The organism is Bradyrhizobium sp. SYSU BS000235, from assembly GCF_049747295.1.
Taxonomy (GTDB): Bacteria; Pseudomonadota; Alphaproteobacteria; order Rhizobiales; family Xanthobacteraceae; genus Afipia.
Genome location: NZ_JBMHJM010000001.1, coordinates 5,234,775 through 5,292,445 on the forward strand (window position 1 = coordinate 5,234,775; position 57,671 = coordinate 5,292,445).

The 57,671-nt window shown below is 60.0% G+C and carries 44 protein-coding genes and 1 tRNA gene (1 of these 45 only partly in view); 28 read left to right on the forward strand and 17 right to left on the reverse strand.

Features of this window, described 5'->3' with window-relative positions:
- Positions 1–177: 177 nt before the first annotated feature.
- Together ACP0KA_RS24705 and ACP0KA_RS24710 are read right to left on the reverse strand one after the other, a co-directional pair.
- Positions 178–253: transfer RNA gene (locus ACP0KA_RS24705), tRNA-Lys, on the reverse strand.
- A 123-nt stretch (positions 254–376) separates the two neighbouring features.
- Positions 377–766 (reverse strand): hypothetical protein, encoded by a 390-nt coding sequence (locus ACP0KA_RS24710; protein ID WP_424631342.1) that lies wholly within the window; start codon positions 764–766, stop codon positions 377–379.
- Between the two features lie 595 nt (positions 767–1,361).
- On the opposite strand from ACP0KA_RS24710, the gene ACP0KA_RS24715 reads away from it, so the two are divergent.
- Positions 1,362–1,787, forward strand: a complete 426-nt coding sequence (locus ACP0KA_RS24715; RefSeq protein ID WP_424631343.1) for a hypothetical protein — start codon at positions 1,362–1,364, stop codon at positions 1,785–1,787.
- Positions 1,788–2,002: 215 nt separating this feature from the next.
- Here ACP0KA_RS24715 and ACP0KA_RS24720 read toward each other — a convergent pair whose 3' ends face one another.
- Both ACP0KA_RS24720 and ACP0KA_RS24725 read right to left on the reverse strand, forming a co-directional pair.
- Positions 2,003–4,687 (reverse strand): glycosyltransferase, encoded by a 2,685-nt coding sequence (locus ACP0KA_RS24720; protein WP_424631710.1) that lies wholly within the window; start codon positions 4,685–4,687, stop codon positions 2,003–2,005.
- Between the two features lie 195 nt (positions 4,688–4,882).
- A complete protein-coding gene (locus ACP0KA_RS24725; protein WP_424631344.1) occupies positions 4,883–5,452 on the reverse strand; it encodes a beta-1-3, beta-1-6-glucan biosynthesis protein in 570 nt (189 codons plus the stop codon).
- A 450-nt stretch (positions 5,453–5,902) separates the two neighbouring features.
- On the opposite strand from ACP0KA_RS24725, the gene ACP0KA_RS24730 reads away from it, so the two are divergent.
- On the forward strand, positions 5,903–7,396 hold the full coding sequence (locus ACP0KA_RS24730; RefSeq protein ID WP_424631711.1) for a beta-(1-6) glucans synthase: 1,494 nt from the start codon (positions 5,903–5,905) through the stop codon (positions 7,394–7,396).
- Here the strand turns inward: ACP0KA_RS24730 and ACP0KA_RS24735 are convergent.
- The gene (locus tag ACP0KA_RS24735) at positions 7,356–7,736 is read right to left on the reverse strand and encodes a hypothetical protein (RefSeq protein WP_424631345.1); all 381 of its coding nucleotides are present in this window, start codon (positions 7,734–7,736) and stop codon (positions 7,356–7,358) included. The two genes, ACP0KA_RS24730 and ACP0KA_RS24735, sit on opposite strands and share 41 nt — an antisense overlap.
- Before the next feature lie 52 nt (positions 7,737–7,788).
- Positions 7,789–9,276, reverse strand: coding sequence for a hypothetical protein (locus ACP0KA_RS24740; RefSeq protein ID WP_424631346.1), 1,488 nt, complete (start codon positions 9,274–9,276; stop codon positions 7,789–7,791).
- A gap of 222 nt (positions 9,277–9,498) precedes the next feature.
- Between ACP0KA_RS24740 and glmU the strand changes: the two genes are divergently transcribed.
- The 3 genes from glmU to ACP0KA_RS24755 all read left to right on the forward strand — a co-directional run bounded on the left by glmU (position 9,499) and on the right by ACP0KA_RS24755 (position 13,709).
- On the forward strand, positions 9,499–10,854 hold the full coding sequence (gene glmU / locus ACP0KA_RS24745) for a bifunctional UDP-N-acetylglucosamine diphosphorylase/glucosamine-1-phosphate N-acetyltransferase GlmU (RefSeq protein WP_424631347.1): 1,356 nt from the start codon (positions 9,499–9,501) through the stop codon (positions 10,852–10,854).
- Between the two features lie 136 nt (positions 10,855–10,990).
- Positions 10,991–12,817, forward strand: coding sequence for a glutamine--fructose-6-phosphate transaminase (isomerizing) (gene glmS, locus ACP0KA_RS24750; RefSeq protein ID WP_424631348.1), 1,827 nt, complete (start codon positions 10,991–10,993; stop codon positions 12,815–12,817).
- A 112-nt stretch (positions 12,818–12,929) separates the two neighbouring features.
- On the forward strand, positions 12,930–13,709 hold the full coding sequence (locus tag ACP0KA_RS24755) for a DUF502 domain-containing protein (protein WP_424631349.1): 780 nt from the start codon (positions 12,930–12,932) through the stop codon (positions 13,707–13,709).
- Here ACP0KA_RS24755 and recG read toward each other — a convergent pair whose 3' ends face one another.
- Positions 13,710–15,818: an ATP-dependent DNA helicase RecG gene (recG, locus tag ACP0KA_RS24760; protein WP_424631350.1), complete on the reverse strand. Its 2,109-nt coding sequence runs from the start codon at positions 15,816–15,818 to the stop codon at positions 13,710–13,712.
- Between the two features lie 133 nt (positions 15,819–15,951).
- Here recG and ACP0KA_RS24765 point away from each other — a divergent pair, with 133 nt between their 5' ends.
- Positions 15,952–16,242, forward strand: a complete 291-nt coding sequence (locus ACP0KA_RS24765) for a succinate dehydrogenase assembly factor 2 (RefSeq protein ID WP_424631351.1) — start codon at positions 15,952–15,954, stop codon at positions 16,240–16,242.
- Entirely contained in the window at positions 16,239–19,757 is a 3,519-nt protein-coding gene (gene mfd / locus ACP0KA_RS24770) for a transcription-repair coupling factor (RefSeq protein ID WP_424631352.1), read from the forward strand. Before ACP0KA_RS24765 ends, mfd begins: the two co-directional genes overlap by 4 nt.
- A 23-nt stretch (positions 19,758–19,780) precedes the next feature.
- Here mfd and ACP0KA_RS24775 read toward each other — a convergent pair whose 3' ends face one another.
- The 3 genes from ACP0KA_RS24775 to ACP0KA_RS24785 form a co-directional block, all read right to left on the reverse strand.
- Positions 19,781–21,028, reverse strand: a complete 1,248-nt coding sequence (locus ACP0KA_RS24775; protein WP_424631353.1) for a GGDEF domain-containing protein — start codon at positions 21,026–21,028, stop codon at positions 19,781–19,783.
- 107 nt (positions 21,029–21,135) lie between these two features.
- On the reverse strand, positions 21,136–22,650 hold the full coding sequence (locus tag ACP0KA_RS24780; protein WP_424631354.1) for an AMP-binding protein: 1,515 nt from the start codon (positions 22,648–22,650) through the stop codon (positions 21,136–21,138).
- Positions 22,651–22,652: 2 nt separating this feature from the next.
- Entirely contained in the window at positions 22,653–24,368 is a 1,716-nt protein-coding gene (locus tag ACP0KA_RS24785) for an extracellular solute-binding protein (protein WP_424631712.1), read from the reverse strand.
- Positions 24,369–24,814: 446 nt separating this feature from the next.
- Between ACP0KA_RS24785 and ACP0KA_RS24790 the strand changes: the two genes are divergently transcribed.
- Positions 24,815–25,579: an invasion associated locus B family protein gene (locus tag ACP0KA_RS24790; RefSeq protein WP_424631355.1), complete on the forward strand. Its 765-nt coding sequence runs from the start codon at positions 24,815–24,817 to the stop codon at positions 25,577–25,579.
- A 99-nt stretch (positions 25,580–25,678) separates the two neighbouring features.
- Here the strand turns inward: ACP0KA_RS24790 and hspQ are convergent, their stop codons facing one another.
- On the reverse strand, positions 25,679–26,011 hold the full coding sequence (hspQ, locus tag ACP0KA_RS24795) for a heat shock protein HspQ (protein ID WP_424631356.1): 333 nt from the start codon (positions 26,009–26,011) through the stop codon (positions 25,679–25,681).
- Between the two features lie 283 nt (positions 26,012–26,294).
- On the opposite strand from hspQ, the gene ACP0KA_RS24800 reads away from it, so the two are divergent.
- Positions 26,295–27,248 (forward strand): AEC family transporter, encoded by a 954-nt coding sequence (locus ACP0KA_RS24800; RefSeq protein WP_424631357.1) that lies wholly within the window; start codon positions 26,295–26,297, stop codon positions 27,246–27,248.
- 34 nt (positions 27,249–27,282) lie between these two features.
- Here ACP0KA_RS24800 and ACP0KA_RS24805 read toward each other — a convergent pair whose 3' ends face one another.
- Positions 27,283–28,476 carry a UbiH/UbiF family hydroxylase gene (locus tag ACP0KA_RS24805; protein ID WP_424631358.1) on the reverse strand — a complete coding sequence of 398 codons (1,194 nt, stop codon included), beginning with the start codon at positions 28,474–28,476 and terminating at the stop codon, positions 27,283–27,285.
- Positions 28,477–28,631: 155 nt separating this feature from the next.
- Between ACP0KA_RS24805 and pcsA the strand changes: the two genes are divergently transcribed.
- From pcsA to ACP0KA_RS24820, 3 genes are all read left to right on the forward strand, one after another.
- Entirely contained in the window at positions 28,632–29,366 is a 735-nt protein-coding gene (gene pcsA / locus ACP0KA_RS24810) for a phosphatidylcholine synthase (protein WP_424631359.1), read from the forward strand.
- Positions 29,363–30,106, forward strand: coding sequence for a TerC family protein (locus tag ACP0KA_RS24815; protein WP_424631360.1), 744 nt, complete (start codon positions 29,363–29,365; stop codon positions 30,104–30,106). The genes pcsA and ACP0KA_RS24815 overlap by 4 nt, the downstream gene beginning before the upstream one ends.
- Before the next feature lie 89 nt (positions 30,107–30,195).
- Positions 30,196–31,170 (forward strand): quinone oxidoreductase family protein, encoded by a 975-nt coding sequence (locus tag ACP0KA_RS24820; RefSeq protein WP_424631361.1) that lies wholly within the window; start codon positions 30,196–30,198, stop codon positions 31,168–31,170.
- Positions 31,171–31,280: 110 nt separating this feature from the next.
- On the opposite strand, the gene rimO is transcribed toward ACP0KA_RS24820, so the two are convergent.
- Positions 31,281–32,606: a 30S ribosomal protein S12 methylthiotransferase RimO gene (gene rimO, locus ACP0KA_RS24825; protein ID WP_424631362.1), complete on the reverse strand. Its 1,326-nt coding sequence runs from the start codon at positions 32,604–32,606 to the stop codon at positions 31,281–31,283.
- A gap of 294 nt (positions 32,607–32,900) precedes the next feature.
- Complete coding sequence (locus ACP0KA_RS24830) at positions 32,901–33,188, reverse strand: hypothetical protein (RefSeq protein WP_424631363.1); 288 nt, start codon at positions 33,186–33,188, stop codon at positions 32,901–32,903.
- Positions 33,189–33,510: 322 nt separating this feature from the next.
- Between ACP0KA_RS24830 and ACP0KA_RS24835 the strand changes: the two genes are divergently transcribed.
- The 4 genes from ACP0KA_RS24835 (at position 33,511) to ACP0KA_RS24850 (ending at position 36,249) form a co-directional block, all read left to right on the forward strand.
- A complete protein-coding gene (locus ACP0KA_RS24835) occupies positions 33,511–34,440 on the forward strand; it encodes an IS1595 family transposase (RefSeq protein ID WP_424631364.1) in 930 nt (309 codons plus the stop codon).
- 5 nt (positions 34,441–34,445) lie between these two features.
- Complete coding sequence (locus tag ACP0KA_RS24840) at positions 34,446–35,291, forward strand: hypothetical protein (protein WP_424631365.1); 846 nt, start codon at positions 34,446–34,448, stop codon at positions 35,289–35,291.
- The gene (locus ACP0KA_RS24845; RefSeq protein WP_424631366.1) at positions 35,281–35,844 is read left to right on the forward strand and encodes a type II toxin-antitoxin system VapC family toxin; all 564 of its coding nucleotides are present in this window, start codon (positions 35,281–35,283) and stop codon (positions 35,842–35,844) included. The genes ACP0KA_RS24840 and ACP0KA_RS24845 overlap by 11 nt, the downstream gene beginning before the upstream one ends.
- Positions 35,845–35,970: 126 nt before the next feature.
- Positions 35,971–36,249 (forward strand): hypothetical protein, encoded by a 279-nt coding sequence (locus ACP0KA_RS24850; RefSeq protein WP_424631367.1) that lies wholly within the window; start codon positions 35,971–35,973, stop codon positions 36,247–36,249.
- Between the two features lie 783 nt (positions 36,250–37,032).
- Here ACP0KA_RS24850 and ACP0KA_RS24855 read toward each other — a convergent pair.
- Complete coding sequence (locus ACP0KA_RS24855) at positions 37,033–37,473, reverse strand: DUF2846 domain-containing protein (protein WP_424631368.1); 441 nt, start codon at positions 37,471–37,473, stop codon at positions 37,033–37,035.
- An 859-nt stretch (positions 37,474–38,332) separates the two neighbouring features.
- Between ACP0KA_RS24855 and ACP0KA_RS24860 the strand changes: the two genes are divergently transcribed.
- The 10 genes from ACP0KA_RS24860 to ACP0KA_RS24905 all read left to right on the forward strand — a co-directional run bounded on the left by ACP0KA_RS24860 (position 38,333) and on the right by ACP0KA_RS24905 (position 51,367).
- The gene (locus tag ACP0KA_RS24860) at positions 38,333–39,274 is read left to right on the forward strand and encodes an MBL fold metallo-hydrolase (protein ID WP_424631369.1); all 942 of its coding nucleotides are present in this window, start codon (positions 38,333–38,335) and stop codon (positions 39,272–39,274) included.
- A 529-nt stretch (positions 39,275–39,803) separates the two neighbouring features.
- Complete coding sequence (locus tag ACP0KA_RS24865; protein ID WP_424631370.1) at positions 39,804–41,123, forward strand: CmpA/NrtA family ABC transporter substrate-binding protein; 1,320 nt, start codon at positions 39,804–39,806, stop codon at positions 41,121–41,123.
- 58 nt (positions 41,124–41,181) lie between these two features.
- Positions 41,182–42,084: a nitrate ABC transporter permease gene (ntrB, locus tag ACP0KA_RS24870; protein ID WP_424631371.1), complete on the forward strand. Its 903-nt coding sequence runs from the start codon at positions 41,182–41,184 to the stop codon at positions 42,082–42,084.
- 13 nt (positions 42,085–42,097) lie between these two features.
- Complete coding sequence (locus ACP0KA_RS24875; protein WP_424631372.1) at positions 42,098–42,889, forward strand: ABC transporter ATP-binding protein; 792 nt, start codon at positions 42,098–42,100, stop codon at positions 42,887–42,889.
- Between the two features lie 11 nt (positions 42,890–42,900).
- Positions 42,901–44,115 (forward strand): NAD(P)/FAD-dependent oxidoreductase, encoded by a 1,215-nt coding sequence (locus ACP0KA_RS24880; RefSeq protein ID WP_424631373.1) that lies wholly within the window; start codon positions 42,901–42,903, stop codon positions 44,113–44,115.
- A gap of 2 nt (positions 44,116–44,117) precedes the next feature.
- A complete protein-coding gene (locus tag ACP0KA_RS24885) occupies positions 44,118–45,878 on the forward strand; it encodes a NirA family protein (RefSeq protein WP_424631713.1) in 1,761 nt (586 codons plus the stop codon).
- On the forward strand, positions 45,875–47,485 hold the full coding sequence (locus ACP0KA_RS24890) for a sulfite reductase subunit alpha (RefSeq protein WP_424631374.1): 1,611 nt from the start codon (positions 45,875–45,877) through the stop codon (positions 47,483–47,485). The genes ACP0KA_RS24885 and ACP0KA_RS24890 overlap by 4 nt, the downstream gene beginning before the upstream one ends.
- Before the next feature lie 168 nt (positions 47,486–47,653).
- Complete coding sequence (locus tag ACP0KA_RS24895; RefSeq protein ID WP_424631375.1) at positions 47,654–47,791, forward strand: hypothetical protein; 138 nt, start codon at positions 47,654–47,656, stop codon at positions 47,789–47,791.
- 31 nt (positions 47,792–47,822) lie between these two features.
- Complete coding sequence (locus tag ACP0KA_RS24900; RefSeq protein WP_424631376.1) at positions 47,823–50,543, forward strand: molybdopterin-dependent oxidoreductase; 2,721 nt, start codon at positions 47,823–47,825, stop codon at positions 50,541–50,543.
- A 116-nt stretch (positions 50,544–50,659) separates the two neighbouring features.
- Positions 50,660–51,367, forward strand: coding sequence for a ribonuclease activity regulator RraA (locus ACP0KA_RS24905; protein ID WP_424631377.1), 708 nt, complete (start codon positions 50,660–50,662; stop codon positions 51,365–51,367).
- 33 nt (positions 51,368–51,400) lie between these two features.
- Here ACP0KA_RS24905 and ACP0KA_RS24910 read toward each other — a convergent pair whose 3' ends face one another.
- Positions 51,401–51,607 (reverse strand): hypothetical protein, encoded by a 207-nt coding sequence (locus tag ACP0KA_RS24910; RefSeq protein ID WP_424631378.1) that lies wholly within the window; start codon positions 51,605–51,607, stop codon positions 51,401–51,403.
- 233 nt (positions 51,608–51,840) lie between these two features.
- Between ACP0KA_RS24910 and ACP0KA_RS24915 the strand changes: the two genes are divergently transcribed.
- Positions 51,841–52,038 (forward strand): hypothetical protein, encoded by a 198-nt coding sequence (locus tag ACP0KA_RS24915; RefSeq protein ID WP_424631379.1) that lies wholly within the window; start codon positions 51,841–51,843, stop codon positions 52,036–52,038.
- A 34-nt stretch (positions 52,039–52,072) separates the two neighbouring features.
- Here the strand turns inward: ACP0KA_RS24915 and ACP0KA_RS24920 are convergent, their stop codons facing one another.
- A complete protein-coding gene (locus tag ACP0KA_RS24920; RefSeq protein WP_424631380.1) occupies positions 52,073–52,930 on the reverse strand; it encodes a transglutaminase-like cysteine peptidase in 858 nt (285 codons plus the stop codon).
- Between the two features lie 554 nt (positions 52,931–53,484).
- On the opposite strand from ACP0KA_RS24920, the gene ACP0KA_RS24925 reads away from it, so the two are divergent.
- A protein-coding gene (locus ACP0KA_RS24925) for a VCBS domain-containing protein (protein ID WP_424631381.1) crosses the window boundary here: on the forward strand, positions 53,485–57,671 show its 5' portion. Its footprint extends 457 nt past the window's final position; the window shows 4,187 of its 4,644 coding nt (coding positions 1–4,187); the start codon lies at positions 53,485–53,487; its stop codon lies beyond the right edge, outside the window.

Consider the following 57,671-nt stretch of genomic DNA (forward strand, 5'->3'; position numbering starts at 1 on the left):
TCCGATCGCTTCGGCTGGGTGTCGGAGGCGGGGACTTTCGGGGTGTCGCTCATCGCAGGACTCCATTCATGCTGCAGAGCAACATTGAAGGAGCCAATTCGTTCCGGCTATCCGACTTAGGGCGTAAGCTTTCGCTGAGGGACACCGCCTAGGTCTTTGTTTTATCGGAACTTTACATGGTGAGCGCGGAGGGACTCGAACCCTCGACCCCATGATTAAAAGTCACGTGCTCTACCGCCTGAGCTACGCGCTCACATGTTGGCGTGTGTGTAGGGGCCACGTCCGCCTGGGTCAAGTCTATGCTTCGGCTGGGGGATTTTGTACCCAAACAAAAAGGCCCGGCACTTGGCCGAGCCTCATGTTCAGTTGTCACCGATTACCGATGATGATGACCGCCGCCGTGGCCACCACCTGGACGGCCACCTCCGTGTCCGCCGCCTGGGCGACCACCGGGGCGGCCAGGGCGCACCACTGGGCGACCGGGGCGTCCAATGTGAGGACGTACGGCCCGGTGATTCCAGCCGCGCCAACCTGCTCCACCGCCCCAGCCGAAGCCACGCCGCATGGCATAACCGCACCAGTAGAAGCCCGGACCATGCCAGCCGGCGTCGTACCAGCAGTAGTTTCGGCCGCCGAAGATGAACTGCGTCTGTTCGACAGCGGACGGGGCCGCCAGACGATCAGCCGGCAGTGCATTCGCTGGTCCGGTTGAAAGACTGCAAAACGCCGCGAGCGCCGCGGCGGTCGAATAGATCCAAATGCGCATTCACATATCCTTTCGAGCCGACTCAAACTCGGACGGCGCGGAGACGCTACCGCACGCGTCATGAGTGCAGAATGAACAAAGAGGATTAACTGACGGGCGCCGTTTGCAGCCTCTCGCTGCAAAGAAAACACAATTGGCGATATTTCGATGAGTCGTCATGCGGTGGCGTCGATATCGCACATACGATCGACCGAACGGCAATGATACGTCGTGCGGGCCCGCTTATCCTGACCGCCGCGATTCTTGTGGCGCCTGCTCCGCAGTCGCGGCAGTTCGCAGTGCGATGTTCTGACATCTCTCGGCAGAAGGACAGGCGAGCGTTCGTGTCGACGTCTGCAAGGACGAGCAGCGTGCACGCCTCGAGGAAAATCCGCGCCGGGATATCTTTCGACTGAAGTGATATCTTTTGGCTGATGTTGATCACGCCGGCGCGCACTAGATGACTTTGAGCATCACAAGCCTGGCAATACCGACAAAAAAATCTCGAGCTGTAGGAACTGCAAAACCATCGACGCGTTCAACGCGAACACACAGATAGAAAGTCCGCCTCCACGTGCGGATGCGGATCGGCTATCTCGACGAGAGGAGCAATCTCATGTGTGACTACAGCCTGCATGCAACTGCGTCCCGTCCCGCCAAGGTTGGTGACGTCCTTGTCTCGACGAGCTTCCCGGGTACTTCGACCCATGGTTTCGCCGCGCTCGGCGAACCGGGCGTCGCAGTATGTCTGCTACCGGGAACCGAGCTCGCCTTCGAGCAAGAGGTCAAATACAACCGTAACTGGATCATGACGAAGAGCGCCGGCACTCAAGTCGCGCGCTTCTGCCAGATTGCACCGGAGAGCGAGCACCAGCATCATGATGCGCTGATGTTCCCCGACGGAACGACGGTCTTGGTGACGTTGCTGTCCGAAGGGCAGCGCGCACGGGTCCTGCAGCTGCCTGTGACGGCTCAGGAACGTGAAGCCGCAGCGAAGATCGAAGCGACTTCGTCAGAACCGCGCAGGGAGATCGTCCTCTAGGAATGAACTAGGGGCCGACTGGCAGTATCATTACAAGCGTCACGCGAGCCCGCCGGAGGAACCGGCGGGCAGGTAGAATTCGCGTTGCGTCGAAAGCGTCGTAAAAGAAGACTTGGGCAGCGCAAAGCTGAGTGGGGAGACCGCTCGGCTGCTGATGAGATGTACGCTCAGCACCGCAAACTGATGTCGCGGCGCTCAACTCCCAGCCTGAACCCTCAATTGATTTCCTGCCGCACTTCCGACGGGGGCTTTGAGCCGACCGACGCGGGGATCGCCTCCCGGCGAAGCCCGATCAGTTCCGCGGCGCGGATTCCCGAACTATGCCAGAACTCAAAGGCGTTGATGCGCGAATTCTCGAGGATAGCGATCGCCACAGCCGAGAGGAAGGGCAGGCTCTGGAGCACCAGCACGCCTGCGAAAATGTTGATCTCGCGGACTTCCTTCGTATTGAACGCGACCAGCACGATTGCGCCGATAATCAGCAGCACACCGATGACCGCTTCCCAGAACGCCTGAAACTCCACCGACATTCGCGACAGGCCGCCCTTCGAGGTGCGGGCAAACGGCAGGTGGTCGGTGATCAGTCCATTGGCGACCGCGCGCGACACGGTCCACTGCACCGACATGGCGGCGATCATGGCGCCGAGCATCTGACCAACCTTCACCTGTACGCGCAGGCGGTAGAGCGCCAGGAAATGGATGAGCGATACCAGGAACGCCGCGATGATTGGCAGCGTGAGGATTTTGTCTGGAATGGCGATGTCGGCGAAGGACACAACAGGCACCCAGATCAGGTTCAGGATAGCCACCACCACGCCTAGGCTTTCCGCGCCGAGCCAATTGAGCCAGCCGAGGGAGAACTCACGCTTCTGATCCGGCGACAGTCGGCTCGCACCCGGCAAGAACCGGCGCCAATGCTTCTTTACGATCTGGAAGCCACCATAGGCCCAGCGATGCCGCTGCTTCTTGAACGCCTCATAAGTGTCGGGCAACAAACCGTAGCCGTAACGCTTGTTGGTGTAGTGGGTCAGCCAACCCTGCTCGATAATGGCGAGACCAAGATCGGTATCTTCGCAGATCGTGTCGCCGGCCCAGCCGCCCGCCGTGTCCATTGCCGCGCGGCGAATGAGGCACATCGTGCCGTGGACGATGATTGAATTGGTCTCGTTCCGCTGCACCATGCCGATATCGAAGAAGCCGGCATATTCGCCATTCATGGCGTAGTGCATCAGTGAGCGATTACCGTCCCGGTGATCCTGCGGCGCCTGCACCAGGCCCACCCGCGGATCGGCGAAGGATGGAACAAGATCCTTGAGCCAATCCGGCGTCACTGCGTAGTCGGCGTCAATCACGCCGATAATTTCGGCATCCGGAGCCGTACGGGCCATCGCGATCTTCAGCGCACCCGCCTTGAAGCCCTGCACCTTCTCGGCGTTGATGAAGATGAACCGTTCACCGAGCGAACGGCAATGATCCTGGATCGGCTGCCAGAATGTCGGGTCCGGCGTGTTGTTGATGATCACCACGCATTCGAAGTTCGGATAGTCGAGCCGGGCCACCGCATCGAGGGTCTGCTTGAGCATTTCCGGCGGCTCGAAATAGGCCGGAATATGGATGGAGACCTTGGGGCAATAGCCCTCAGCCGGCACGGGCATGCCTGATGGCGGGATCAGGCGGGCAGGCGGGCGGCCGAAGGCGATGGTGGCGATCTCCTCGATCCGGGCCATGGCGATGAGCACCAACGGGACCAACAGGACAAGGCCGAGGGTCAGGGCAAAAGCAGAGCCGAAGACGAAGTAATGCGTGTTCCAGTAGGCGAAGACAGTCGCGACCCACGCGCCGACGCCGTTGGCCGCGGTGGCCAGTACAACGGACTGCATCACCGTCGGCTTGGAAAGCCGGAAGATCGGAAACGACATCAGGAAACCAACCAGAACCGCGATCGTGGCGATCTTCCAGTAGTCAGGGTCGACGATCGGGCCGGTCCACGAGAACTTAGGCTCGCGCGAGGCATTAAGAATACCCCAGTAAGGTCCCACGCCGCCTTCAAAAAACTTCCACGGTTGATCGATGGCTTCGACGATGTTGTATTCCATGCCAACGGCTTCGGCCCGGACCACGAAGTTTCGCAGAACGGAAGCCTGCTCAAACGGACCGGGGACCGCGTTCTTCAGATTGTAACCGGCGCTCGGCCAGCCGAACTCCGCGATCATGATCCGCTTGCCGGGGAAGATCTCCCGCAGCAGGCCATAGATATACATGGCCTGATCGACGGCCTGTTTATCGGTGAAGTTTTCCCAGTAGGGCAGAACGTGCGCGGCGATGAAGTCCACGGACGACGCCAGCGACCGGCGGCCTTCATCGTTCGCATCCTTGAGGTCGTCACGCCAGATGTTCCATATTTCACCAGTTGTTACAGGAACATTGACTTGTCTTTTGACGCGCTGGATCAGCTCAATGAGGTCCGCGGCCTTTTGCTCGCCGCGGTAGATCGTCTCGTTGCCGACGACGATGCCGATGACGTTGCTGTTGTGCTTGGCAAGATCGATAGCGGCCGCGATCTCGCGCTCATTGCGGTCGGCGTGCTTATCGATCCACGCGCCCAGCATGACCTTGAGGCCGAATTCTGCGGCAATCGGCGGCACCAGCTCCACGCCGCCCGTCGACGAATACAGGCGGATCGCCTTGGTCATCGTGGAGAGCTTTTTCAGGTCCGCGCGAATCTTCTCGACCCGTGGAATGTTGTCCACGTCCGGATGCGCCGATCCCTCGAACGGCGCGTAGGACACGCTCGGCAGCATTCCATTGAAGTCGGGGGCGGTCTGCTCGTCTCGGAATACGGCCCAGAGGGCAGCATGGAGGACAGTGACACAAAAAAGGGCAGCTACGACGGCACGCATCGTGAAAACCATACGGGGCCAACGTGGCAGGATCACGAACCTGTCCCCTAGGTTCGTCCAAGGAAGTGATGAGGCCAGCTTATATAGCCATCACGGTTTAACAACTCGTATGGCGTCATGGCGTTTTCAGGGCGCCCAACATCCTTCAAACCGGAATAAATCCGGTTCGTTCCCGCGTCTTCCAAGGCTCGCTGGTTATTTTGCTGGAGCGGCTGCAGGCGGTGCAGCGGGGGTTGCTGGTGCCGCAGCCGGCGGTGTCGCGGGGGCAGCTGCCGCAGGCGGTGCAGCCGGAGTGGATGCGGCGGCTTGCGGCTGTGCGCTCGGGTTGACCCAGCAGGCGTGGACACGGCCATTCAGCGTGTCGGGCACCTTCGGATCGATCGACGCACCGAATCGGGTCAAGCAACGGAACGCCGCCTGGACATGCCCGCCGGGGCAACCGAACCGGTCATAAAGATCGAGATGGCGAAACGCGGTATCGAGGTCATCAAGCCACATCAGGCGGACGACACGGCGGCCGAGCCAGACGCACTCCGGATTACCGGCGGGACCATTGATGGCCTGCGCGGCTTCTGCGAACTCGTCGGTCTTGCGCTGGCTGTCTTTAGCGGCATCCGCAGCAGAAGGCGGCTTCGGCGCCTGGTCCTGGGCCCGCGAATCTCCGCTTTGGGCGAGGGCGCCTCCAATCCCGATGAGAAGGGCAAGGCCGGACGCAGCGACGCGTTGAACAAGTGCCGAACGATATCCGTTAAGAACGCGACGCATGAAGTCCCCAATCGATTGCGTGCCGCCTGGCGGCCTGTCCGCTGTAAATTGTCACTTGAAGCTTCTTTAGGGAAGCCTCTGGGAAAGCCAGGTAACCCGCAGTCTGATCCTGCCTGATGCCTTCCCATTGCGGCGGAAGATTGCCCTCCCGCACGCCCGTTCCCATTGACGGACATTTGCGTTTTTGTCCAGCAAAGCGGAAAGTTAAACTTACTTGGTTAAACAATGCGACGAGAAGACCGGTGGGTGGACGCGATCGGGTCTTGGCAGAGCGGCGATGACCGGTTAATCGACGGGACCTTCTGGAGGACGGAACCAATTTCTTCGCTTCGCGCGCCGCTGGCCCTTCTCATCGTATCCCTCGGTATCATTGCCGCAGTGTGGTGGTGGTTAGCCACACCGGTCGTATTGGCGCGTGCGCCGATCGATCCCTCGGCCAAGCTCGAATGCGTGTCCTATGCACCGTTCCGCGGGGACCAGAACCCGCTGCAGCCGGGGCTTGTGATTGCGCCGCAGCAGATGGAACAGGACCTCGCGCAGCTCGCCAAGGTGACCGGCTGTGTCCGCACCTATTCTGTCGGCAATGGCCTCGACAAGGTCCCTGAACTGGCCCGCAAGGCCGGTCTGAAGGTGATGCTGGGTATCTGGATTGGGACCAACCGCATCGACAATCGTGCGCAGATGGAAACCGCCATCGCGCTGGCCAAGCAATATCCCGACGACATCAAGGCGGTCATTGTCGGCAATGAGGTGCTGTTACGCGGTGAAATGACCGCGGCCGACCTCGTCGCCAATATTCGTTACGTGAAGTCGAAGGTGGGCGACGTCGCGGTCACCTATGCTGACGTATGGGAATTCTGGCTCAAAAATCGCGACGTCTACGATGCGGTGGATTTCGTCACGATTCACATCCTGCCGTACTGGGAGGATTTCCCGATTCGCGCCCGTTACGCAGCCAGCCATGTTGATGCGATTCGAAAGCGGATGGCGGTGGCGTTTCCGAACAAGGAAATCCTGATCGGAGAAACCGGCTGGCCGAGCGCCGGGCGCATGCGGGAAGGGGCTTTGCCGTCGCGGGCCAATCAGGCGCGGATCGTATCTGAAATTCTTGAGCTCGCGCGGCAGGAGAAGTTCCGGGTCAACCTCATCGAGGCCTATGACCAGCCGTGGAAGCGCATGTGGGAAGGCACCGTCGGCGGCCACTGGGGGCTTTTCTATGCCGGCGGAGACAGGGCTTTGAAATATCCGGCCGGCGTACCGATCTCGAATTTCCCGGAGGCCAAACTCTACGCCATCGCCGGAATGATCTTTGCCGCTCTTGTCTTTGGTGTCGCATTCCTGACGCTGCGCCATCGTCCCTGGTCGCCGCGATTGAGTTCGTGGATCGTGGTGGGGATCTCGGCAGCGACAGGCGGCTCGCTGCTAGGCCTCGCGTTCGACAAGATGGTCGTGGAAAGCCTCGGGTTCGGCGGCTGGCTCCGCGGCGGATTCCTGTTCGCGATGGGCATTTTGTCGCCACTGATCGTTGCAAATACGGTGATGTACGGGCGAAGTCTGCCGACCTTCCTGGATATACTGGGGCCGCGTGATTATCGCACCACATCGCGGATGCAGACCATTCTCGGCATCGCGGTGCTGATCACGGCGGTCCTGGCGACAGAGACCGCGTTGGGATTGGTCTTCGATCCCCGTTATCGGGATTTCCAATTCGCCGCGCTGACGATGGCGATCGTACCGTTCCTGTTGCTGACCGCAATCAACCGTCCATTCGGCGGAAAGCGTCCCATCGCGGAGTCGGCGTTTGCGGTCACGCTGGCCTTGTCGGCGGTCTATATCGGGTTCAACGAAGGACCGGCGAACTGGCAGTCGCTCTGGACTTGCGGCTTGTACCTGCTGTTTGCGCTTACGCTGTCTCGGGCGCGGGTCGGGCAAAGCCCAAAATAAGCAACCCGATCGCGACGCCGGCCAACCCGATATTGTACAGCACGATACCGAAGCACGCGGCGACCAATCCGAGCGTGAGGGTGACGATCGAGGGCCGGATCAAATGCAGGATCGCAATGATCAGCGCAGCGCCGCCGAACACATAGTGCTTGAAGAGATACGTCATCAGGAGACGTGTCTTGCAGAGCATGGTCTGCAGGCCGGCATCACACTCCAGCCTCACTTGCGAGAATTCGATGGCCATATAGCGCAGGTAAATGGCGTAGCCGATCGTGAGAAATCCCACGATTAAAACCCATTGCACCTGGTAAGGCGTCAGTCTGAACGGCTCTTTTTTCATGGGCCGAATATGGTTCGGATTGCGCAGCGACACAACCCGATCTTTGAAGTTGTTACTGCTGTTGTCTGCCGCTGAAAATCGAGCTCAACGACCAGCGCGACGGCGGTGGTGCCGGCGGCGCTGCAGGCTGGGGAGGCGGCGGGACGACATGCACATGGCTACGCCGCCGATAGTTTGAAGCTTCGCGCTTCTTCGCAGGCTCAGGCTTCGCGGCAGGAGACTCAGACTTCGCAGCATTGGCTGTATCTGTTTTGGCCGCATCCGTTTGGGCCGCGGTATCGCTCTTTGCGGTATCAGCATCCGTCTTGGCGGTCTCGCGGCCGTGATACGCGCGCATCGCCAGCAACTGGCCATCGTAAACAGAGGGCTCGCAGGGGCGTTTGCTTCTTTCTGTCAAAGTCGCGCAAAGCTTCGCTGCGGCTGCAGCATCGGACAGCGGACCTGCGACAAGACGAAGCTGCATACCACGCCCGGTGGTTCGTTCCTTGACGACAATCAGCGGCTGCATTTGCGCGAACAACTCTCTGTGCGGGCCACGCAGACCGCGCCACAGCGCACGCAAACCTTCCAGGGAGTTTGCCCCGCCGAGGTCGACACCGAACTTCGTTCGCTCGACCGGCTTTTCGACGTTGTCGTCACTGTTGGGCATCTCCGCACTTGCGACGCTGCCAGTGACCGCAGGTGCCTGATCACCCGCGGCGGCCGCCTGATCAGACGGTTTGTCTGCAGCTTTGGCTTGCGGTTTTGTTTCTGTCTCAGGCTTCTGTTCGACCTTTACGGGAGCAGGAGCTGGCGGAGAAACCGTTGCGACGGAGGCAATTTTCGGCGGAACGACAGGTGCAGACGGAGGCTGCGCTTCCTTTTCCTTTTTGACCTCAGCGGCGCGCTGTTTCGTGTCCGCGGACTTCTGATCCGAAGGTTTGGTATCGGGCCGCGGTTGCACACTTGCCGTCGGCACATCGGCAGACGGCGTTGTGACAGGTTCCGCTGCTGCCTGTTGCGGCGCTGATTGCGGAGGTGTCGATGACGGCGACGATGCGGGAGCAACCGATGGCGCTGCAACCGCCACAACTTGCGGCAGGCTCAGCTTCGCAATCGATCCGTTGACGGCGTCCAGCGCCTGCTCGAGCACGGTGACGCGATTGTAGAGACGATCGCGATCCTTATTGAGTGTGTCCATCGCGGCAGACATCTGACGCGTCTGGTTCTGGCTATCCTTTGCGATCCGCTGCAGCTGTTGAGCCTGCTGCGTGACGTCGGTGCTCGCCTGGTCGCGGCGGGCGGAGGCGGGCGATTGCAGGGCGATGATCCCAATCACAAGCGCGACGATCGAGCCGATGCCCCACGCACCGAGCCGCAGCATCATGCGCCCGTCGAGTTCGTCTTCCTTGGCGATGAAACGCTTAAATCCGGCGAGATGTTTGATTCCGGCAATCACTTTAAGCGAGGCGGCGTCCACAAAAGAGAGAAGACGCTCGAGAAAGCCGCTGCCAACCTTACGCGCCACGTTACCAGCGGGGTGCTTGGGATTCTTGGTCATAACCTGTGTGCAGTCCTGCTTCCGGAAAAGGCGAATCAATAATCAAACCTTAACAGGAACTTCACCCAGATGCGCCGGTGGAAGCGGATGGAAGATACTTTTGTCTCCCACGCCACGCGCGCATCTCGATTCCAAGGTTCGCGCAGACTTGCGGCTTGCCCGAATGCCCCGCTAGTCGTTAAGACGATTCCGGAACAACTCGATTGCAAAACGGGGAATCAGATGACCGGCACAACAACCCTTACCGTCGTGCTTGCGGCCGGCGAGGGAACTCGGATGCGCTCAAGCCTGCCGAAGGTCCTGCATCCCGTGGCCGGTCTCTCGCTGGTTGGTCACGTGCTGTCCGCTGCGCCCAACGGAAAAGACGATGCGGTCGCGGTTGTGGTCGGGCCAGATCATCAGGCGGTGGTGGACGAAATCAAGCGCGTCCGTCCCGGCGCTGCGATCTTCACGCAGAAGGAACGTCTCGGCACGGCGCATGCTGTCCTCGCGGCGCGCGAGGCGATCGCAAAGGGCGCTGACGACCTGCTCATCGCATTCGGAGATACGCCGCTGATCGGTGCAGCGACGTTCCAGCGTCTGCGAGCAGCCCTGAAAGATGGTGCGACGCTCGCGGTTCTTGGATTCCGCGCCGCGGATCCAACCGGCTATGGACGGCTGCTGGTGGAAGGCGATCAACTGGTTGCAATCCGGGAACAGGCCGACGCCAGTGAAGCCGAGCGTGCGATCACGCTGTGCAATGCCGGGGTCATGGCCTTTGCAGGCAAGACGGCGCTGAAGATTCTCGACCAGATCGGCAACGGCAACAGCAAAGGTGAGTACTATCTCACCGATGCGGTGAGCATCGTGCGCGAACTTGGCCTGCGTGCGACCGTGATCGAAACCGACGAAGACGAAGTGCGCGGGATCAACACCAAGTCCCAACTCGCTGAAGCCGAGCAGGTCATGCAGCGCAGATTGCGGCAGGCCGCACTCGATGCCGGCGTGACGTTGATTGCGCCGGACACTGTCTATCTGGCGGCTGATACGACATTCGGACGCGATGTGACGATCGAGCCCTTCGTGGTGATCGGTCCGGATGTGAGCATCGCCGACGGCGCGGTCATTCACGCCTTCTCCAATATCGTCGGTGCACGCATCGGCAAGAAGGCCTCCGTCGGTCCTTATGCGCGCCTGCGTCCGGGAACAGTTTTGGGTGAGGGCGTGCGGATCGGCAATTTCGTCGAGACGAAAGCCGCAGCCATCGACGCCGGCGCCAAGGCCAATCACCTGACCTATATCGGCGACTCCCACATCGGCGAAAATGCCAACATCGGTGCCGGCACCATCACCTGCAATTACGACGGCTTCGACAAGCACCGGACCGAGGTCGGTGCAGGCGCGTTCGTGGGCACCAACTCGTCGCTGGTGGCGCCCGTCAAGATCGGAGTTGGGGCTTATATCGGCTCGGGATCAGTGGTGACCCGTGACGTGCCGAATGAAGCGCTGATGATTGAGCGCAGCCAGCCGACTGTGCGCGAAGGTTGGGCCAAACGCTTCCGGGACATGAAGCTGCTGAACCGAAAACCCAAGCATTGACAGGGCGATAGGCTTCGCTTTGTGAGGCGTTAATGGTTTACCCTGTCTCAATTCGCAACAATTATTGAGTCCGGAATGTGGTAATCCTTTGTAAGAGGAAGTCCATGTTTCGGGCGATTTGGAGATATCAAACCGCATGTGCGGCATTGTAGGTATTTTGGGGCGGGGTCCGGTTGCGGACCAATTGGTCGATTCCCTCAAGCGGCTCGAATATCGCGGTTATGACTCGGCGGGCGTGGCAACGCTGGAAGGCGTGCAGCTCGACCGCCGCCGCGCCAAGGGCAAATTGAAAAACCTGGAAGCCGTGCTGAAGTCATCGCCGCTGGCGGGGCACATCGGTATCGGCCATACCCGTTGGGCCACCCATGGCAAGCCCACGGAGAACAACGCGCATCCGCACGCGACGGACAATGTCGCGGTCGTGCATAACGGCATCATCGAGAATTTCCGCACTCTGCGCAGCCAGCTCGAGAAAGAGGGCGCAAAGTTCTCCAGCGAGACCGATACCGAGGTCGTCGCCCATCTCGTCAATTCCTATCTGATGAAAGGACTGTCACCCGTCGAAGCCGTCAAGGCGACACTTCCGCAGTTGCACGGCGCATTCGCGCTCGCCTTCATCTTCAAGAACGAAGACAACCTGATGATCGGCGCCCGCAAGGGATCGCCGCTGGCGGTGGGCTTCGGTGAAGGCGAAATGTATCTCGGCTCCGACGCCATCGCGCTCGGTCCGTTTACGGATGCCATCTGTTATCTCGAAGACGGCGACTGGGCCGTGCTGTCGCGCACCGGCGCCGCCATTTACGACGATACGAATGCGGCCGTTGAGCGCGACGTCGTGCGGCACAACACGGCGACGTCGTTGGTCGACAAGGCCAACTACCGTCACTTCATGGCGAAGGAAATTCACGAGCAGCCGGAAGTCGTCGGCCACACGATGGCGCATTATGTCGACCTCGCCAGCGAACGGGTGGCAATCCCGGGCAAGCTGCCATTTGACTTCAAGGACATCCAGCGCGTGTCGATTGCAGCGTGCGGGACAGCAAGCCTCGCAGGCTTTGTCGCCAAATACTGGTTCGAGCGCTTTGCACGCTTGCCGGTCGAACTCGATATCGCATCTGAGTTTCGTTACCGCGAGGCGCCGCTGCGCAAGGGCGACCTTGCGGTGTTTATTTCGCAATCGGGCGAAACCGCCGACACGCTCGCCGCGCTGCGCTACGCAAAATCGCAGGGACTGCACACCGTCTCCGTCGTGAACGTTCCGACGTCAACGATCGCCCGGGAAAGCGAAACCGTGCTGCCGACCCTGGCGGGTCCCGAGATCGGGGTCGCCTCAACCAAAGCCTTCACGTGTCAGCTGATGGCCTTGGCCGCGTTCGCCATTGCCGCCGGTAAGGCGCGTGGCGAGTTGTCCGACGAGGACGAAGCCAAGCTCGTACACGGATTGGTCGAAGTGCCACGTCTGATGACGGAGGCCCTAGCGCTCGAGCCGCAGATCGAGAAGCTGGCGCGTGACATCGCCAAGAGTCAGGACGTGCTCTATCTCGGCCGCGGCACGAGCTATCCGCTGGCCATGGAAGGCGCGCTGAAGCTGAAGGAAATCTCCTATATCCACGCGGAGGGCTATGCGGCAGGCGAACTGAAGCACGGCCCGATCGCCCTGATCGACGAGAAGATGCCGGTGGTCGTCATCGCACCGTTTGACCGGGTGTTCGACAAAACGGTTTCGAATATGCAGGAAGTCGCCGCGCGTGGCGGAAAGATCATCCTGATGACGGACACCAAGGGGGCAGAGGAAGCGACGGTCGAATCCCTTGTCACCATTGTCCTGCCGGACATGCCTGCGACCGTGACACCGCTGGTTTACGCCATCCCGGTTCAGCTATTGGCCTATCACACGGCGGTGGTGATGGGCACCGACGTCGACCAGCCGCGGAACCTCGCGAAGTCGGTGACCGTGGAGTAGACAAACGGTCGCAGATGAAGGGATTGGAGCACCCAAAAACCTGATAAAGTGGTGTCGCAACGATTTGCGATCTTGTCCGAATACTTTGGAATAAGGATGGTTCGGTTCCACGATGAATAATCCCACCCCCACGTTGGGTCCCGGCGATTTGCAGCCTGGGCATTCGCCGGATGCACCGCGTGGTTTCGTGGCACGGCTGCGGAACTACTTTCTCACCGGTCTGATCGTCGCTGGTCCGATTGCGATTACGTTCTACCTGACATGGTGGTTCGTGACGTGGGTGGACGGCATCGTCCGCCCCTTCGTTCCTGTCGCATACCGGCCGGAAACCTATTTGCCGTTCGGCCTTCCTGGCTCAGGCCTGGTCGTCGCCGTCTTCGCGCTGACGTTTCTCGGGTTCCTTACCGCGAACCTGATCGGCCGGTCTCTCGTCGAGCTTGGCGAGGCGATCCTCGGGCGCATGCCCGTGGTTCGCGCGATCTATCGCGGACTTAAACAGGTTTTCGAAACCTTGTTCTCAAGCACGGGATCGAGCTTCCGCCGCGTCGGATTGGTGGAATTTCCGTCGCCCGGGATGTGGTCGATCGTGCTGATTTCGCAGCCGCCAAACTTGGAAGTCGCAACCCGATTGCCGGGCAAGGAAGAGTTCATCTCGGTATTCCTGCCGTGTGCGCCGAACCCGACCACGGGCTTCTTCTTCTATGTGCCCAAGAGCAAGATCATCGAAGTCGAGATGAATGCCGAGGAGGCTGCCACGCTGATCATGTCGGCCGGCGTGGTGCAGCCCAATGGCGATGCGCAGAAGAAGGTCAACGCGCTGGCCGAGATGGCCAACGCCGCAAGGGTCGCCACCGCATCACAGATCCCGCCCACACCGGCCAAGGTCGATTAATTATCCGGCGCCGATCAGCGGCAGGGCTTCATCGCGCTCATAAAGGTAGAGCAGACAGCGGAGTGCTTCACCGCGCTCACCGGCCAGCTTCGGATTGCTCTGCATGATGTTGAGCGCCTCGTCGCGCGCCTGCGCGATGAGCTGGGCATGGATCTCGGGCCGCGCAATTCTGTACCCCGGTAGACCGCTCTGGCGCGTGCCCAGCACTTCGCCTTCGCCACGTAGCCGCAGGTCTTCTTCAGCAATCCGAAAGCCGTCCGTGGTTTCGCGGATCACCTTCAATCGGGCGGCCGACATCTGACTGAGCGGCTCGTGATAGAGCAGGATGCATGTCGAGGCCTCGGAGCCGCGCCCGATCCGCCCGCGCAACTGATGCAGTTGTGCGAGGCCGAACCGCTCGGCATTTTCGATCACCATGATGGTTGCCGCAGGAACGTCGACGCCGACCTCGACCACCGTGGTGGCCACCAGAACCTGGATCTCAGCGGCGGCGAATTGCGCCATCACGCGATCTTTCTCGGCACCCTTCATCTGGCCATGTACGAGACCAACCCGGTCGCCAAAGCGCTTTTGAAGGACTTCGAAGCGCTTGGTTGCGTTGGTGAGATGTTCGATGCCTTCCGCCTCGGTCTCCTCCACCAGCGGACAGATCCAGTAGATCTGCTTGCCGTTGTCGATGGCGCGGCCGACGCCGTCCATGATCTCCTTGAGCCGGCTGTCCGGCACGGTCCGGGTATCGATCGGCTGCCGGCCGGCGGGCTTCTCCCGCAACTCGGAGATGTCCATATCGCCGAAATAGGTCAGCACGAGTGTGCGTGGGATGGGCGTGGCGCTCAGCACCAGGACATCGACAGCTTCGCCTTTCTCGGTCAGCGTGAGCCGTTCACGTACACCGAAGCGGTGCTGTTCATCGACGATGGCCAGCGCCAGCGATTTGAAAATCACGTCGTCCTGGATCAGCGCATGGGTGCCGACCAGCAGATCGATCTCGCCGTCGGCGAGACGCGCGATGATGTCGCGCCGTTCCTTGCCTTTCTCGCGTCCTGTCAGGATTGCGACGCGCAGGCCTGCGTGTTCGGCCAGCGGTGCGATGGTCTTGATATGCTGGCGCGCGAGAATTTCCGTCGGCGCCATCAGCGCCGATTGCTTTCCGGCTTCCGCAACCGCGGCAGCAGCGAGCAGCGCCACGACGGTTTTACCCGAACCGACATCGCCCTGCAGAAGGCGCAGCATGCGCAGCGGCTGGCCGAGGTCGTGGGTGATGGCGCGAACGGCTTCCTGCTGGGAATTCGTCAGCGCATAGGGCAGGGCGTCGATAACCTTTCTGCGAAAATGGCCGTCGCCGGCATGGCGCGTCCCGGCGGGGCGGCGAAGCTGCGCGCGCACAAGCGCCAATGCCAACTGGCCCGCGAGCAGTTCGTCGAACGCAAGCCGCGACCAGTATGGATTTTGCGGCAGGATGTCGCTGAGTTCGACCGGCTCATGAACGCGATGGAGGGCGTCGGCGAACGAGGGAAAGCTGCAACGGCGCATGACCTCCGGACTGATCCACTCCGGAAGCTTCGGCAGCTTTTGCAGGGCCTGGACCATGGCGCGGCGGATTGCGCCGACCATCAATCCTTCGGTCAATGGATAAACCGTGTCGATGCCGGGAAGCTTGGCAAATCCCTCTTCGTCCACGACGCGGTCGGGATGAACGATCTGCAGCGTGCCGTCGAACAACTGCGCGGTACCCGAGACGTAGCGCTTTTCACCGACCGGGAGCAGCTTTTCGATGTAGTCACGCTTGGCGCGAAAATAGGTCAGAACAACATCGCCGGTCTCATCGCTCGCATAGACCAGATGCGGTGCGCGGGAACGACCCGGTGGCGCCGGACGATGACGATCGACGGTGACCTCAAGCGTCACCACGGTTCCTGGAACTGCATCGCGGATATGAGGGCGGGTCCGCCGATCGATCACGCTGGTGGGGAGATGCAACAACAGATCGACAAGCCGCGGCGTTTCACTGCGGTCGAGCAGATAGCGCAGCAGCTTGTCCTGCTTTGGGCCAACGCCTGACAGGCTTGTCACGGGCGCAAACAGCGAATTGAGCAGTGCAGGGCGCATCACGGCGACTCGGTTGGCTCGCTTTTGCATAACCCGGATGCAGCGCGAGAGAAATGCTGACATCTCCGATTACGACAGTTATATCAAGCCCGCCCGGCATGTCCGGGCTTTTGGCGTTGGAGACAATTTGGCTATGACCGGATCGACACGTTCGAGCGAAGGGCTTGACCATCGGCGCAAGCGCTTGCTGTTTCGTTGCTGGCACCGGGGCACGCGCGAGATGGACATCATCCTCGGCCGCTTTGCCGACGAAAATATCGCCAGCCTATCCGATGACGAGATTGTCGATCTCGAACGCCTCATCGAATTGCCCGACCCGGATCTGTACGCCGCGTTCAGCGGAGGGCAACCGCTCGCTGACGAGTATGCGAACGGCATCTTCGTACGCATCAGGGCATTCTCGGTCCCAGGACACCAGGCATGAAGGCGCCCACTCGTTCTCCGGCGCAATTGCTTCGTCCCGGTCACGCACTGACGCTTTCGAACGTGGCGGAAGGGGCAGAGGGACTGGTCGTCTCCGATCTCGCCCGTGCCGTTGCGGCGAAGGCCAATGCACCGGCCGTCAGTCTTGCGGTGGTCTGCCGCGATGGGCCACGGATGGCCCAGCTTGCGCGCGCGCTGGACTTTTTCGCGCCCGATCTCGCGGTGATGCAGTTTCCGGCATGGGACTGCCAGCCTTATGACCGCGTCTCACCCCACGGCGGAATTCTGGCGCAGCGCCTCACCACACTGGCACGGCTCTCGCGCCTGAAAGGCAGTGAGAAGCCCCTGATCGTGTTGACCACGGTCAACGCCATCGTTCAGCGTGTCCCGGCCCGGGATGTGGTGGCGGCCCAGGCATTGTCGGTGGCACCGGGACACCGCGTGCCGATGGATTCCATCGCCGCCTGGTTGGAGCACAACGGCTACAACCGCGTCTCCACCGTGCGTGAGCCCGGCGAATACGCAGTGCGGGGCGGCATCCTCGATCTTTTCCCGGCAGGCCTCGATCAACCGGTCCGCTTCGACTTCTTCGGCGACACGCTGGAATCGATCAGGACATTCGATGCGGAGTCGCAGCGCACGCTGCTCGATATGCGAGGCCTCGATCTCGTTCCCGTCTCCGAATTCCAGCTTGTCACGGAAACGATCCGCCGTTTCCGCATGGGCTATGTCGCCCAGTTCGGCGCACCGGAGCGCGATGACATGCTCTATGAGGCTGTGACCGAGGGGCGCCGCCATCCGGGCATGGAGCACTGGCTGCCGCTGTTTCAGGAGCGGATGGACACGCTGTTCGATTATCTCGATGAAGCGCCGCTCGTATTCGAGTCACAAGTTGAGGATGCGACGCACGAGCGCTTCACCCAAATCAACGACTACTATGAAGCCCGCCGTGAAGCGCTGGGCACGCCGGGCGGCGGCGCAATCTACAAGCCGCTGCCGCCGGACAGGCTGTATCTGACCGAGGACGAGTGGAAGAAGAAACTCCAGGACAACGCACTGGCGCGTTTCACGCCGTTCGCGCTTCCCCCGGATGATACGAGCGTCGTCGATATCGATGCGCGGCAGGGGCGCAATTTCGCCCCGGAGCGCGCCGACGCGACAGTCAACGTCTTCGAAAGCGTGGTCGCCCACGTCAACGGCCTGCAGGCCGCACGCAAGAAGGTGATCGTCGCGCTGTGGAGCGAAGGCTCGCGCGATCGCATGGCGAGCATGCTGAAGGATCACAAGCTGCTCAACACCACCAACGTCAACACCTGGCGCATGGTGCAGGCGACACCGCGCAACGAGACGATGCTCGCAGTGGTGGGTCTCGAGTCCGGCTTCGAGACCGAGAATGTCGCCTTCATCACCGAGCAGGACATCCTCGGCGACCGCCTCGTCCGCCCGCGCAAGGCCAGCCGCAAGCTCGAGAACTTCATCTCCGAAGTCACCAGCCTCGCCACCGGCGATATCGTCGTCCATGTCGAGCACGGTATCGGACGGTTCGTCGGGCTACAGACGCTGGACGTTGGCGGCGCCCCGCACGACTGTCTCGAACTGCATTATGCCAACGAGACCAAGCTGTTTCTGCCGGTCGAGAATATCGAACTGCTGTCGCGCTACGGCTCCGACCAGACCAATGTCGAACTCGACCGTCTGGGCGGTGGCGGCTGGCAGGCCCGCAAGGCCAAGCTCAAGAATCGTATCCGCGAGATCGCCGGCGAACTGATCAAGATTGCCGCCGAACGCCAGATTCACGTCGCGCCGAAGTTTCCTCTGCATCAGGGCACTTACGACGAATTCTGCGCTCGCTTTCCATACGAGGAAACCGAAGACCAGCTTGGCGCCATCAATGCCACGCTGCATGACCTCGACGCCGGCCGGCCGATGGACCGCCTGATCTGCGGCGACGTCGGCTTCGGCAAAACCGAAGTGGCGTTGCGGGCGGCTTTTGCTGTGGCCCTCGATGGCAAGCAGGTCGCGGTGGTCGTGCCGACCACACTGCTGGCGCGTCAGCACACGAAGAACTTCACTGAGCGGTTTCGTGGCTTCCCGGTCAACGTCGCGCAGGCATCTCGACTGGTGCCGACCAAAGAACTCAACCAGGTCAAGAAGGGGCTCGCGGACGGCAGCGTCGACATCATCGTCGGCACTCATGCCTTGCTCGGCAAGAGCATCAAGTTCAAGGACCTCGGTCTCGTGATCGTCGACGAAGAGCAGCACTTTGGTGTCGCTCACAAAGAGCGGCTCAAGCAGCTGCGCTCCGAAATCCATGTGCTGACTTTGAGCGCAACGCCGATCCCGCGCACCTTGCAACTGGCACTGACCGGCGTTCGTGAATTGTCGATTATCGCTTCACCGCCGGTGGATCGCCTTGCAGTGCGGACCTTCGTTGCCCCGTTCGATCCGCTGATGATCCGCGAAGCGCTGTTGCGCGAGCGTTATCGCGGCGGCCAGGCCTTCTACGTGTGTCCACGCATCGAATATCTCGCCGAGGCGAAGGACTTCCTCGACAAGCACGTGCCCGAGATGAAAGTCGCGGTGGCGCACGGACAGATGCCGCCGTCGGTGATCGAAGACATCATCTCTGCATTCTACGACGGCAAGTACGACATCCTGCTCTCCACCACGATCGTGGAATCCGGACTGGATATTCCAGCCGCGAACACCCTCATCGTGCATCGCGCCGACATGTTCGGTCTGGCGCAGCTCTATCAGTTGCGCGGCCGCGTCGGGCGCTCGAAGCTGCGCGCCTATGCGTTGTTTACGCTACCTGCGCAGCAGAAGATCACCGCACAGGCTGAGCGCCGGCTGAAGGTTCTGCAGTCGCTGGAAACCCTCGGTGCCGGATTCCAGCTGGCATCGCACGATCTGGATATTCGTGGTTCAGGCAATCTGCTCGGCGAAGAACAATCAGGTCACATCAAGGAAGTCGGTTTCGAACTCTATCAATCGATGCTGGAGGAGGCGATCGTCAGCCTCAAGGCCGGCATTTCCGAGCCGGTTGCCGATCGCTGGTCGCCGCAGATTACGCTCGGCATGCCGGTCCTCATTCCGGAGGAGTATGTCGCCGATCTGTCGATCAGGCTATCGCTCTATCGCCGGCTTGCTGACCTCGACACCGATGATGAGATCGAAAACTTCGGTGCGGAATTGCGCGATCGTTTCGGCCCGCTGCCGGACGAAGTCCGCTACCTGTTCAAGGTCGCTGCGATCAAATCATATTGCCGTCGCGCGAACATCGAAAAGGTCGATGCAGGTCCGAAGGGGGCTGTGATCAGCTTCCGCGACAACAGCTTCGCGCAGCCGGAGAAGCTGGTTTACTTCATCCGTCAGCATGGTAAGGCCGCCAAGGTGCGTCCCGATATGAAGGTGGTGTTTCTGCAGGAGTGGGATACGGCGGACGAGCGGATCGAGGGCACGACCACCATCCTGCGAGACCTCGCCAACCTGGCCGAAGGCCGCAAGGCAGCCTGATCCCGCAAGGAGGGATGTCGCAATCAGGAGGCCGCGGCGCGGCGGCCATCCTCGTGGATGCGGGCGAGGATCGTCGACGTGGTATCGTACGGCAACAGCGTTGTCAGCGTCACCTGCGGGTCCAGCCGCTGATCGCGATTGGGGCTGTGCATCGTGTGCTTCAGCACGCTGCCGAGCCGACGTGCGATGGTTTGGGCGTTTCGCAAATCGGTTTCGGGGAAGACGATCAGGATGGCGTCATTGCCGTCGAGCGTCGCGAAATCCATCCGCCGCATCAGCCGGCTGAGGATGCGCGCGGCATCGAGCCGGGCGCGTTCGGGGGCTGCGCCCGCCATGAACGAAATGCGAGCTACCGACAGGCCGGCTCCTCGGGCTTGGGTGTCGGTGACCGCGCCAACGAAGTCGCGATCGAATGCTTCCTTGGTGAGGAGGCCGGTTCGCGGATCAAGCAGACCGCCGGCGTCGATTGATTTGAGGGCCCGGTCGATGCGCGCCTCGAAGGCGTGCTGGCGGATCAGCGGCACCGCGCTGGCGGCAACGGTGCGAGGCTCACCGATGGTGATCTCGAGGTTGGGCAGATCGTAACTGGCGATCAGGCCAGCCGCCCCGGAAACCACCACCGGCAGGTTGCGGAAGCGGGTGTCCTCGGAGAGCACCGTGAGGAATGCATCCACGACCCGCGCGGAAAAACCTTCTCCGACGATAATACCGTCGAGTTCACGGGCATTGAGATGTTTGGCGGCCGCTTCGATGCTGAGCGCCCCAACCAAACCCATCTGTTCGCCCAAGGCGACCGAAAGTGCCGGATATGACGAGCCGCGCCCGATCAAGAGAACCGTCGCATCCTCGATCGGATCATTGTCGGGCAGGCGGGTGCGCGCCGCGGCCTTGTCGGTCATGCGGCGAAGCATGGTGGCGTGAAGGGTTCTCACCCGCAGTGCCGCATTCAGCCGGCTCACCAGCCGCTCGGGATCGCGGCCGGACTGGGTGAAGGAAATCACATTCGATGGCAGGACCGTCGCCGGATCGATCGCGATGACCGGAACGTAGGGCTGCATCCCATCAAGTTGCTGCGCCAGGCGTCGCAGGGTGACGTCGTCCGATGCGGTATCCGTGACCAGAACCGCGGCGGGTTTCAGCTTCGCGATGGCGTCGATGGCATCCGGCCAGGTTACATCGACAAGGGGAAACGACTTGATCTGATGGATCGCGCTCGCCAGCGCCTCATCGTCTGATTTTGAGACAACGACAATCGGTCCTTGCTGCGACATGATCTCGCCAATTTCGTAAATGCAGGAGCAGGCAGCATTCTTCCACCGTCCGCAAACATTAGGTTCCGGCTATTAATGAGGGGTCAACATGGTTGATGAATTCAAGGCTAGTTTGTCCGGTCGCGAAACGCTTCGACCATCAGAGGATTGAGACCAAGTTCGCCGAGTGCCTCGCGGGCACGCCGATTGTCACTCGCGCGGCCTGCGAGGCGATAGCCGTTGAGTTGATCGGGCAATGCCGTGAGCATCGCGCCGGGCGTGAGACGCCTGGCCCATTCATCGAGATCCTGCGACAGGAACCGATATCCACCGACAGCAACGATGCCGGTCGGCGGAGCTGTAATGCTGATGGTGCCCCGCGCTTTATCGAGGCGTGCAGCATAGCCGGTATCGACGTAATCAGGCGGGGCGGCTTCGGACAGTATATTCTCGGACGACGACGGAGGCCGATATGCCGCGACTGGAATCATCGATCCGCGCAGGGCGAGGGTGCCCTTCATGGTCATCACGAATTCGCCGACGGTGTTGCGCGATCCGCCATATGGTCCGGGTGAAATCGGGGCCGGCGAACCGTCCGAAAGCCGTCGCGCGCCATACAACCCAATCTCGCCAAATAGGTAGATGTCGGTGAACGTTGCGTTCGCTCCGTGCCAATTCTCGCTGGACGCGATGCGATCCGGCGTGCGCCACAGACCGATCACGCGCTGCATCGGGAACGGGTGTGACAACGCGCCGTCATCCGCCAAACGCAAAGCCAGCAGAGCCGGGACGATCAACGTGTCGTTGCCATCTTCCTCGATCTGCTTTTTGAGCACTTGCAGGTCTGAAGGATGATGAAATGCAAGCGAACCTGCGCTCAGGAGCCATGTCACAAGGGAGGCGGCAACCCCTCCGAACGATGACGGGATGATGGCTGACAGGAGCTGGGCGCCTTGCGGCACTTCGCTTTCCAGGAATACCGCCAGGCCTCCCGAGATCAGCTGGACATGATTCCGCGGTATCGCGCGAAATCCATCGGCAATCACATCGAACGACACAATGACCGGCTTGCGAGCTTCGAGCGGATAGAACGACGCGAAGTCGGCTGGCCCATCTGTCACGATCTCCAGCGGGGACATCCCCTCCGGCAGATCATGTCCGAATCCGAAGACATGGCGGATGGAAAATGCTTCAGCCGCGGCGTTCATAACCAACTCGGCATGATCGACAAGCTCGATCCGGTCGATGCCGACAACGGCGCGCGCACCGATGCGGTTGAGAGCTGTCGTCAGGTCCGATTGCCGCCAAAGCTGTGGGAGCAGGGCAACGATCATGCCCGCCCGGATGGCGCCGAGCACGGTAATGGCGAACTCGATCGTGTTCGGCAATTGAACAGCGACAATCGAACCGTACGGCAAGCCGGCTTCGATGAAACCGGTGGCGACGGAGGAGATGGCGTAGTCAGCCTGCTTAAATGTCAGGCGCATGGGCGGGCGCCCGGTCACGCGATGCTTGTTCGGCGGATCGATCAAAGCCACGGCGTCCGGTTGACGCGCAGCGATGCGGCGAAACAGGTCATCCAGCGTCGGAGAACCGCCGGTCGGGGTCTGAGAGGCCAGAGAGTCCTGCAAGTCGTCGCTCATGGTCATTGCGCCTTGGGGGCCGGCTTGTACCACCACGTCTCCGGCAAATATCCGGTCAACGCAGTCACTGAAGGCCGTTCTATCCGATTCCATCGGGCGATCCATTGCTGCTGCGCGCTGTAGACCGGAATTGCGTAGAAGCCCGACATCAAAACCCGGTCGAGCGCACGGACAGCCGGGACAAAGTCCGACTGTTCACGGGCTTCCAGGATCGCGGTGATCATGGCGTCGACGGCGGGGTTCTTCGCGCCCATGTAGTTGCGGGTGCCGTGGCTGTCCGCAGCAGAAGTGCCGAAATAGAACGCCTGCTCGTTGCCGGGAGACAGCGATTGGTCCAGGCGATACGGAATCATATCAAAATCGAAACTGAGCCGGCGTTGATCGAACTGGACCGCATCCACGGCCCGGATGGTCACATCGATGCCCGCCCGTTTCAGGTCGCGGGAATAGGCCAGCGCGATGCGTTCCTGATCGCGGGTGGTGACGAGAATTTCAAAGGTCAAAGGCGTCTTGTCGCTACGGCGGCGTAACAGGGCTCCGTCAAGCTTGTATCCAGCTTCAGACAGCAGGGTGAGGGCGGCGCGCAATGTCGTGCGATCGCGCCCGGAGCCGTCTGTGACCGGCAGGCGGTAGGTCCCGTCCAGAATGTCCGGCCTGACGCTGGCCGCGTAGGGTGCAAGCAGCGCTTTTTCCCGGGGCTCCGCGGGACGGCTATAGGCCGATAGCTCTGAACCCGCGAAGAAACCCGCAGAACGGCCATAGAGGCCGAAGAAGTAATTGCGGTTGATCCACTGGAAGTCGAACAGGAGCGTCAACGCCTGACGCACCCGGATGTCCGAGAAGACCGGGCGGCGGGTGTTGAAGGCGAGATACTCCGACGGCTGCGGTGTTCCGGGCTTGATGACGTCCCGCACCACATCCCCCTTGCGCGCAGCCGTGAAGTCATAACCTTCGTGCCAGCGGAGCGGCTCGGTCTCGACGCGGAAATCGTAAAGGCCGCGCTTGAAGGCTTCAAACGCGCCATTGGCCTCACGGTAATAATCCAGCCGGACTTCATCGAAATTCCACAGACCTCGATTCACCGGGAGGTCTCGGCCCCAATAGTCCGGATTCCGACTGAGCGTCACACTGACACCGGGGCGCACGGTAGTAACCTTGTAGGGACCAGAGCCGACGGGAGCAGCCAGCGAGGTCTCCTCGAACGTGGCGACGTCGATCGCGTGCTCGGGAAAGACCGGCATCAGGCCCATGATCAGCGGCAATTCCCGGTCGTTGGCGTCGCCGAAGTCGAAGCGCACCGTGCGCTCATCGAGCGCTTCCGCCTTTTCGACCTTGGCGTAGTACAGCCGGTGGTTGGGGCGACCTTTGTCCCGCATCAGCCGCCAGGAAAACAGCACGTCGCTGGCGAGGACGGGCTTGCCGTCGGAGAACCGGGCGAGAGGGTTGAGGCGAAAGGTGACGTAACTACGCTCTGTGTCCGTCTCGATGCTTTGCGCGAGCAGGCCGTACAGCGTGAATGGCTCGTCATTGCTGCGCGCCATCAGACTTTCGACGACATACCCCCGGATCTGCTGAACCGCGAGCCCTTTGACGATGAATGGGTTGAGGCTGTCGAAGGTTCCGAGCAGGCCAAATACGATCCTGCCGCCCTTCGGGGCGTTGGGATCTGCATAAGGCATTTGCCTAAAATCCGCCGGCATGGCGGGGGCGCCGTGCATGGCGATGCCATGGACCGGCCGGCCGGCTGGCGGAGCAGGCGACCGTGCAGGGGTTTCAGCCCTCGCGGCTGCGGCAAAGGCCAGCGCAGCGACGGCCAGGGCCCAGTATCGCCAAGCCAATCCTTGTCCCGAAAGCCAGCCCTGTCTTGAAAGCCAGGCTTGTCTTGAAGACCGGCCTTGGCGACGGCGGCGCAAGCTCCCCGACGGGTTGTTTGATTCGGTAGATCGCACGCTGAAACCTACCATGGATATGTGCAGGACAGCGGATTGGGATCGTTAAATCGTATTGTTGGCATTGATCTTTTCACCCGCCGTTGTATTGAAGGCGGGCAATTTGAGCATGGTTGCGGGACCCGTCACGTAACCGCCTCAATTGCCTCCGAGACAGCCGCCGATCAGTCGCGCCCTGTGTGGTGGGCGCTAAGGTCCAGAAAGGGTTTTCCACAATGAATTTCCATATCTTGGCCGCGCAAACCTCGCCGCGCGGTCGGGTGTTCGCCGCCGTTGCTGCAGGCGCCCTTTTGGCCGCGGCGACCATTTCGAGCGTACAGGCCCAGAACCCAGCACCGAAAGCTCCCGCCCCGAAGGCCGCGCCCAAGGCTGCGCCGAAGGCAGCTCCAGCGGCGCCTGCTGCCGGAGCACAGGCCCAGCAGCCCGCACAGCAAGCCCCCCAAGAGCAGGTCCAGTTGATTTACCAGCCCTGGACCAAGTTCTGCATGAAGGGCCAGGACGCCAATGCCAAGCAGGTGTGCTTCACGGGTAAGGATGGCCGTATCGAGTCGGGCCAACCGGTCGTTGCAGCTGTGATCATCGAGCCGGAAGGTGAGCCGAAGAAGCTTCTGCGCGTCACTCTGCCGCTCGGCATGCAACTCGTTCACGGCACCCGCCTCATCGTCGATCAGAATCCGCCGCAGCAGAGTCCGTACGTGATCTGCTTCGCCAACGGCTGCATGTCGGACTACGAAGTGACGCCTGAATTGATTGCCAACATGAAGAAGGGCCAGAACCTGATCGTCCAGGCGATCAATGCCAATGGCGCTCCGTTGACGCTGGCTCTTCCGCTCGCTGAGTTTGCGAAGGCTTACGATGGTCCGCCGACCGATCCGAAGGTCTTCGAAGAAAGCCAGAAGAAGCTGCAGGAAGAACTTCAGAAGCGCGCTGCTGAAGCACGTCAGAAGCTCGAGGGCGCTGCTCCGGCTGCGAAGCAATAATCACTTCGAAGTGAATGCAAAAGGCGCGCAGCAATGCGCGCCTTTTTTGCTGGGCTGCTGCTGAACAACAGCGCGGACCTTAAGCGGATGAAAGCGAAGTCAGTTCAGCGACGGGTTTCGCGGCCGATAACCGCCGGATTTGTCCTTGACGAAAATCTCGGAAACCTGCGAGTGGCGGATCGGTTCTCCGGAATCGTCGGGCAGGAGGTTTTGTTCCGAGACGTACGCGACGTACTCAGACTCAGAGTTTTCGGCGAGGAGATGATAGAACGGCTGGTCCTTGTGCGGCCGCATCTCTTCGGGGATGGACAGCCACCATTCCTCGGTATTGTTGAATTCGGGATCGATATCGTAAATCACGCCGCGGAACGAAAAAATCCGGTGACGAACAATCTGCCCGATCTGAAATTTGGCGGTACGCGCTTTAATCATGACTCGTCGAATAGACCATGATTGTGGCCGATGCTAGAGGCAAACCCATGAATCGGGCAGTTAAGCGCCCGGTTATCATTTGTCCACCGGCTGCCTAGTGTCCCGTCTCCGAATAACCGCCCTAGTTGCTGCGTGATCGCACGGTTATTCGGAGACGAAAGGACACTAGTAAAATCAGAATGCTAGTGTGGCTTTTGTCTCGCAATTGCCGATAAAGGACGAGCCGCAAGCGTGATCGGCAATTGCGAGATGCCACACTGGATTAATCCTAAAGCGTACCCTGATGATCGAAATTCTGAATCTTGCACTGCCGTATTTCGGGTTGATTTTCATCGGTTATGCCTGCGGCAAATACAAGCGCCTGCCGGAAGCTGGGCTGGCCTGGATGAACTTTTTCCTGCTCTACGTATCCCTGCCGGCGCTGTTCTTTAGGATACTTGCAAAGACCCCGTTCGAGGAACTTAACAATCCTCCATTTGTGATTGCGACGACGCTGGCAACAGCCAGTGCGTTCTTTTTGTCGATGTTTGGAGCGCGATTGTTTGGGCGGTTGTCCCTGCGCGAGTCCGCCATGGCCGGCCTTGGGGGAGGGTATGGAAACATCGGCTATATGGGGCCGGGCCTTGCACTCTCGATGCTCGGTGCACAGGCGGCCGTTCCTGTTGCTCTCGTCTTCTGCTTCGACACCATCTTTCTCTTCTCAATCGTTCCACTGCTGATGGTATTGACGGATGGAAAGCGAAGACCGCTGCTGCCGACAATCGGTTTGATCGCCAAACATATCCTGCTGCACCCACTGATCGTGGCGTCTTATTGCGGCGCACTCGTTGCTGCGTTCCACCTCCACCCGCCGGTGGCGATCGACGGCATGCTGCAGTTCCTGCAGAGCTCCGCCGCGCCAGTCGCTCTCTTTGCTTTGGGCGTTACGGTCGCGCTGCGCCCGTTCTATCGCGTGCCGTGGGAGGTTCCCGGCATCGTGCTGGTGAAGCTCATTGTTCACCCGCTCATCGTCTCCGGCCTGTTGATCCTGCTTGGACCTTTTCCGCCGCAATGGGCCGCGGCAGCCCTGCTGCTTGCATCGCTGCCGCCGGCGCTCAACGTTTTCGTGATCGCACGTCAGTACGATACCTGGATCGAGCAAGCGTCGGCGGCTGTTCTGGTCGGAACATTTGTGTCGGTGGTAACGCTGACGACAGTGATGTGGCTGATCAAAACCGGTGCCGTCACATTTCCTTGACGACCTACCGGTGTGGATGTGCGGTTCCGTTGCGTTAGCGCGACCGCCGGGATGGCGCGAGACCCTCACGCATGGCGAGCTTGCGGAGCGGACCAACGCTCGCCAGCAGGTGCATGCCGGCAGCTCGCAACGATTGCAGCGGCAGGAAATCGTTCAGCAGCGTGCGATTGGCCATGTCGACCATGAAGGTCCGACTGAAGATGTCAGCCCGTCTCGCGCGCTCATAACGCTGGAGCGCAGCATCGCTACCTGGGTCCTCGCCGTGTGCGAGCGTCTTTTGAACGGCATCGGCCAGATCGGCGGCGTCGCGCAATCCCATGTTCAAGCCCTGCGCACCGATCGGCGGCAGCACGTGAGCGGCTTCTCCGACCAGCGCGATCCGTTTCGCCGCCAACCGCTCGGGCTGCTCGATGGCGAGCGGGAAGACGTGGCGGCCAGGAGCCACGCTCATGCGGCCGAGGATGGAATGGCACTGGCGTTCGACGGCCTCGCTGAGCGCCTCGTCGCTCAAAGCCTTCAGGCGCGCCGCTTCAGGCGAAGTCAGCACCCAAACCACGCTTGAATGGTTGCCGGGGAGCGGCACGAAGACGCAGGGCCCGGCCTCCGTATGAAATTCCGTCGAGATGTCATTGTGCGGGCGCGTGTGCGCGACGTTCAGCGTCAACGCGGATTGATTCAACTCGCGTCGCTTGACGCCGATCCCGGCGGCCTCCCTGCACAGCGAATGACGACCGTCTGCACCCACGACAATAGCCGCCGAAAATGTGCCTTCCTGGGTCCGCACCTCGTTGCAGGATTCCCGCGCAGAAACAGTCTCCGCGTCATCGTCAATCCGGGTCAAGTGAGGGAGTTCTGCCGCGCGTTCTTCCATCGCCGTCAAGAGTGCACGGTTTTCGATGTTGTAACCGAACGCGTCCATTCCGATCTCGTCGGATGAAAACTTGACTTCAGGCGCGCGGATCAGACGGCGGGTATCGTCAACCAGACGCATCACGCGCAACGCGGCCGCCTCGTTCTGGCAACGCCGCCAAATGTCCAGAGACTGGAGAAATTCCACCGATCCGCCGAGCAGGGCGGTGGTGCGGTTGTCAGCGTAAGGGGATCGTCGCGCAACCAGGGCGGTTTTGACGCCCGCAGTGGCCAAGGCGATCGCGGTCGCCAATCCTGCGGGACCGCCGCCCACGACGACGGCTTGATAGTCATGCGAGACAGGAGAAGAAGCACTCATGAGCTATCTATGATCTCGTTTTACCGGTGTCACAATCAATTTTAGATAACCTCCTTACTAGCATTTCGGTTCAAATCAGGACACCGTTTCAAAGGTCCTTCGAGTCGCAGGTCGCGTGTGCAAATTGGACGGATTCCTGATAGGGACGGCCGCAGATGGATAAGTCCGGTCCGCAAATCGAGCCAAAGTTACCAGTGACGGCGCGCGCGCGCGCTTTTGGCGTTCATATTTTCACGGCTCTTGGCGGCGCCATCGCACTGATCGCGATGTTGGAGGCGGTGAGGGAGCACTGGGCCGCGATGTTCGCCTGGCTCGGCGTCGCGCTCATCATCGACGGTCTCGATGGGCCGCTCGCGCGTCGCTTCAAGGTGGAGGAAACCCTGCCGAACTGGTCCGGCGATACCCTCGATCTGGTGGTCGATTTCCTGACCTACGTTTTCGTTCCCGCCTATGCCATCACCGCGAGCGGATTGCTGATCCCGGTGGCGGCGCCTTTGCTTGGTGCAGCGATCGTCATTTCCGGCGCGCTGTATTTCGCCGACCGCCGGATGAAAACCGACGACAACCACTTTCGCGGCTTTCCGGCATTGTGGAATGCCGCAGCGTTTTATCTGTTCCTGCTGAAGCCGCCGCCCGCGATGGGGAGCATCATGCTCGCGGTGCTTGTTGTGCTGACATTCGTGCCGTTCAATGTGTTGCATCCGGTACGCACGACCCGGCTTCGCAAACTGAATTTGGCGCTGATCGCGCTGTGGGCAATACTGGCGATCATGACCGTTGCCGCGAATTTCGTCGTGCCGTGGTGGTTGACCGCGGCACTGTGCGCCATCGGAATCTATACTCTCTTCATTGATACGGTCATTCGAATGACTGGGTGGAATCGCGCATGATGGACTTGCTTACGAGCCCCGAGGCCTGGGCTGCACTGCTGACACTGACGGCGCTCGAGATCGTTCTCGGCATCGACAATGTGATCTTCCTGTCGGTGATCGTATCGCGGATTCCGCCGGTTCAGGCGGAGCGCGCCCGTAAGATCGGGCTGGCGCTTGCGCTCATTTTTCGGATCGTGCTGCTGAGTGCGCTGGTCTGGCTGATTGGACTGACGACGCCCGTCTTCAGCGTCGGCAAACTCGGGTTTTCGTGGCGCGACATCATCCTGATCGGCGGCGGCTTCTTCCTGATCGCCAAGGCGACGCATGAAATTCACGCCGAGGTCGAGGCAAGAGATGTCGAAGCCGACGAAAAGCCACCGGCCAGCGCATTCTTCTGGGTGATAGTCCAGATCATCATCATCGATCTGGTGTTCTCGCTGGATTCCATCATCACCGCGATCGGCATGGCACAGGATCTGGAAATCATGATTGCCGCCGTCATCATTGCGGTCGGCGTGATGTATATCTCATCAGGCCCGGTGGCGGCTTTCGTGGCCGAACATCCCACCACCAAGATGCTGGCGCTGGCCTTTCTCGTCCTGATTGGCGTCGCGCTCGTGGCCGATGGTTTCGAATTTCATATTCCGCGTGGGTTCATCTACGTCGCCATTACGTTCTCGGCGGCAGTGGAAGCTTTCAACATCATGGCCAAGCGCAACCGCAAGAAGCGGGCGCTTGCCTCTAAACAAACGGGTTAGATCGCTCTGTCACGTTGACAATTTTGCGGCTATAGCCTTCTTAAGTCGATGAAATCGACGTCGCCAAAGAGACTTTAGGGAGTGAAAAGATGACCAAGGCCGTGCGCGTGCATCAGGTCGGCGGACCGGAAGTGCTGACCTATGAGGATGTGGACGTGCCCGCGCCGGGCGCTGGAGAGGTCCGGATCCGTCAGCACGCGATCGGCCTGAACTTCATCGATACCTATTATCGCACCGGCCTTTACAAGGCGCCGACCATGCCGTTCATCGCCGGCAACGAAGGATCGGGCGAAGTGATCTCGGTCGGTCCGGGCGTGACCAATTTCCATCCCGGCGACCGTGTCGCGTATTACGTCAACCTCGGCGCCTATGCGACCGAGCGGAATGTCCCGGCGGACAAGCTGGTCAAGCTTCCTGATCACATCTCGCACGAGCAGGCCGCCGTGCTGATGCTCAAGGGACTGACCGTATTCTACCTGCTGCACAAGACCTTCAAGGTCGAGCCGGGACACCGCGTGCTCATTCACGCGGCAGCCGGTGGCATTGGCCTGTTGGCATGCCAGTGGGCGAAGGCGATGGGTGCGCACGTGATCGGCACCGTCGGCTCCGAAGACAAAGCCAAGCTCGCGCTGGCGAACGGCTGCGATCACGTCATTCTCTACAAGACTGAGAACTTCGTCGACCGCGTGAAGCAGATCAGCCGGAATGAACTGTGCGATGTTGTCTATGACGGCGTCGGCAAGGACACATTCCCGGGCTCGCTATCGTGCCTGAAGCCGCGTGGATTGTTCGTGTCGTTCGGCAACGCGTCCGGTCCGGTGCCGCCATTTCCGCTGGCTGAACTCAACAACCACGGCTCACTGTTCGCGACGCGCCCCAAACTGAACGACTATGTCGGCACGCGCCGCGAGCTGATCGAGGGGGCCGACGCACTGTTCGCCGCCGTTCTGAGCGGCACCTTGCATGTGCCGATCAACCACGCCTATGCGCTCAAGGACGCGCAGAAGGCCCACCGCGATCTGGAAGGCCGCGTGACGACGGGTGCGGCGATTTTGAAGCCCTGAGAGAGCCTATAGAAGCTCAGACGATAAAGCCTCGGTTCTGATGCGACCAGAACCGAGGCTTTCATTTTGTGTTTGGCGTATCGCTTGAAAACGCTTTGGGCCGAGCGGGATCAGAAGCCAGCCATGCTGCCGTGGAGATCGTACTGATCCGCGCTTTCGATCTTGGCCGTCACGATATCGCCGACTTTCAGCGGCCGGCGGCTGGAGACGTACACGCTCCCGTCGATCTGCGGCGCATCGGCCTTTGAGCGTCCCTTGGAGACGGTCGGGCCGACTTCATCGATGATCACCTGCTGGCGGCTACCAACTTTGCGCTTGAGACGCTGCGCAGAAATCTTCTGCTGGCGCGCCATCAACGCGTTCCAGCGCGCGGTCTTGATGTCTTCCGGCACCGGATTTTCGATCGCGTTCGAGGTGGCACCCGCCACCGGCTCGTATTTGAAGCAGCCGACGCGATCGATCTGCGCTTCATCCAGCCAGTCGAGCAAATACTGGAAATCGGAATCCGTCTCGCCGGGGAAGCCGACGATGAACGTCGAGCGCAAGGTCAGGTCGGGGCACTGCTCCCGCCACGCCTTAATGCGCGCCAGCGTCTTGTCCTGCGCGGCCGGACGGCGCATCTGCTTCAGCACTTCGGGGCTCGCGTGCTGGAACGGGATGTCGAGATAGGGCAACACCTTGCCCTCGGTCATCAGACCGATGACCTCGTCAACGTGCGGGTAGGGGTAGACGTACTGGAGGCGAACCCATGCCCCGAGCTCACCGAGCTCGCGCGACAGGTCCAAAAACTTCGCGCGGACCTCGCGGTCCTTCCACGGGCTTGCGGCGTATTTCAAATCGATGCCGTAGGCGGAGGTGTCCTGCGAGACGACCAGCAATTCCTTGACGCCTGCGGCGACCAGCTTTTCCGCCTCACGCAACACGTCATTGGCCGGTCGCGACACCAGATCGCCGCGCAGCTTCGGAATGATGCAGAAGGTGCAGCGATTGTTGCAGCCCTCGGAAATCTTCAGGTACGCATAGTGTCGCGGGGTCAGCTTGATGCCTTGCGGCGGCACGAGATCGATGTGCGGGTTGTGCAGGGGCGGCAATGCGCGATGCACGGCGTCCAGCACGCTTTCATATTGCTGCGGACCGGTGATCGACAGCACGTTGGGGTAGGCCTTTTCGATCTGCTCGGGTTCCGCGCCCATGCAGCCGGTGACGATGACCTTGCCGTTCTCGGCCATGGCTTCGCCGATCGCGCCGAGTGACTCCTGCTTGGCGCTGTCGAGAAAGCCGCAAGTGTTCACAATGACCAGATCGGCCCCGTCGTGCTTTCGCGCGAGTTCATAGCCCTCAGCGCGCAGCCGGGTGATGATGCGCTCGGAGTCAACAAGCGCCTTGGGGCACCCGAGGGACACGAAACTGACTTTTGGGGCGACGCCCTGATCCATAGCTGGCAACCAATGTTGGGAAGCGCTGGAGCTAGCCTTAAATCCTCAAAAATACAAGGGTTCTAGCCCGAGGAAGGGGTATGAACAGGAGGTTCCCCAAAGGGCGGGAGGGCGTTCGGATCGGGCATCACTGGAGCGATCAACGATGCGCTCCACCCGCTCTATTGGTGAACGCCCACAGATGGCACTAGGAAGACATCTGCCAGTCGGCGCGACGGAGCCAACGGCAGAAGACGCTTGGCCACATCGTGGCAAAATGAGCGTAGCACTCTCTCGGACGTTTAGTCGTTCCAGTTAGGGGCGCGCCGAAAGACCATCGTTGGCTACTATCCAATCAACCTCTTTGATTTCATATTCAAACTTTGCTTGCGCCTTGGCTGCTTCGACAGTTTGATGCCACGTGTCGGCTATACATTCATCGCGCTTATCTAGTCGGAGCAAGTAGAATGAACCTTCTTGCTCTACGATTTCCACCGCGCGTGGGTCCGGCAAGCTCGTCATATTGAATGCTTCCGCCGTCGTCCCGCCGCGCAAGTGAGAAGTGTTTCCGGTCACGTTTCGAATCTTTGCACGAAGTCGCATCTGGTCGCTCCACGTGGCATTTTTCTTTTGGGAGTGGGCCATTCAAAAAGTTTACATTCGTTGTCTCAGGAGCAGCCAAGTGAAGTGAAGCTGATGCGCGGCGCCCGATCCATAGATTATCCAAGTCATCTCATTCAATGAATCCGATCAAGTAATTGATCTGATAGCGAAATTCACCCACTAAGGCGGTTCCAAGTGATCATGAAATCATATCTGAAAATGGCGATGTAAATACACCAGTGCCTATGACATCTCGATTGGCGATGTTTCACTTGACGTACCCAGCGGGATTTGATTCTATATGAGCCATTGGAGTTAACCCATGGCCAAGTCTGTTCTTTCCCACGCACGTTTCCACAATGAAGAAGCCGCTTTTGCCTATGTAGAGGCAGAGCTTTGGCCCAGCGGACCCGTTTGTCCGCACTGTGAGAACGCCGATAGCAGCAAGATTGGCCGTCTTCAGGGCAAAACCACGCGCGTTGGTCTCCGCAAGTGCTATGCCTGCCGGAAGCCCTTTACGGTGCGTATCGGTACGGTTTTCGAGGATAGCCATCTTCCCCTCCGCTTGTGGCTTCAGGCTATCCATCTGCTTTGCAGCAGCAAGAAAGGCATCTCCACCCGCCAGCTTCAGCGCATTCTCGGCTGTGGCATGAAGACGGCTTGGCATCTTGGCCACCGTATCCGCCATGCCATGGCTCCCGGCGCGTCCGAGCAGCTTGGCGGCGCTGGCAAGGTCGTCGAAGCTGACGAAACCGAATTAGCGCGTTCCCGCAAGACGAAGCGGCCCGCTGGCTTCCGCCGTAAGACCCATAACCCGATTGTCGTCAGCCTTGTCGAGCGTGGCGGCGATATCCGTTCCCAGATGCTTGACCATCGGCGCGCCATGAGCGTCCTGCGCCAGCACGTTCATAAGGACAGTCGCTTGGTTACGGACACCACTTCTCGTTACAAATTCGCGCCGGTTGCCAGTCATGAAATGGTGGATCATTCCAAGTTTGAATGGACACGTGGTGACGTGCATACCAATACGCTGGAAGGCTTCTTCTCCGTACTGAAGCGCGGCCTTGTTGGCACCTATCAGCACGTCGATAAGAAACATCTTAACCGTTATTTGGCAGAGTTCGATTTCCGCCAGAATACCCGGGTGGTGCTCGGCATTGATGATGTTGAGCGTGCAAAAGCCGCCATTCGTGGTACGTTTGGGAAGCGGTTGACCTACCGGGACTCGTCCGTCTCGGTCGAGCGCGAGTAACCGATGTGGCCGAGAAAGTAACAGTTACCGTCCGCGCCTCTGGCGCTCATCCCGACGTCCTGACAGTTCAGGACGCGATGCGACAGGTATTGGATATTTTCGAACTTCTGTCTGCTGGCTCCGAAAGTGACCAAGGTGTCCAGTGGAGGCTAGCAAAGGCTTCCACGAACAGCCCATTCTATGCAGAGGGAGAGGCTGTCAGCTTTGAGCCTGCCGTGGATATTACAGTAGTGGCGCGCGCGCAAAAGCAGCTTGTTGCTCAAGGACTGCGAGAAATTGCTCACGGCCACGTTCCCGAGAATTGGGACGATGACCGGCTGAAAATTGCGAAACGTATGTATCAGCGCAATCTCAATGGCGTCGGAACAACTGACATTGATTTTGAGCAAATCGGTAAGGTCCACGTCACTCCTAGATTTGCGCAAGAAGCAATCGCCGTTCTGGCCGTAACCCCCACCTTGGGCTTGTACGATCTGCCGCACGCCAGAGAAGAAATCGGCTCTATTGAAGGCGTGTTTTCTCAACTTTCCACTTATCGCAATCGGCCCGCAATTGGCGTAACCGACGCTCGGACGAAGAACTTAACTTGGTGCGTACTAAGCGACGAATTACAAGCAAAGTTCTCTGATAAGGCTGATTTTAGAGATTTCTGGGAGCATAGCCGCGTAATCGTCAGAGGCCGCATCCGTTACGCTGCTAGCCGATCTGTCCTATACGCCCTTGCTACTGACATCACGCGGATTGAGCCCAAGGCCGTCTCCCTGACTGCAATCAGCGATAAAAATTTTACGAGCGGCTTGTCCGCTTCCGAATACTTAGATCGTTTCAGGGACGGGACGCTTGGCGGGTAGACCAAAATATTACTGGGACGCGTGCGCGTGGATTTCATTGATCCAACAAGACGCGCAACGCTTCGATTCACTTAGCTATGTGATTGAAGAAGCGAGAAGCGGAAAAGTTGAGATATGGACCTCCAATTTTACCTTGGCTGAGGTCTACAAGAGGCCGTGCGACGGCGAGCAAAAGGGGCTGGCTGTCGCCGACGATGTGTCGTTTGAAGATTTTATTCTCCAAGAGTTTGTCACTAGGGTTCAGGTAGATTTTGACGTTGGGACCTTGGCTCGTCGATTGCTCCGCACCCATCCCAAAATCGTAAAGCCGCAGGACGGGATTCATCTAGCTACCGCTCTGCTTAACAATGTCGACGAACTGCATACTTATGACCGCGAAAATCTGACCGGTCTTAGTGGCGTGATCGATCGGCCCGACGGAGTAAAGCTCAAGATTTGCGCTCCGCCGAACCGCCCCGCGCCAGTCACGCCAGTGAAAACTCCGCTGGAGCAAGCGATTGATAGACAGAAAGCGCAAGATGACAGCAACCAAGCTTCCGGCGCGCAGGGCTAAATCGGCTCTAGACGACCCAGAGCAATCCAAGCGCTTCCTAGAGGCTGCCAAGGCCGCTGAGGCTGACGAGACGCCCAAGGGAGCGGAGCGCGCCTTTAAGTCCGTGGTGAAGCCCCGGAAGCCAAGATGAGCGACTTTCGCGAGGCCCTTAAACAGCAGGGCGGGTGCGGTCTGTTCATGATAGCCGTCGGCCTCTTTATGGTCGGCGGCTTCATTTATTCCATGATCTTTGGCTTCGGGACCCCAGATAACAAGAAGTTCTTCGACGACTGCTACCGACAGCAAACCCGCCAATATTATCCCGGCGACGTGCCGGATTTTGCCATGAGAGCCGCGATTGCGGAGTGCACCAATCGACAGCGCGAACGGCTCGGGATGCCGAACACACACCTTCAAGCCAACTAACTTGAAGAAGTGCAGCCTAACTAGCTGATTTTGCTGCTGGGTACGTCAAGTGAAACATCGCCTCTCGATTTGTCATAATTCAACGCGCGAAGGCGCAAAGAGAGAAGAGTGGGATGGACGGAAGCTTCATTGAAGTGCGATCTTCCGGGGGCGTATGCTGACGGGCGATTTTGCCAGACAGACTTCCTTGCTAATTCGGTGGTCGGACAATGATGACACGGCGGGCCTTGATCGTGTCGGTGGTGACGATGCTGTCTGCCGCTGCAGTTGCTCCTTGGCTAATTTATTGGATTGGACTTAACGAAATTGAGGGCCGCCCAACGCCAGGGACGCGCACGGCCACAGCCGAGCAGGTAGATGGCTTGTTCAAGGGACTAGGGTTATCTCAACCTATTCAAATCGATCCACTCTCGCCGTACTCCTATGTTCTTCAAGGGGTACACTCAAGCGCAAGCGGTCGGCTCGGGCAGTTGAGCCCTAGTTGGATCTCCCGTCACTTCCGGCTCTTCTCAACTTGGGGGCTTTGTTACTCAGCGGCCATTTGTACTCCGCGCCGGCATCTCGCCTTGATGTCTACCCCCGAATTAACGAGTTGATTGTCGCGACGATAGCCGCCTACCGGCAACTTTTTCTATACATCCGTTGTCTCGTTCTGGTCGAGCTCACCTCGGCGATGAAAGATGCGCTCGACCGCTCATGCTGATTGAACGTTCTGCTTAACACCCACACGCGGCGCACGAGCGGATATTTTGCGACGCTCTGCAATATGTCCCGCGCAGGGGATCAGAACTGGGAGCCGACGTACCTGAGGCGGCTTACGTCGGATTGCCCCTGCTCAGGGAATTCGAGCGTCGGCGTGACATGGCCGACGAGTATGCCGGGTGTCACAGATGTCTTGATGTACTTCGTCTCGCCCGCTGCCAATTGGAACGTAACCGCATTTTCGACCTCGGTTGCCGTTGTTACGGCGTATCTTCCCGGGGGGCGGTCGACATAAGAGAACCCGCCGGGCACAGATCGGCCGACGACTTCATTGTTCATCCGAATCTCGGGCTGAACAGCTGCCCCCCCGAAATCGCCCGGCCGGGTGAAGTAGACACGGCCGTAACCCGGCTTCAATGCCGGAATCTGCAAGGGCGCTTCATTGAGACCACGTGGACTCGCGCAACTTGCCAGCAAGAATCCGACAAGCAAAAGGGCCAGCGCCCCGATTTTTGCCCCCATTATGCCCCGCCTCAATATTGGAAAGTGCCCAGTTAGCCATCGACGGAAAACAACAAACAGCCGACGATTGCATCGCTGTTTCCTCGCCCCACGCGCTCAAATAGGCATACACGCATTGATTGCGCAACGTCTTTTATGCTCCGCGAGATCTGCGACCGTGCGCGAGCAAATCGCCTCCAATGTCCATGGACGTCATCATTGCCTCGCCCCAAGCAGTATTGCCAGCAACGAGACGTGTCGTCGGATGAGCACCTCAAGATGATAGTCCGCATCGTGTCACGACCGGTAAGGCTCCGATTGAAAACACGAGTTCTGCTTCGTATCCGAAAGCCGGTATCCCGTCTTAATGACTACACGCTCTAATCGACAAGCTGAGAGCACCGGGTTCTCGCCGCATGCCTAGCTGCGCCTGCACCGGCTGAAACAGGCGATGACGATACTGCCGTCTCGATCGCCGCGGGGCTTAGCTAATCCTCGATACTGCCTTTCGCGTCCGCATTCAGGAAGCTGACCGGCGTCCCCCCGAGCGACCGGCGAGGGCGCGTGCGTTAGCAGCAATCCCTCTACAGCGGCGGCAATCGCTCTGGCGCAGCGGCAGACCCAATCCGTTAGACCATCATCAGTCCAAAACACGGACGGAGACAAACGATGATCGAAGACTGTCGCCAAGACAACGATGCAGGAGATCAACACTGTCTGGATCTCTCCGCCGAAGGCCGGGCGCGCCGCTGCGCTCTCCTTTGTCGATCCGGAGCGTGTCCACGATCTCTCAACATCCCATCAGCCTTGACCGCGCTTCCCACGCGGGACGCGCGGTCCTCCCAGGTCGTACGCCAAAACTGAACGAAGACTTTTCAAAATGGATCAGATGATCCGCAACCCTCAGCAGGAGATAAACATGAACATAAACGTGAAATCGAAGCTCGATGAGTTGGTGCCGTCGCGCTATGCGCTGAACATCGGCGACATCGAGGTGATCGTGATCAGCGATGGCGTGCTGCCGCTCCCGACACAAATGTTGGGCCACAACGCCGACCCCTCCGTGCGGGCGGCCTGGCTGAAGGATCAGTTCCTGCCGCAGGATGCTTTCGACTGGGCGCTGAACGTCGTCGTCGTACGCAGCGGCGGCAAGACCATCCTCGTCGATGCTGGACTAGGGTCCGACCCGAACTTGAACTTGCCGCGGGCGGGGCAATTGATCCACCGACTGGAGGCTGCCGGCGTCGATCTTGGGTCCGTGACCGACCTGGTGCTGACCCACATGCACATGGATCACATTGGCGGGCTGCTCGTCGATGGCGTGAAGGAGCAACTGCGCCCAGACCTGCGCATCCACGTGGCGGCTGCCGAGGTCAAGTTCTGGGAACAGCCCGACTTCACCCATACCTCCATGCCGCAGGGTTTTCCGGACGCGCTTCGCGCGGCCGCCAAGCAGTTCGCCAGCCAGTATCACAACCAGCTCCGGCAGTTCGATGAGGAGCACGAGATTGCGCCGGGCGTGGTCGCCCGTCGCACAGGCGGTCACACCCCCGGGCACAGCATTGTCCGCGTTGCGTCCGGCGGCGACGCGCTGACGTTCGCTGGCGACGCTGTGTTTACAGTCGGGTTCGACCACACTGATTGGCACAATGGTTTCGAACACGATCCCGAAGAGGCCGCGCGCGTTCGCGTCCGTCTTTTGCGGGACCTGGCTAAAACCGGTGAGATGCTGGTGGCCACGCATCTGCCGTTCCCGTCCATCGGCCGCGTGGCTGTCGATGGCGACGCCTTCCGTTTCGTGCCGGTGTTCTGGGATTACTGACCGCTTGTTGGTTTGAAACCAGGCTAGGGCGTGGACTCATAGAGCGTTCATGAGTTTACGCCCTAGTGCCGCGAATTGCGAACCCGGATGACCGCCGCCGCCTTCGGGCGGCGTTTTTCTTTTGGAGTGTGCGGGATCGCAAAGCTTACATTCGTTGTCTCCGCCGGTGACGCGGCGTAGGGCGCATCCTTCACTCCGTCAGGCCTGTTCGTGCGGGCAACATTCCCAATGCCTAGACGCCTTCACCGCTGGGAACTTCGAGGCCGGCGACATCGCCTCTAACTTGGGCATCACGCACCTCGACGCCGCGTATCGTAACCCTTTCAGCTTAATTATTGTGCAGCGCCAAATTATTAGGCGGTTGCCTGCCCGCGAGGTCACGCCGCAGGCAGTGGAACTTTCGCTGGTCGCCATAAACCCCTGCGATTGCTGGATTTGGTGCGCCGCACAAGGGTGGCACGGTCCTTGAATAGATAGTCGGAGCACGCGCTCAAGCGCGCTTTCGACGGTCGAAGGGACAGCGGATACGATGACCAGGACCACCAAACACGGAAGTAAAGGCCGCGTCATGAGCCGGCGCGCATTGCTGAAAGCCGGCGCGGGCACGGCGGCGTTGCTTGCCGCGGCACGGCTGAACTTTCCGGCAGGCGCCTTCGCGCAAGGCGCAGGCCCTGAAACGACGAAGGCCATCCTCGGCTACATCGCGCTGATGGACGCGTCACCGCTGGTGATCGCGAAGGAGAAGGGGCTCTTTGCCAAGCGCGGTGTGCCTGACGTCGAAGTCAGCAAGCAGGCGTCCTGGGGCGCGACCCGCGACAACCTCGTGCTCGGGGGTGAGAAGAACGGAATCGACGGCGCGCACATCCTGACGCCGATGCCGTATCTGATTTCGGCAGGCAAGGTCACGCAGAACAACGTGCCGACGCCGATGTACATTCTGGCGCGTCTCAATCTCGATGCGCAGGCCATCTCGGTTTCCAACGACTACAAGGCGCTCAAAGTCACCGCCGATGCATCGGCGCTGAAGGAGGCGTTCGCAAAGAAGAAGGCCGAAGGCAAGGATGTGAAGGTCGCGATGACCTTCCCCGGCGGCACGCATGATCTCTGGATTCGCTACTGGCTGGCGGCCGGCGGCATCGATCCCGACAAGGATGTCTCCACCATCGTTGTCCCGCCGCCGCAGATGGTGGCGAACATGAAGGTCGGCAACATGGATGCCTTCTGTGTCGGCGAGCCGTGGGGCGAACAGCTCGTCAATCAGGGCATCGGTTTCTCGGCCTGTTCGACCGGTGAAATCTGGTCCAAGCATCCGGAGAAGGCGCTCGGCATTCGTGCCGAGTATGCCGACAAATATCCCAAAGCGACCCAGGCCATCCTGATGGCCGTGCTGGAAGCCCAGCAGTGGTGCGACAAGCCGGAGAACCGCAAGGAGATGTCCGAGATCGTCGGCCGTCGTCAGTGGTTCAACGTGCCGGTCGCCGACATCATCGGCCGCGCCAACGGCGACATCAACTACGGCAACGGCCGCATCGAGAAAGGCTCGCCGCAGTTCATGAAGTTCTGGCAGGACCACGCGTCCTATCCGTTCAAGAGCCACGATGCGTGGTTCGTCACGGAAGACATGCGCTGGGGCAAGTTCGAGCCGACCACTGACGTCAAAGCGCTGGTGGACAAAGTGAACCGCGAAGATCTCTGGAAGGCGGCAGCGAAAACGCTCGGTGTTGCCGACACTGACATCCCGACAAGTTCATCACGCGGCAAGGAGACATTCTTCGATGGCAAGGTGTTCGATCCCGAAAATCCCGCCGCGTATCTGAAGAGTCTGTCCATCAAGCGTATCGAAGCCTGATCGCGCGCGGGCCGCTCCGCGTAGGCGACCGCGCATCACAGCTCCACGAGGCGATTTCATGAACGTGCCGCTCGTTAAGACCACCAGTCCGCTTCTCACTTCGGCGCCTGTGACCACAGCCGAAGTGGTCGCCTTGCCAAAGCCACCTCGCAGTTTCATGGCGAATACGCTGTTGCCGAACCTGCGGGCGCTGGCGGAGCGCGTCATTCCGCCGGTTATCATGCTCGTCCTGATCTTCGGTGTCTGGCAGCTCCTCTGCATGAAGCCGGGCGCGACGCTGCCGTCGCCGTCGCGGATCTGGACGGAGTCCAAGGATCTCATCGTCGACCCGTTCTTCGTCACCGGCCCACAGGACATCGGGCTTGGCTGGCGTGTTTTGACCTCGCTCCAGCGTGTCGCCGTCGGATTTGGCCTCGCAGGTGTCGTCGGCGTCCTGGTCGGTGCGATCATCGGCCAGTCGATCTGGGCGATGCGCGGTCTTGATCCGATCTTCCAGGTGATGCGCACCGTGCCGCCGCTGGCATGGCTGCCGATCTCGCTGGCTGCATTCCGCGACAGCAATCCATCCGCGATCTTCGTGATCTTCATCACCTCGATCTGGCCGATCATCATCAACACCGCGGTCGGAATCCGCAACATCCCGCAGGATTACCGCAATGTCGCGGCGGTGGTTCGGCTCAACCCGCTCGAATTCTTCTGGAAGATCATGATCCCGTCCGCGGCGCCGTACATCTTTACGGGTCTACGCATCGGCATCGGCCTGGCATGGCTCGCGATCGTCGCGGCTGAAATGCTCACCGGCGGCGTGGGGATCGGCTTCTTCATCTGGGATGCGTGGAATTCATCCCGGCTGCCCGACATCTTCGTCGCGCTCGCCTATATCGGCGGCGTCGGCTTCATCCTCGATCGCATCGTTGCCGCTGTCGGAAACATCGCCACGCGCGGTGCGCAGGCGAATTAACGGGAGAACGGCCGTGACCTATCTGAAGCTCGATCACATCGACAAAGTCTTCACCCGCGGTTCAACAACGAGCGAAGTGCTGAAGGACATCAACCTGACCGTGGAGCAGGGTGACTACGTTTCCATCATCGGCCATTCCGGCTGTGGCAAGTCCACGCTGTTGAACATCATTGCCGGTCTGACAAACGCCACCCAGGGCGGCGTGTTGCTGGAAGAGCGCGAGGTGAATGCGCCTGGCCCGGATCGGGCAGTGGTGTTCCAAAACCATTCGCTGCTGCCGTGGCTGTCGACTTACGACAATGTGCGTCTCGGCGTCGACAAGGTCTTTAGCTCAACCAAGACCCGCGCCGAACGGCACGACTGGGTGATGCACAATCTGGACCTCGTCCAGATGGGACACGCCAAGGACAAGCGGCCTTCCGAGATTTCCGGTGGCATGAAGCAGCGCGTCGGCATTGCACGCGCGCTGGCGATGGAGCCGAAAGTCCTGCTGCTGGACGAGCCGTTCGGCGCCCTCGATGCGCTGACGCGCGCGCACCTGCAGGACTCTGTCATGGCTCTGCACCAGAAGCTCAACAACACCGTGATCATGATCACGCACGACGTCGACGAGGCTGTGCTGCTGTCGGATCGCATCGTGATGATGACCAATGGTCCCAGTGCGCGGATCGGGGAAGTGCTTGAGGTGCCGCTGCCGCATCCGCGCAAGCGGCTCGAGCTGGCAACCAACCCGATCTACCTCAAATGCCGGCAACGCGTGCTGGAATTCCTCTACGAGCGTCATCGCTTTGTGGAAGCCGCATAAGGACGCCATTCATGAGTGAACCACTCGTCATCATTGGAAATGGAATGGCAGCAGCTCGCTTCGTCGAGGAGATGGCGAAGCGATCACTCGGACGATACGCGATCGCCGTGATCGGAGACGAGCCGCGCCTCGCTTACAATCGGGTTCTTCTGTCATCGGTGCTCGCGGGTGAGGCGACCTCGCAGGAGATCGAGCTCAAGTCCGCTGGCTGGTGGCGCGATCGCGGCGTGACCGTCACATACGGCTGCGCAGCCACGAGCATTGATCCATCGCAGCGAACGGTCGCTCTCGCCAATGGCGGCAGCGTCAAATACTCCAAGCTCGTACTTGCGACAGGATCGATTCCACTACGCCTCAACGTGCCGGGGGCAGACCTGCCCGGCGTTCATACGTTTCGCGACAGCCGGGATGTGGACTACCTCTTGACGCTCGCTGATGAGAAGAAGCGTGTCGTCGTCATTGGCGGCGGGTTGCTTGGTCTTGAAGCCGCCTATGGCCTCGCCAAAGCCGGCGCAAAAATCACACTGGTCCATCTGATGGATCGATTGATGGAGCGGCAGCTCGATGGCCCCGCCGCGGCACTCCTCAAGCAGCTCGTCGAACGCAAAGGGATCGAGATCGTTCTCGGCGCCAACACGAAGCAGATCACCGGCGAGGGGTATGTTCAGGGCGTCGAACTGACCGACGGGCGGACAATCAGCACCGACGCCGTGATCTTTGCAGCCGGTATCCGTCCCAATAGTCAGCTTGCGAAAGATGCCGGCGTCGAGGTCAACCGCGGTGTTCTTGTTGATGACCGGATGCGTACAGCGCATCAGGACATTTACGCCCTCGGTGAATGCGCCGAGCATCGGGGCGTCTGCTACGGACTGGTCGAACCCGCCTATGAGCAGGCGCGCGTTCTTGCCGATCACTTGGCGGATAAGCCATCCCAATACACGGGAAGCGTAACGGCCACGAACCTCAAAGTATCGGGCGTGAATGTGTTCTCCGCTGGAGACTTTCTGGCGGAAGACGATTGCGAGACGATTTTATTCAATGACGTGCAACGCGGCACATACAAAAAGCTGGTGGTGGCGGACAGCCGCCTGAAGGGCGCGGTCCTGGTTGGCGATACCCAGGATGCGCTTTGGTACCTCGAACTGATCCGGACAACGGCGTCTATCGAAACGGTGCGTGGGGACATGATGTTCGGTCGCGCCCTTGCACAACCGAAGGCGGCATGACGATGTCCGGCGACTTTTCTTCTGATCAGAAGCGATATCTCGAGGGTTTTGTTTCCGGCCTCAGTGCATCGCGGCTTTCGCGTGCCGCTGCGCCTGCGAAGTCCGAACCGGTTGGACCTGACGCCATCCATCTCAAAGCGCAGGATCGGACGGTGGCGGCCGGTGGCAAGCTCAATGACCAAGAGAAGATCAAACGCGACGAGCATCCGTTCGATGCTTATCCGCGACTCGTAGCACAGGCACGCAATGACGAAGCCCCGAAGCCGGCCGACAATTTCCGCTGGCGCTATTACGGCATCTTCTACGTCGCGCCGACCCAGTCGTCCTACATGTGCCGCCTGCGGATTCCCAATGGCGTCCTGAAGCATTGGCAGTTCGCCGGTGTTGCCGAGGTTGCCGAGCAATTCGGTGGCCCTTACGCCCACGTCACCACTCGGGCAAACCTGCAGCTTCGCGAGATCGAGCCGAAGAACGCGGTCAATGTGATCGAGGCCATCCAGGATCTCGGCCTGTGTTCGCGCGGCTCGGGCGCGGACAACATCCGTAACGTCACCGGCACTCCAACGGCCGGGATCGATCCGCAGGAACTGCTCGACACACGGCCCCATGCACGCGCGTGGCATTACCACATCCTCAACGACCGCACGCTCTACGGCCTGCCGCGCAAGTTCAATGTCGCGTTCGATGGAGCAGGGCGCATCGCTGTCCTTGAGGATACCAACGACATCGCCTTTCAGGCGGTCGAGGTGCTTGAAGGACATGGCGTCGCGCCGGGCATCTACTATCGGCTCGCCCTTGGCGGCATTACGGGACACCGCGACTTTGCCCGCGATACTGGCGTCATCCTGAAGCCCGAAGAAGCAACCTCAATTGCCGACGCAATCGTCAGGGTCTTCATCGAGCATGGCGACAGAACCAACCGCAACAAGGCGCGGCTCAAATACGTGCTCGATGCGTGGGGTTTCGAGAAATTCCTCACCGCGGTCGAAGAGAAGCTCGGGCGTAAGTTGACGCGCTTGCCCACTGAAGCGATTGCACCGCGGCCGGTCTATGATCGTCTCGCGCATATCGGCGTTCATCCGCAGAAGCAACCGGGGCTGAACTGGATCGGCGTCGCGCTGAAGCTCGGCCGCCTGTCGCCGGACCAGATCCGGGGACTGGCCAAGCTCGCCGCGGATTTCGGTGACGGCGATATTCGGCTCACGGTCTGGCAGAACCTGCTGCTCTCTGGAATTGCGGATGCGGATGTATCGATCGTCGTTGCCGCCGTCGAGGCACTGGGGCTGTCCGCCACAACATCCGCCATCCGTGCCGGCCTGATCTCATGCACCGGTGCGACGGGCTGCCGCTTCGCCGCCGCGCATACCAAGGAAAACGCCGACGACATCGCGACATGGTGCGAAGAGCGCATTCAGCTTGAAACGCCGGTCAACATCCATCTCACTGGATGTCATCACACCTGCGCGCAGCACTACATCGGCGACATCGGCCTGATCGGCGCACGCGTGCCGGTGAATGACGACGGCGATACCGTCGACGGCTATCACATCCTCGTCGGCGGCGGGTACGGGACAGACGCAGCAATCGCGCGTGAACTCTACCAAAACGTCAAAGCCGATGAAGCGCCCCAAGTTGTCGAGCAGATCCTGAAGACGTTTATCGCCAATCGATCATCCGAGCAGGAGACATTTGTCGCGTTTACCCGCCGATACGAGATCGACGCCCTGAAGCGGCTGATGGCGCATGAGGAGATGGCCGCATGAATCAGATGTCGCCGCCTCCTGTTGTCGAGCTGATCCCCGACACCGCGCCGTTCTCGCCGGAACAACGCTCATGGCTGAACGGCTTCTTTGCCGGGATCGTGTCGCTCGACAGTGCTGTGACGCCGCTATCGTCCGAACAGGGCGCCGCGGTCATGAAAGGCCCTGGCGACGGTGATGACGGCGAGGCCCCTTGGCATGACCAGACCATGCCCATCGACGAGCGGATGAAGCTCGCCGAAGGCCGTCCGTTGCGCCGCCGGATGATGGCAGCCATGGCGCAGCAGGATTGCGGGCAGTGCGGCTACAACTGCCACGACTATTCGGAGGCGATCGCGAGCAGGGCAGAGGCGCGTCTCAATCTCTGCGTTCCCGGCGGCAAGGACACCGCGCGGATGCTCAAGAACCTTTATGAGGAACTGGGCAAGGCTCCGGCGGCTGCCACACCACCCGCAGTTCAGCAGGCAGCACCGGCGCCTACCGCTTCGGCCTCTTCCCCAGGGCGCTCGCGCGATAATCCGGTGGACGCAGTGTTCCTGTCACGCAGGCGGCTCAACAAGCCGGGCTCCGAGAAGGACACATGGCATCTGGAATTCGATCTGTCCGGATCGGATCTCGATTATGTGGTGGGAGACTCGTTCGGGATTTTTCCAGTCAATGATCCCGCATTGGCGGACGCAGTGCTGGCTCGCCTCAAGGCTGAAGCCGATCACATGATCGGAGCACGATCGCTGCGCGACGTCCTGATCAGCGACGTGTCCCTCGCGCCCGCACCGGATTCGCTGTTTCAGTTGATCTCCTACATCACCGGCGGCGAGCGTCGTCAGAAGGCGAAAGCGCTGTCGTCCGGAGACGATCCCGATGGCGACGCGACGACGCTCGACGTGCTTGCGGCACTCGAAAAGTTTCCGGATGTCAGGTTTGACCCGGAAGCGTTCATCGAAGCGCTCGAACCGTTGCAGCCGAGGCTCTACTCCATTTCCTCGTCGTTCAATGCAACGCCCGGGAAGATTTCGCTGTCCGTCGACGCCGTCCGTTACGCCGTCAAGAACCGTAAGCGCACGGGCGTTGCCTCCACCTTTCTCGCGGACCGCGTGAAGCCCGGCGACGTGTTGAAGGTTTATGTGCAGAAGGCCCATGCGTTCGGCCTGCCGCAGGATTCCAACGTGCCGATTATCATGGTCGGTCCGGGGACTGGCGTGGCGCCGTTCCGCGCATTCCTGCATGACCGTCAGGCCACTAAGGCCAAGGGCCGCAACTGGTTGTTTTTCGGCCACCAGCGCAGCGATTTCGATTTCTTCTATTCGGACGAACTCAATGCGATGAAGGCGTCCGGATTGCTGACGCGCCTGTCGCTGGCGTGGTCCCGCGACGGCGCCGAGAAATTCTACGTGCAGGATCGCATGCGCGAAGTCGGCCGTGAGCTATGGGCGTGGCTGGCAGACGGTGCCCACGTTTATGTGTGCGGCGACGCCAAGCGAATGGCCAAAGACGTCGAACGGGCGCTGGTGGACATCGTTGCCCAGTTCGGTGCGCGTTCAACCGATGACGCGGTCAGCTTTGTCGCCGATTTGAAGAAAAAGGGCCGTTATCAGCAGGATGTCTACTGATGGCAGACATCGCACACGGGAAAATTTGTTTGCACGGGAGCCGGGCAGGAGGGAATTTCTCTCCTCCGCCACCACCAGAGGTAAGAATATCGTCTTTTTTCCCAAGGACTTGTAACCCGCAGCATCACCCCTTTTTTTATGGGCATTATGATACAGCGGAGTTCCACCATGCGAGGCGTTCAGTCACGCGCCAGCGCCCAGGCCGAGGTGCGATCGGAAGATCGCTTCCACACATTTGCTGTCTACGGCGCATTCGCGGTGATTGCAGCGATCGTATTCGGCACGTTGTCCTATCATCCCTTCTAACCATTGACGTCTGCGTCATGCGGGCTACCGCATGACAGCGCTCGATCCCGCCCTCAAGGCCACACGCACGACATGTCCCTATTGCGGCGTGGGCTGTGGTGTCCTTGCGACCCCGAATGGAGCAGGCGCCGCGGCGATTGCGGGCGATCCGGATCACCCCGCGAATTTCGGCCGCCTCTGTTCCAAAGGCTCTGCGCTTGGCGAAACGCTGAGCCTTGATGGCCGCCTGCTGCACCCGATGATCAGGGTGTCGAGCGGCAAGCTGGAGCAGGTGGCATGGACCGACGCGCTCGATCACGTCGCGCATCGGCTGCAGCACATCATTGCCAAGCATGGACCTGATTCCGTTGCGTTCTATTTGTCCGGACAGCTTCTGACCGAGGACTACTACGTCGCAAACAAGCTGATGAAGGGATTCATCGGCACCGCCAACGTCGATACCAATTCGCGGCTTTGCATGGCCTCGTCCGTTGCCGGTCATCGCCGTGCCTTCGGCGCGGATACCGTACCCGGCTGTTATGAGGATCTGGATCAAGCCGACCTTCTGGTGCTTGTCGGCTCCAATGCCGCCTGGTGCCATCCCATCCTGTTTCAGCGCATGATTGCCAACAAGCAGACGCGCGGCGCGCGGATCATTGTGATCGATCCGCGGCAAACCGAAACGTCCGGCGATGCCGATCTATTCCTCGGCCTGAAGCCCGGAACAGACACCGCGCTGTTCTGCGGATTGCTGGTTTACCTCGCTGATAACGGTGGGCTCGACGACGCCTACATCACACGGCACACGTCCGGGTTTACTGAGGCTCTCGAACGCGCCCGGACCATTGCAGGAAGTGTTGCAGCGACAGCCTTGGCGACCGGACTTGCCGAGACAGACGTCGCGACGTTCTTCAATCTTGTCCTCAACACGCCGCGCACCGTCACGCTGTACTCGCAGGGTGTCAATCAGTCGGCGCAAGGCACCGACAAGGTCAACGCGATCATCAACTGTCATTTCGCCACCGGGCGGATCGGCAAGGCCGGTATGGGGCCGTTCTCATTGACCGGTCAGCCCAATGCCATGGGCGGGCGAGAGGTTGGGGGCCTCGCCAATCAGCTTGCCGCGCACATGGGCTTCACGCCACGTGACATCGATCGGGTGCGGCGGTTCTGGCATGCGCCGCATGTCGCCACCCATGAAGGCCTCAAGGCGGTTCAGATGTTTCAGGCCATCGGCCGCGGCGACATCAAGGCGCTGTGGGTGATGGGGACCAATCCTGCTGTATCCCTGCCGAACGCCGATGCGGTTCGCACGGCGATGACAAAGCTCGATCTTCTGGTGATCTCGGAAAACGTGACGTCCAACGACAGCATCAACTCCGGTGCGCATGTTCTGTTGCCGGCTTTGGCATGGGGCGAGAAGTCCGGCACGGTCACCAATTCCGAACGGAGAATTTCAAGGCAACGCGCGTTTCTGCCCGCGCCAGGGGAGGCAAAGCCCGACTGGTGGATCATCAGCGAAGTCGCAAAGCGTCTGGGTCACGGGCAGGCCTTTGCCTACACATCGGCGGCTGACATCTTTCGCGAGCACGCAAGCCTTTCGGAGTTTGAAAACAGCGGGAGCCGCGACTTCGATATCGGTGCGCTCGCCGACATGACGGACACCGACTTCGATACGATGGCGCCGTTGATGTGGCCTGCAAGCCGCGGCGGCGATCCACAGACGCGTTTCTTTTCGGATGGCGGCTTTTTCTCATTCGACCGCAAAGGGCATTTCATTGCACCCGAGATGCCGATGTTGCGCGGTGCGACGTCAGCCGCCTATCCGTTGCGCCTGAACACCGGCCGCATTCGCGATCAATGGCACACCATGACCCGAACGGGGAGCAGTCCGCGGCTGGGGCAGCATCTGCCTGAACCGTTCGTCGAAATTCACCCGGCCGATGCTGCGCAGGTGGGTGTTGTCGATGGCGGTTTTGCACGCATTGCGACCGGGCTCGGCCAGTGCGTGCTGAAAGCCGTGGTCACCGAACGGCAGCAGCGCGGCATGGTGTTTGCGCCGATTCACTGGAGCGATGAGACAGCGTCGTTCGCACGAGTCGGCTCGCTGGCCGCGCCGGTCACGGACCCGTTCTCGGGACAACCTGAGAACAAGGCAACACCTGCCGCGATCGAACCCGTGATCTTTGCACAACGTGGCTTCGTGCTGTCGCGCAAACCGCTCACGTTTCCGAGCCATGTCTGGTGGGCGCGCGTCGCAGTCCCGGCAGGCACGGGCTATCTGCTGGCCGCCGATGATGCCGTCGAGAATTGGCGATCATGGTTCGGCACCACGGGGAACGATGGAGAAAATATTGAATACGCGGATGCGGGGCGGGGCGTTTATCGCGCTGCACGGCTCGATAATGGCGAACTCGCGGCCTGTCTCTTCATCGGCCCCGCCGGCACCGCAATGGATTGGGAGGCGGTCAAACCGCTGCTCACGGCGGGGGCCTTGAGCGATGACCAGCGACGCCTTCTGTTGTCGGGCAAGTCCGCGGATGGCGCCGGTGGTTCAGGCCCCATTGTCTGCGCCTGCTTTGGCGTCGGACGAACGACGATCTGCAACACCATCGCCGCCGGTCAGGCCACGCTTGCCGATCTTGGCGCTCAATTGCGCGCCGGGACAAACTGCGGATCATGCATCCCGGAGCTCAAACGGCTGATCGCTCAACATTCACCGGCTGAAACCGCCGAACGTCCAGTGCCACGGGAAACCGCGGCAGCGAGCTAGTTTCTTGACCGCCTCGAATGTTGCAAAGCGAAAAGGCCGGCCCGTCCTCAAGCGCGCCTTGACGCGCTGCCTTGCTTTGGCAAGAAGGAGGCCGATCATTCCCTGGAGTTTACGAAATGCCGCTGACGCCCCAAGCCATCGAGACCCTGAAGCACGTTTCGACGGCCACCATTACGACTGTTCTGCTCAAAAAAGGCCTTCGCAACATCTGGATGCGCGGCACGCGTCCGCTGCGGCCCGGGCAAGAACGGCTTGTCGGCCCTGCCTTCACGTTGCGTTTCGTGCCGGCCCGCGAGGATCTGGCGACGCCGGAGTCCTGGTCGAAGCCGATTTCGACCCGCACGGCCATCGAGGCGATGCCGGCCGGCTGTATCGCGGTGGTTGATGCCATGGGCATCACTGACGCGGGAATCTTTGGCGATATTCTTTGCGCCCGCATGGCCAAGCGGGGCGTGGTCGCTCTGGTGACTGACGGCGTGGTGCGCGATGTGGAAGGCGTGCTTGGCACCGGATTGCCTGTGTGGTGCGACGGTGCTGCCGCGCCTCCATCCGTGGCAGGTTTGACGTTCGTCAATTGGGGCGAACCGATCGGGTGCGGCGGCGTCGCCGTATTCCCTGACGACGTTGTCGTTGTTGACCAGGATGGCGCAGTGCTGATCCCTCAGGCATTCCTCGATCACGTGCTGGCGGAAGGGCCGGAGCAGGAAGCAACCGAGGCCTGGATCGTCAACGAGGTTATCAACAATGGCGCTGAGCTGCCGGGTCTGTATCCAATGAACGCAGAAACCAAGGCACGTTACGCAGCCTCAAAGGGCAAAAAATAACTGGTGGTCTGATTCTAACGTTCGCTGGCGGGCTCAAAACTGGGCCCGCCGCCATCCTACGACAGCGGCTTCAACACGGCTTCCGGACTCGCTGTTGCGCCATTCGCCGTCCACCCAGCGGCAGGGAAATGGCAGTTGATAGGTGCCGCTTTTATCCTCGCACAGCAGTTGCACGGACTCGTTCGGCGGCGGCTCACCGTGTCCGTTAAATTCCGCCAGACGTTGCATGCGTGTCGCCATGGGCAATCCTCCCGGGCACAGAACGCGCAGTCACAAGACGCGTTCCTGAATTCATATTGAACTTAGTGTTTGGAGAGGTTTGCGTTTTTCGTATGGCACGGCTTGTGCCACGAGGAATGGAACTCACAACACATTTTGTTTTTTCGAAGTTGCAACGGAGTTTCTGAGATCGAGAAAAGTATTGGTTTACGTCTGAGCAGCGAATGTTGGCGTGCACAGAAAGGAGGTAGACCATGCAGCCAATCATTCTCGTGTTCGTTGGCGTGGCCGGCGTTTTCCTGCTCGCCGGTGTTACAAAGAACCAGGGCTGGTATCTTTCTGACCAACTCTGTCAGCAGGGTGCAATTCTCTGTGATAATCCTGGTCTTATACTTATTGGTGTTTGTGTCATCGCGTTGATTGTGTCGATCCGAGCGGTCGTCAAAACCTGAGCCTGCAGTACGTCTTGTTCTGAACGGGACGCGTTCACATCACGTGGACGTACCAGGAGTCGTCTGCCTCGGTCATAGCGGAGGCGGGCGCGATTGTTGATATCGTTACGTCTGCATCGGGGTTGGCTGGCTTCGCTTCGGAGCCAGTCGCCCCGTGCATGGCAACTGCAATTTCCGGTTGCTGAACGCGCTTGATGCCTTCCGCGTCGACTGCGAAGACGGGTGTGTATTTGCTGATCTCGGCATCTTCCACCATCACGAAGAACCGGTTGTCGAGAATGTGCCAACGGCCATCGACACGTGCGGCGACGACGGCGTGATCCTCACCGGTTGCATTCTCGCGCATGATGATCAGGCGGACATTGTCGCGAGAGACGCCGGCCTCGTGCAGCGCGACCAGTTTTGCGATTGCATAGTCCTCGCAATCGCCCGCACCCGCCGCAAGCGTTGCGAGAGGCGAGGTCCAGTGATCGTCGACGCCATATTGAGCGCGATCACTCACCGGCCGGACGGCCAAATTGATGGCCCGATTGATCTCGCCCAAACGCGCCAATCCGTCGCGCGATGATGCGGCATTAGCGATCTTGAGAAACTGGATGGCAGCGGGGGAGATGCAATTCGAAATATCGGCCCGACAATCGGCAATGATGTTGATGTCGCCCCGGATTGCACGTTCGGCATCGCGCCACTTTGCCACCAGAGGTCCTTCAGGGAGCGCGACGGTGAGAAGACCGAATGGCTCGCCCTGGGACTTGCCCGCACTGAGGATGGATTGTTCGGTAGTGAGACCACGCTCCGCGTGGGCGACAGCATGATCGATGACGATCAAAGCCACGACAGCAAACGCAACAGCCCAGGCGCGCGAGCGCAGGGAAACCAACAAAGCCGACATGTGACGCCCCTTGTCCGGACATCGGCTTGCAGTTGTCTGCCCGCTCGTGACCGGATCATTCGTCACACGGTTTACGCGGCGGTCTTTTCCAGGCCGTTTAACGGGGAGGGAATCCCGCTGATTTGCTTCAAATAGCGCGAAAGATGACCGACCGTTTTCGCTAAACTTTTAGGTACGGCTAATACGGCGAGGAAGGCGGCGGGATGGCTTAGGTCTTGAGTAAAACCTGGGAGCTGGCGGCCCTTTATCCTCAAGCGCTCAAGTCAAATGAAGTAATAATTTGCCCGGACACGACTTTCAGCGGCCAGTTCTAGCCTCGAATAGCGGTAGTTTGCCTTGCGAAAGGCTGAGCGCGCCCAAAATCTGATTGCGAAATCACGGGATTAGCGCCGATTTCACGCAGGGTTAACAGTTATAGTCAGGTGCTTTTACGCAACAGTCCGGGGCAAGGCCGTGGAATACTGCAATTCACTATTAAAGTTCCGGCGCGTGATGTTATAAATCGTTCATCCTATAAGTTTTTGAAGTATTAACCTTTTGAACTGGCGGTCGCCGTGAATTTTTCAGGAAGCGTCGATGCGGAGCTCTCGCACGGTTCGCCGGCATCGTTTGATGGCGAGAAATTCAACTTCGATTCCAAGCCGGGCGTTGTGCTCAATCACGATGCATCCGGCGCTGTTGTCGTGCCCGATGCACATCTGCTGTTTTCCGGTGACTACAAGCGGATGGGAAATGATCTGATCATTTCATCGTCCGATCAGAAATTCGTCGTTGGAAACTATTTCAAAGGAGAAGGCCGCCCGTCGCTTGCGACGAAGGACGGCGCGACTTTATCCGGCCACATCGTCGATGCGCTCACCGGGCACGTCATGTACGCGCAGGCGGCGGCTCCCGCAGGAAGCGCGGTGTGCGGGCATGTGATGAAGATGACCGGCAGCGCGAGCGTGATCCGCAACGGCGTGTCGGTCGAACTCCACATCGGCGATGCCATTCAAAAGGGCGATGTGGTTCAGACCGGATCGGATTCGTCCATCGGTATGACGCTCGTTGACGGCAGCGCATTCGGCATGACGTCGAACGCCCGCATGGTGATCAACGAGATGATCTATGATCCCAACGGATCGTCGAATTCGTCGCTGATCAGTCTTGTTCAGGGGACGATCACATTCGTCGCGGGACAAACCGCCAAGAACGGCAACATGCGCGTCGACACACCTGTCGCGACGATGGGTATTCGCGGCACGGCAGTTCTGGTCGAGATTTCCGCGAACGACGGTCCGACCAAGTTTTCTGTCCTGGTCGAGCCGGATGGGCACACCGGCTCATACAATCTCTACGACAAAACAACCGGGCAGTTGCTCGGGACGGTGTCGCAATCCGGGCAGGTGACATTTGTCACCTCAACAGGGCTTGGCCTGCCGGCGACGGCCACGGAGCAACCCAAGACCCTGCAGGATCAGCAGTCGGAGAAGGCCCTCATTCAGCAGGTCTTCCAGCTTTACTTCCCGAATTACGTTCCCGATGACTCAAAGCCGAACACGACCAAAACCGGACACACCGATGTCGGTGTCCCGGATAGTTCGCTCCCAAAATACGCGTTCGACCCGACAACGGGACGGCCGACACTGACCGTGCCCACGCAGGTCACCAATCCGGAAACCGGCAAGATAACCGTCGTCAATATCACCTTCACGAATACGCCTGCGATCTTCCAAGTGACAAATGCAGCGGATGTCCAAGCGTCGCCGTCGGACGCTCTTGGCCCTCACAGCTTCCGGCTTGGCGATCACGTCACGATCATCGACCCCGACATCGGCATCGCCGTGTTCTACGACCGGGCTGTACCGTACGTTACGAACACCGGCGTAATCGTTCAAACCACGGGGCCGGCGTCGATCTCGTCGAACACCGCATATCTGCTCGATCCGAGTCTGATCACGCTCGATCGCGCGACGGGTATCGTCACCTATGATCCGGAGGCTTTCAGGTTTCTCGGCGAAGGTGAGACGGCGGTCTACAAATTCATATTCACAAGTTCATCCGGACCGGATTCGGCGAGCCAGCAGCTTGTCTTTACGGTCACGGGCCACAACGACGCACCGGTATTTGCAGTCAACGACACCCCGCTGGCGCTCAGCGAAACCGCGGGTCAAACCGGCCAATCGACGTCAGACAAGATTACCTCGATCCAGTTGAACTTCACGGACGAGGACTACAGCGACGTCGCCAGCAGCTTCACGCTATCCAGCAGTGTCACCACGAAAGTGACAGGGACGCATTCGACGACGCCGGATCTGTCCAAGCTTCCCGACGGCGACACGCTCAAATCATACCTCAAGATCGTTGCGGACGGCGTCGATACCAATCTTGGTGTCTCGCGGACGGTGTTGTCTGACTCAGGACAAATCACCGCGAAGTTTACCGCGCCGGACAACGTCTTCGATTTTCTCGCCGAAGGCGAGCAGATCCAGCTTGTCTATACGATCGTTGTGACGGACGCGCATGGCGCATCCGATACGCAGACTGTCACCATCACGGTGACGGGCACGAACGATGAGCCCGTGATTGCGGCAGGTGATCGTGCACAGGTCACCACGATCCATGAAGTGGATAATCAGACGGGAGTTCCGACCGCAGACTCGTCTCCGGGTGGTTCGATCCACTTTAGCGATGTGGATCTGACGGATCGGCCGACAACATCGATTTCGTCGCAAACCGCGACCTATACATCGGCCGACGGTCAGGCGCTGACGCTCACCAGCGATCAATTGGCTGCCATCAAGGCCGGGTTGACGATTACGGCAGGTGCGAACAACAACAACGGTGTTGTCGATTGGGCCTACAGCATCGACGATGACAAGCTCGATTTTCTTTCAAAAGACGAGGTCATTACGCTCGTCACGACAATTGAGGTCACGGATGGTCACGGCGGCGTGGCCACCGCAACGGTCACGCTCAACATTCAGACGGGTGCCAACGACAAGCCGGTAGTCGAGGCCGTACACGATGTATCACTCGTTGAGCAACCCGACTCGCTTCACGAAACAATCGTGGCGCAGTTCACAGATGCCGACCTGACCGAGACCGGACATACCGCTTCCGTCGAGAAAGTAATTGTCACGGGCGTTGTTCCTCCCGGGACACCATCCGGCGAACTGACAAGTGGGGCGCTCTACGGTCTTCTTAGCCCTGGTACAGTTACCAAGCTGTCCGGCAAATCGGTCGGCACGGCGGAATTCAACTTCAATGCGAAGCCGGGTGTATTCGACTATCTCGCCGCCGGCGAGGTTGTCACGCTGGTCTATACGATTGCGGTCACCGATGCGGCCCATGCTTCGGATACACAGACCGTCACAATCACGGTGACCGGAACGAACGATGCCCCGACGATCACGAGCGCTGATCTTGTCGGCGGGGTGACCGAGCAGTGTTCACCGAACGGATCACTCACCGATAGCGGAACGATCGCTTTTGGCGACGTTGATCTATCGGACACGCATCACATCGATCCGATCCCTTCCAGCGGGACACTGGGGACCCTGACCGCTGAAGTCTGCAGGGACACAGTCGGCGGCATCGGCGGAGAGATTGCGTGGAAATACAAGGTCGACAGCCACGCCGTTGAATATCTTGCCGCAGGCGAGAGCAAGATTGAGACATTCATCGTCACACTGGACGATGGTCACGGCGGTACCGTATCGCAAACCATTGAGGTTACGATCACCGGCACCAACGACGCGCCTGTTATTGATACAATTGCAGCTACCAACCTGACTGAACCGGCCAATTCGTCTGATGCGATCTCATCGCTGCCGATCACCGTCACTTTCTCGGACGCTGATCTCGCAGATACGGGATATCACGCAACCATTACCGGTATCGCAATCGCGGGCGATCATGATGGGCTGCTGCTCAATGACGCCGCACTCAAGGATTTGATAACTGTCGACCAAGCCACCAAGGCGAGCGGTTCGACTGCAGGAGAGGTGGACCTCCACTTCTCAGCTCCATCATCAGCGTTCGATTATCTCGCCGCCAATGAATCCGTGACACTGACCTATACGGTCTCCGTCAACGATGGTCACACCAATGGCACAGGGACTCAGACTTTTACGGTCACCATCACCGGCACCAACGATGCGCCGGTTCTGACTGCGGACGCCGAGCACCCGCCGCAGTTGACAACCATCACTGAAGACCAGACTCACAATGACGGTCAGACCGTTGCTTCGTTTCTGGGACACAGCATCTCCGATGCCGATCACAACGCCCAAATCGGGATTGCTATTACCGGCGCAGAAAGCGCACACGGCCATTGGGAGTTTTCGATCGACGGAGGCGGCTGTTGGGACGGCTTTGGAAACTATGACCCGTCATCCGCTTTGTTGCTCAAGGATACGGACTTGATCAGGTTCGTACCGGATGGCGAGCATGGCGGAACCGATACGTTCAGTTATGTGGCCTGGGATGGGACGACCGGCACTCACGGGGAGACTGCCGACTCGTCCATGCGCGGAGGAGATACCGCGTTCTCCAATGCAAGCGACACGGCTGAATTATCGGTCACCTCAGTCAACGATGGCCCCACCATCAACTTCGACAACCTGCAGATCAGCACCGGCCACGGACCGACGACAGTCACAGGCCTGTCGATTTCAGATCCGGACAGCGATCATTTCACGATCGGAATTGACGCCGATCATGGAACTGTTTCCTTGGAAGGCGGAGAGTATGACGCGGC

Coding starts and splice junctions, on each gene's coding strand:
- ACP0KA_RS24780 (WP_424631354.1), bottom strand. CDS start 22,650: ATGAGCGACGACTTGCAGGACTCTCTGGCCTCTCAGACCCCGACCGGC.
- ACP0KA_RS24715 (WP_424631343.1), top strand. CDS start 1,362: ATGTGTGACTACAGCCTGCATGCAACTGCGTCCCGTCCCGCCAAGGTT.
- ACP0KA_RS24880 (WP_424631373.1), top strand. CDS start 42,901: ATGAGTGAACCACTCGTCATCATTGGAAATGGAATGGCAGCAGCTCGC.
- ACP0KA_RS24850 (WP_424631367.1), top strand. CDS start 35,971: ATGAGCGACTTTCGCGAGGCCCTTAAACAGCAGGGCGGGTGCGGTCTG.
- hspQ (WP_424631356.1), bottom strand. CDS start 26,011: ATGATTAAAGCGCGTACCGCCAAATTTCAGATCGGGCAGATTGTTCGT.
- ACP0KA_RS24765 (WP_424631351.1), top strand. CDS start 15,952: ATGACCGGATCGACACGTTCGAGCGAAGGGCTTGACCATCGGCGCAAG.
- ACP0KA_RS24710 (WP_424631342.1), bottom strand. CDS start 766: ATGCGCATTTGGATCTATTCGACCGCCGCGGCGCTCGCGGCGTTTTGC.
- ACP0KA_RS24790 (WP_424631355.1), top strand. CDS start 24,815: ATGAATTTCCATATCTTGGCCGCGCAAACCTCGCCGCGCGGTCGGGTG.
- ACP0KA_RS24890 (WP_424631374.1), top strand. CDS start 45,875: ATGAATCAGATGTCGCCGCCTCCTGTTGTCGAGCTGATCCCCGACACC.
- ACP0KA_RS24835 (WP_424631364.1), top strand. CDS start 33,511: ATGGCCAAGTCTGTTCTTTCCCACGCACGTTTCCACAATGAAGAAGCC.
- rimO (WP_424631362.1), bottom strand. CDS start 32,606: ATGGATCAGGGCGTCGCCCCAAAAGTCAGTTTCGTGTCCCTCGGGTGC.
- ACP0KA_RS24725 (WP_424631344.1), bottom strand. CDS start 5,452: ATGCGTCGCGTTCTTAACGGATATCGTTCGGCACTTGTTCAACGCGTC.
- ACP0KA_RS24830 (WP_424631363.1), bottom strand. CDS start 33,188: ATGCGACTTCGTGCAAAGATTCGAAACGTGACCGGAAACACTTCTCAC.
- ACP0KA_RS24895 (WP_424631375.1), top strand. CDS start 47,654: ATGCGAGGCGTTCAGTCACGCGCCAGCGCCCAGGCCGAGGTGCGATCG.
- ACP0KA_RS24900 (WP_424631376.1), top strand. CDS start 47,823: ATGACAGCGCTCGATCCCGCCCTCAAGGCCACACGCACGACATGTCCC.
- ACP0KA_RS24785 (WP_424631712.1), bottom strand. CDS start 24,368: ATGCACGGCGCCCCCGCCATGCCGGCGGATTTTAGGCAAATGCCTTAT.
- ACP0KA_RS24755 (WP_424631349.1), top strand. CDS start 12,930: ATGAATAATCCCACCCCCACGTTGGGTCCCGGCGATTTGCAGCCTGGG.
- ACP0KA_RS24735 (WP_424631345.1), bottom strand. CDS start 7,736: ATGAAAAAAGAGCCGTTCAGACTGACGCCTTACCAGGTGCAATGGGTT.
- recG (WP_424631350.1), bottom strand. CDS start 15,818: ATGCGCCCTGCACTGCTCAATTCGCTGTTTGCGCCCGTGACAAGCCTG.
- ntrB (WP_424631371.1), top strand. CDS start 41,182: ATGAACGTGCCGCTCGTTAAGACCACCAGTCCGCTTCTCACTTCGGCG.
- ACP0KA_RS24805 (WP_424631358.1), bottom strand. CDS start 28,476: ATGAGTGCTTCTTCTCCTGTCTCGCATGACTATCAAGCCGTCGTCGTG.
- ACP0KA_RS24800 (WP_424631357.1), top strand. CDS start 26,295: ATGATCGAAATTCTGAATCTTGCACTGCCGTATTTCGGGTTGATTTTC.
- ACP0KA_RS24740 (WP_424631346.1), bottom strand. CDS start 9,276: ATGACCAAGAATCCCAAGCACCCCGCTGGTAACGTGGCGCGTAAGGTT.
- ACP0KA_RS24885 (WP_424631713.1), top strand. CDS start 44,118: ATGTCCGGCGACTTTTCTTCTGATCAGAAGCGATATCTCGAGGGTTTT.
- ACP0KA_RS24775 (WP_424631353.1), bottom strand. CDS start 21,028: ATGTCGCAGCAAGGACCGATTGTCGTTGTCTCAAAATCAGACGATGAG.
- mfd (WP_424631352.1), top strand. CDS start 16,239: ATGAAGGCGCCCACTCGTTCTCCGGCGCAATTGCTTCGTCCCGGTCAC.
- ACP0KA_RS24720 (WP_424631710.1), bottom strand. CDS start 4,687: ATGCGTGCCGTCGTAGCTGCCCTTTTTTGTGTCACTGTCCTCCATGCT.
- ACP0KA_RS24905 (WP_424631377.1), top strand. CDS start 50,660: ATGCCGCTGACGCCCCAAGCCATCGAGACCCTGAAGCACGTTTCGACG.
- ACP0KA_RS24865 (WP_424631370.1), top strand. CDS start 39,804: ATGACCAGGACCACCAAACACGGAAGTAAAGGCCGCGTCATGAGCCGG.
- ACP0KA_RS24815 (WP_424631360.1), top strand. CDS start 29,363: ATGATGGACTTGCTTACGAGCCCCGAGGCCTGGGCTGCACTGCTGACA.
- glmU (WP_424631347.1), top strand. CDS start 9,499: ATGACCGGCACAACAACCCTTACCGTCGTGCTTGCGGCCGGCGAGGGA.
- ACP0KA_RS24910 (WP_424631378.1), bottom strand. CDS start 51,607: ATGGCGACACGCATGCAACGTCTGGCGGAATTTAACGGACACGGTGAG.
- glmS (WP_424631348.1), top strand. CDS start 10,991: ATGTGCGGCATTGTAGGTATTTTGGGGCGGGGTCCGGTTGCGGACCAA.
- ACP0KA_RS24920 (WP_424631380.1), bottom strand. CDS start 52,930: ATGTCGGCTTTGTTGGTTTCCCTGCGCTCGCGCGCCTGGGCTGTTGCG.
- ACP0KA_RS24855 (WP_424631368.1), bottom strand. CDS start 37,473: ATGGGGGCAAAAATCGGGGCGCTGGCCCTTTTGCTTGTCGGATTCTTG.
- ACP0KA_RS24820 (WP_424631361.1), top strand. CDS start 30,196: ATGACCAAGGCCGTGCGCGTGCATCAGGTCGGCGGACCGGAAGTGCTG.
- ACP0KA_RS24860 (WP_424631369.1), top strand. CDS start 38,333: ATGGATCAGATGATCCGCAACCCTCAGCAGGAGATAAACATGAACATA.
- pcsA (WP_424631359.1), top strand. CDS start 28,632: ATGGATAAGTCCGGTCCGCAAATCGAGCCAAAGTTACCAGTGACGGCG.
- ACP0KA_RS24915 (WP_424631379.1), top strand. CDS start 51,841: ATGCAGCCAATCATTCTCGTGTTCGTTGGCGTGGCCGGCGTTTTCCTG.